General features: G+C 70.6%; 52 protein-coding genes, 2 tRNA genes and 1 riboswitch (1 of these 55 running past the window's edge). Of the genes, 21 read left to right on the top strand and 33 right to left on the bottom strand.

The genetic code is table 11. From position 1 onward, the window contains the following. Window positions 1-1,244: the 5' portion of a sensor histidine kinase gene (locus ACFUNE_RS06795; protein ID WP_383564141.1), read on the bottom strand. Its footprint begins 226 nt before the window's first position; 1,244 of the gene's 1,470 nt are visible here — the first part of the coding sequence; the start codon lies at window positions 1,242-1,244; its stop codon lies beyond the left edge, outside the window. A 528-nt stretch (window positions 1,245-1,772) separates the two neighbouring features. Between ACFUNE_RS06795 and nagB the strand changes: the two genes are divergently transcribed. Further along, window positions 1,773-2,558, top strand: coding sequence for a glucosamine-6-phosphate deaminase (gene nagB / locus ACFUNE_RS06790; RefSeq protein ID WP_383563231.1), 786 nt, complete (start codon window positions 1,773-1,775; stop codon window positions 2,556-2,558). Between the two features lie 70 nt (window positions 2,559-2,628). Here nagB and ACFUNE_RS06785 read toward each other — a convergent pair whose 3' ends face one another. The 4 genes from ACFUNE_RS06785 to ACFUNE_RS06770 form a co-directional block, all read right to left on the bottom strand. Then, the gene (locus ACFUNE_RS06785; protein ID WP_383563228.1) at window positions 2,629-4,152 is read right to left on the bottom strand and encodes a glycoside hydrolase family 3 protein; all 1,524 of its coding nucleotides are present in this window, start codon (window positions 4,150-4,152) and stop codon (window positions 2,629-2,631) included. Between the two features lie 9 nt (window positions 4,153-4,161). Beyond that, window positions 4,162-5,034: a carbohydrate ABC transporter permease gene (locus ACFUNE_RS06780; protein ID WP_383563225.1), complete on the bottom strand. Its 873-nt coding sequence runs from the start codon at window positions 5,032-5,034 to the stop codon at window positions 4,162-4,164. Continuing rightward, window positions 5,031-6,047 (bottom strand): carbohydrate ABC transporter permease, encoded by a 1,017-nt coding sequence (locus ACFUNE_RS06775; RefSeq protein WP_383563221.1) that lies wholly within the window; start codon window positions 6,045-6,047, stop codon window positions 5,031-5,033. The genes ACFUNE_RS06780 and ACFUNE_RS06775 overlap by 4 nt, the downstream gene beginning before the upstream one ends. 122 nt (window positions 6,048-6,169) lie before the next feature. Then, window positions 6,170-7,468, bottom strand: coding sequence for a sugar ABC transporter substrate-binding protein (locus tag ACFUNE_RS06770; RefSeq protein WP_383563218.1), 1,299 nt, complete (start codon window positions 7,466-7,468; stop codon window positions 6,170-6,172). Between the two features lie 285 nt (window positions 7,469-7,753). On the opposite strand from ACFUNE_RS06770, the gene ACFUNE_RS06765 reads away from it, so the two are divergent. The 6 genes from ACFUNE_RS06765 (at window position 7,754) to ACFUNE_RS06740 (ending at window position 15,002) form a co-directional block, all read left to right on the top strand. Then, on the top strand, window positions 7,754-8,518 hold the full coding sequence (locus tag ACFUNE_RS06765) for a GntR family transcriptional regulator (RefSeq protein WP_383564139.1): 765 nt from the start codon (window positions 7,754-7,756) through the stop codon (window positions 8,516-8,518). Window positions 8,519-8,697: 179 nt separating this feature from the next. Further along, complete coding sequence (locus ACFUNE_RS06760; protein WP_383563215.1) at window positions 8,698-8,961, top strand: DUF3311 domain-containing protein; 264 nt, start codon at window positions 8,698-8,700, stop codon at window positions 8,959-8,961. Continuing rightward, the gene (gene mctP / locus ACFUNE_RS06755) at window positions 8,958-10,610 is read left to right on the top strand and encodes a monocarboxylate uptake permease MctP (protein WP_383563212.1); all 1,653 of its coding nucleotides are present in this window, start codon (window positions 8,958-8,960) and stop codon (window positions 10,608-10,610) included. Before ACFUNE_RS06760 ends, mctP begins: the two co-directional genes overlap by 4 nt. Before the next feature lie 121 nt (window positions 10,611-10,731). Continuing rightward, window positions 10,732-11,232: a GNAT family N-acetyltransferase gene (locus tag ACFUNE_RS06750; protein ID WP_383563209.1), complete on the top strand. Its 501-nt coding sequence runs from the start codon at window positions 10,732-10,734 to the stop codon at window positions 11,230-11,232. Between the two features lie 40 nt (window positions 11,233-11,272). After that, a riboswitch (cobalamin riboswitch) is annotated at window positions 11,273-11,409 on the top strand. Between the two features lie 138 nt (window positions 11,410-11,547). Further along, complete coding sequence (locus tag ACFUNE_RS06745) at window positions 11,548-13,986, top strand: ribonucleoside-diphosphate reductase subunit alpha (RefSeq protein WP_383563207.1); 2,439 nt, start codon at window positions 11,548-11,550, stop codon at window positions 13,984-13,986. After that, window positions 13,986-15,002, top strand: coding sequence for a ribonucleotide-diphosphate reductase subunit beta (locus ACFUNE_RS06740; RefSeq protein WP_383563204.1), 1,017 nt, complete (start codon window positions 13,986-13,988; stop codon window positions 15,000-15,002). Before ACFUNE_RS06745 ends, ACFUNE_RS06740 begins: the two co-directional genes overlap by 1 nt. On the opposite strand, the gene ACFUNE_RS06735 is transcribed toward ACFUNE_RS06740, so the two are convergent. Continuing rightward, window positions 14,999-15,211 (bottom strand): hypothetical protein, encoded by a 213-nt coding sequence (locus ACFUNE_RS06735; protein ID WP_383563201.1) that lies wholly within the window; start codon window positions 15,209-15,211, stop codon window positions 14,999-15,001. The two genes, ACFUNE_RS06740 and ACFUNE_RS06735, sit on opposite strands and share 4 nt — an antisense overlap. An 81-nt stretch (window positions 15,212-15,292) precedes the next feature. On the opposite strand from ACFUNE_RS06735, the gene ACFUNE_RS06730 reads away from it, so the two are divergent. Next, on the top strand, window positions 15,293-16,267 hold the full coding sequence (locus tag ACFUNE_RS06730; RefSeq protein ID WP_383563198.1) for a helix-turn-helix domain-containing protein: 975 nt from the start codon (window positions 15,293-15,295) through the stop codon (window positions 16,265-16,267). A gap of 65 nt (window positions 16,268-16,332) precedes the next feature. Here ACFUNE_RS06730 and ACFUNE_RS06725 read toward each other — a convergent pair whose 3' ends face one another. The 9 genes from ACFUNE_RS06725 to ACFUNE_RS06685 all read right to left on the bottom strand — a co-directional run bounded on the left by ACFUNE_RS06725 (window position 16,333) and on the right by ACFUNE_RS06685 (window position 24,666). Beyond that, window positions 16,333-17,070, bottom strand: a complete 738-nt coding sequence (locus ACFUNE_RS06725; RefSeq protein ID WP_383563195.1) for a D-Ala-D-Ala carboxypeptidase family metallohydrolase — start codon at window positions 17,068-17,070, stop codon at window positions 16,333-16,335. 202 nt (window positions 17,071-17,272) lie between these two features. After that, window positions 17,273-17,911: a peptide deformylase gene (def, locus tag ACFUNE_RS06720; RefSeq protein ID WP_383563192.1), complete on the bottom strand. Its 639-nt coding sequence runs from the start codon at window positions 17,909-17,911 to the stop codon at window positions 17,273-17,275. 80 nt (window positions 17,912-17,991) lie between these two features. Then, complete coding sequence (locus tag ACFUNE_RS06715) at window positions 17,992-18,984, bottom strand: tetratricopeptide repeat protein (RefSeq protein WP_383563189.1); 993 nt, start codon at window positions 18,982-18,984, stop codon at window positions 17,992-17,994. Between the two features lie 91 nt (window positions 18,985-19,075). Further along, window positions 19,076-20,323 carry an HD-GYP domain-containing protein gene (locus ACFUNE_RS06710; RefSeq protein WP_383563186.1) on the bottom strand — a complete coding sequence of 416 codons (1,248 nt, stop codon included), beginning with the start codon at window positions 20,321-20,323 and terminating at the stop codon, window positions 19,076-19,078. Further along, on the bottom strand, window positions 20,320-21,708 hold the full coding sequence (locus ACFUNE_RS06705) for an HD-GYP domain-containing protein (RefSeq protein ID WP_383563183.1): 1,389 nt from the start codon (window positions 21,706-21,708) through the stop codon (window positions 20,320-20,322). The genes ACFUNE_RS06710 and ACFUNE_RS06705 overlap by 4 nt, the downstream gene beginning before the upstream one ends. 192 nt (window positions 21,709-21,900) lie before the next feature. Continuing rightward, window positions 21,901-22,221 (bottom strand): mycothiol system anti-sigma-R factor, encoded by a 321-nt coding sequence (gene rsrA, locus ACFUNE_RS06700; RefSeq protein ID WP_383563180.1) that lies wholly within the window; start codon window positions 22,219-22,221, stop codon window positions 21,901-21,903. Next, window positions 22,218-22,874 (bottom strand): sigma-70 family RNA polymerase sigma factor, encoded by a 657-nt coding sequence (locus ACFUNE_RS06695; protein ID WP_033298180.1) that lies wholly within the window; start codon window positions 22,872-22,874, stop codon window positions 22,218-22,220. Before ACFUNE_RS06695 ends, rsrA begins: the two co-directional genes overlap by 4 nt. A 305-nt stretch (window positions 22,875-23,179) precedes the next feature. Then, on the bottom strand, window positions 23,180-23,833 hold the full coding sequence (locus ACFUNE_RS06690; protein WP_383563177.1) for an alpha/beta family hydrolase: 654 nt from the start codon (window positions 23,831-23,833) through the stop codon (window positions 23,180-23,182). 17 nt (window positions 23,834-23,850) lie between these two features. Then, on the bottom strand, window positions 23,851-24,666 hold the full coding sequence (locus tag ACFUNE_RS06685; RefSeq protein WP_383563174.1) for an SOS response-associated peptidase: 816 nt from the start codon (window positions 24,664-24,666) through the stop codon (window positions 23,851-23,853). Between the two features lie 73 nt (window positions 24,667-24,739). Between ACFUNE_RS06685 and ACFUNE_RS06680 the strand changes: the two genes are divergently transcribed. From ACFUNE_RS06680 to ACFUNE_RS06665, 4 genes are all read left to right on the top strand, one after another. After that, window positions 24,740-25,453, top strand: coding sequence for a M50 family metallopeptidase (locus ACFUNE_RS06680; protein WP_383563171.1), 714 nt, complete (start codon window positions 24,740-24,742; stop codon window positions 25,451-25,453). A gap of 103 nt (window positions 25,454-25,556) precedes the next feature. Beyond that, a complete protein-coding gene (gene aroA, locus ACFUNE_RS06675; RefSeq protein ID WP_383563168.1) occupies window positions 25,557-26,936 on the top strand; it encodes a 3-phosphoshikimate 1-carboxyvinyltransferase in 1,380 nt (459 codons plus the stop codon). A 4-nt stretch (window positions 26,937-26,940) separates the two neighbouring features. After that, window positions 26,941-27,957 carry a ribosome small subunit-dependent GTPase A gene (rsgA, locus tag ACFUNE_RS06670; protein WP_383563166.1) on the top strand — a complete coding sequence of 339 codons (1,017 nt, stop codon included), beginning with the start codon at window positions 26,941-26,943 and terminating at the stop codon, window positions 27,955-27,957. Between the two features lie 108 nt (window positions 27,958-28,065). Further along, window positions 28,066-28,389 (top strand): DMT family transporter, encoded by a 324-nt coding sequence (locus tag ACFUNE_RS06665; protein ID WP_383563163.1) that lies wholly within the window; start codon window positions 28,066-28,068, stop codon window positions 28,387-28,389. Here ACFUNE_RS06665 and ACFUNE_RS06660 read toward each other — a convergent pair. After that, window positions 28,281-28,913: a TetR/AcrR family transcriptional regulator gene (locus ACFUNE_RS06660; protein ID WP_383563160.1), complete on the bottom strand. Its 633-nt coding sequence runs from the start codon at window positions 28,911-28,913 to the stop codon at window positions 28,281-28,283. The genes ACFUNE_RS06665 and ACFUNE_RS06660 overlap by 109 nt on opposite strands. 137 nt (window positions 28,914-29,050) lie before the next feature. On the opposite strand from ACFUNE_RS06660, the gene hisN reads away from it, so the two are divergent. Then, window positions 29,051-29,851, top strand: coding sequence for a histidinol-phosphatase (gene hisN, locus ACFUNE_RS06655; protein ID WP_383563157.1), 801 nt, complete (start codon window positions 29,051-29,053; stop codon window positions 29,849-29,851). 205 nt (window positions 29,852-30,056) lie between these two features. Beyond that, entirely contained in the window at window positions 30,057-30,458 is a 402-nt protein-coding gene (locus ACFUNE_RS06650; RefSeq protein ID WP_383563154.1) for a cyclic nucleotide-binding/CBS domain-containing protein, read from the top strand. Window positions 30,459-30,553: 95 nt separating this feature from the next. Here the strand turns inward: ACFUNE_RS06650 and ACFUNE_RS06645 are convergent, their stop codons facing one another. After that, on the bottom strand, window positions 30,554-32,005 hold the full coding sequence (locus ACFUNE_RS06645; protein ID WP_383563151.1) for a catalase: 1,452 nt from the start codon (window positions 32,003-32,005) through the stop codon (window positions 30,554-30,556). Window positions 32,006-32,180: 175 nt separating this feature from the next. Between ACFUNE_RS06645 and ACFUNE_RS06640 the strand changes: the two genes are divergently transcribed. Then, on the top strand, window positions 32,181-32,600 hold the full coding sequence (locus ACFUNE_RS06640) for a Fur family transcriptional regulator (protein WP_383563148.1): 420 nt from the start codon (window positions 32,181-32,183) through the stop codon (window positions 32,598-32,600). A 98-nt stretch (window positions 32,601-32,698) separates the two neighbouring features. Here ACFUNE_RS06640 and ACFUNE_RS06635 read toward each other — a convergent pair. The 4 genes from ACFUNE_RS06635 to ACFUNE_RS06620 form a co-directional block, all read right to left on the bottom strand. Next, window positions 32,699-32,772, bottom strand: a tRNA-Met gene (locus tag ACFUNE_RS06635). An 86-nt stretch (window positions 32,773-32,858) separates the two neighbouring features. After that, window positions 32,859-34,916 carry a tetratricopeptide repeat protein gene (locus ACFUNE_RS06630; protein WP_383563145.1) on the bottom strand — a complete coding sequence of 686 codons (2,058 nt, stop codon included), beginning with the start codon at window positions 34,914-34,916 and terminating at the stop codon, window positions 32,859-32,861. Between the two features lie 212 nt (window positions 34,917-35,128). Next, window positions 35,129-35,202, bottom strand: a tRNA-Met gene (locus ACFUNE_RS06625). 42 nt (window positions 35,203-35,244) lie between these two features. After that, the gene (locus ACFUNE_RS06620; protein ID WP_383564137.1) at window positions 35,245-38,160 is read right to left on the bottom strand and encodes a UPF0182 family protein; all 2,916 of its coding nucleotides are present in this window, start codon (window positions 38,158-38,160) and stop codon (window positions 35,245-35,247) included. A gap of 127 nt (window positions 38,161-38,287) precedes the next feature. Here ACFUNE_RS06620 and ACFUNE_RS06615 point away from each other — a divergent pair, with 127 nt between their 5' ends. Further along, on the top strand, window positions 38,288-38,857 hold the full coding sequence (locus ACFUNE_RS06615) for a PPA1309 family protein (protein WP_383563143.1): 570 nt from the start codon (window positions 38,288-38,290) through the stop codon (window positions 38,855-38,857). A gap of 21 nt (window positions 38,858-38,878) precedes the next feature. Here the strand turns inward: ACFUNE_RS06615 and ACFUNE_RS06610 are convergent, their stop codons facing one another. From ACFUNE_RS06610 to ACFUNE_RS06600, 3 genes are all read right to left on the bottom strand, one after another. Then, window positions 38,879-39,988 carry a PDZ domain-containing protein gene (locus tag ACFUNE_RS06610; protein ID WP_383563141.1) on the bottom strand — a complete coding sequence of 370 codons (1,110 nt, stop codon included), beginning with the start codon at window positions 39,986-39,988 and terminating at the stop codon, window positions 38,879-38,881. 467 nt (window positions 39,989-40,455) lie between these two features. Further along, window positions 40,456-40,917 (bottom strand): molybdenum cofactor biosynthesis protein MoaE, encoded by a 462-nt coding sequence (locus ACFUNE_RS06605; protein WP_383563138.1) that lies wholly within the window; start codon window positions 40,915-40,917, stop codon window positions 40,456-40,458. Between the two features lie 213 nt (window positions 40,918-41,130). Beyond that, window positions 41,131-42,273: an SDR family oxidoreductase gene (locus ACFUNE_RS06600; RefSeq protein ID WP_383563135.1), complete on the bottom strand. Its 1,143-nt coding sequence runs from the start codon at window positions 42,271-42,273 to the stop codon at window positions 41,131-41,133. 191 nt (window positions 42,274-42,464) lie between these two features. Between ACFUNE_RS06600 and ACFUNE_RS06595 the strand changes: the two genes are divergently transcribed. Further along, on the top strand, window positions 42,465-43,949 hold the full coding sequence (locus ACFUNE_RS06595; protein WP_383563132.1) for a zinc-dependent metalloprotease: 1,485 nt from the start codon (window positions 42,465-42,467) through the stop codon (window positions 43,947-43,949). Further along, window positions 43,946-44,491 carry an NUDIX hydrolase gene (locus ACFUNE_RS06590; protein ID WP_383563129.1) on the top strand — a complete coding sequence of 182 codons (546 nt, stop codon included), beginning with the start codon at window positions 43,946-43,948 and terminating at the stop codon, window positions 44,489-44,491. Before ACFUNE_RS06595 ends, ACFUNE_RS06590 begins: the two co-directional genes overlap by 4 nt. A 67-nt stretch (window positions 44,492-44,558) precedes the next feature. Here ACFUNE_RS06590 and ACFUNE_RS06585 read toward each other — a convergent pair whose 3' ends face one another. The 4 genes from ACFUNE_RS06585 to ACFUNE_RS06570 form a co-directional block, all read right to left on the bottom strand. Then, window positions 44,559-45,314, bottom strand: a complete 756-nt coding sequence (locus tag ACFUNE_RS06585; RefSeq protein WP_383563126.1) for an AIM24 family protein — start codon at window positions 45,312-45,314, stop codon at window positions 44,559-44,561. Window positions 45,315-45,332: 18 nt separating this feature from the next. Beyond that, window positions 45,333-46,013, bottom strand: coding sequence for an AIM24 family protein (locus tag ACFUNE_RS06580; protein WP_383563124.1), 681 nt, complete (start codon window positions 46,011-46,013; stop codon window positions 45,333-45,335). Window positions 46,014-46,024: 11 nt separating this feature from the next. Continuing rightward, the gene (locus tag ACFUNE_RS06575; protein ID WP_383563121.1) at window positions 46,025-47,623 is read right to left on the bottom strand and encodes a TerD family protein; all 1,599 of its coding nucleotides are present in this window, start codon (window positions 47,621-47,623) and stop codon (window positions 46,025-46,027) included. A 105-nt stretch (window positions 47,624-47,728) separates the two neighbouring features. Then, entirely contained in the window at window positions 47,729-48,352 is a 624-nt protein-coding gene (locus tag ACFUNE_RS06570; RefSeq protein ID WP_383563118.1) for a M48 family metallopeptidase, read from the bottom strand. 180 nt (window positions 48,353-48,532) lie between these two features. Here ACFUNE_RS06570 and ACFUNE_RS06565 point away from each other — a divergent pair, with 180 nt between their 5' ends. Next, complete coding sequence (locus tag ACFUNE_RS06565) at window positions 48,533-49,678, top strand: TOMM precursor leader peptide-binding protein (protein WP_383563115.1); 1,146 nt, start codon at window positions 48,533-48,535, stop codon at window positions 49,676-49,678. Window positions 49,679-49,738: 60 nt separating this feature from the next. Continuing rightward, window positions 49,739-51,181, top strand: a complete 1,443-nt coding sequence (locus ACFUNE_RS06560) for an ABC1 kinase family protein (protein WP_383563113.1) — start codon at window positions 49,739-49,741, stop codon at window positions 51,179-51,181. A gap of 54 nt (window positions 51,182-51,235) precedes the next feature. Here ACFUNE_RS06560 and ACFUNE_RS06555 read toward each other — a convergent pair whose 3' ends face one another. From ACFUNE_RS06555 to ACFUNE_RS06535, 5 genes are all read right to left on the bottom strand, one after another. Then, the gene (locus ACFUNE_RS06555; protein WP_383563110.1) at window positions 51,236-51,439 is read right to left on the bottom strand and encodes a hypothetical protein; all 204 of its coding nucleotides are present in this window, start codon (window positions 51,437-51,439) and stop codon (window positions 51,236-51,238) included. Window positions 51,440-51,590: 151 nt separating this feature from the next. Then, entirely contained in the window at window positions 51,591-51,959 is a 369-nt protein-coding gene (locus tag ACFUNE_RS06550; RefSeq protein ID WP_383563108.1) for a hypothetical protein, read from the bottom strand. After that, window positions 51,956-52,324, bottom strand: coding sequence for a WhiB family transcriptional regulator (locus tag ACFUNE_RS06545; RefSeq protein WP_383563105.1), 369 nt, complete (start codon window positions 52,322-52,324; stop codon window positions 51,956-51,958). Before ACFUNE_RS06545 ends, ACFUNE_RS06550 begins: the two co-directional genes overlap by 4 nt. A 170-nt stretch (window positions 52,325-52,494) precedes the next feature. After that, window positions 52,495-52,827, bottom strand: a complete 333-nt coding sequence (locus ACFUNE_RS06540; protein ID WP_383563102.1) for a hypothetical protein — start codon at window positions 52,825-52,827, stop codon at window positions 52,495-52,497. A gap of 170 nt (window positions 52,828-52,997) precedes the next feature. Further along, window positions 52,998-55,220, bottom strand: coding sequence for an ATP-dependent DNA helicase UvrD2 (locus ACFUNE_RS06535; RefSeq protein WP_383563100.1), 2,223 nt, complete (start codon window positions 55,218-55,220; stop codon window positions 52,998-53,000). A gap of 234 nt (window positions 55,221-55,454) precedes the next feature. Between ACFUNE_RS06535 and ACFUNE_RS06530 the strand changes: the two genes are divergently transcribed. Beyond that, window positions 55,455-55,697 carry a mycoredoxin gene (locus ACFUNE_RS06530; RefSeq protein ID WP_014154194.1) on the top strand — a complete coding sequence of 81 codons (243 nt, stop codon included), beginning with the start codon at window positions 55,455-55,457 and terminating at the stop codon, window positions 55,695-55,697. Window positions 55,698-55,772: the final 75 nt, after the last annotated feature.

Below are 55,772 nucleotides of genomic sequence, written 5' to 3'. Positions count from 1 at the left end.
GCTGACACCTCCACGGTGCCGCGTTCGGCCACGGTGAACGCGTGTTCCAGCGCGTTCTGCAGTACCTCGGTGAGCACCATCGAGAGCGGGGTGGCCACCTCCGCGTCGAGAATCCCGAAGCGTCCCGTGCGGCGGCAGGTGACCTTTCCGGGCGAGATCTCGGCGACCATCGCGATCACCCGGTCGGCGATCTCGTCGAACTCGACCCGCTCGTCCAGATTCTGGGACAGCGTCTCATGCACGATCGCGATCGAACCGACGCGCCGCACCGCCTCGTTGAGGGCCTCACGACCCCGCTCCGAGTCCATCCGGCGCGCCTGGAGGCGCAACAGGGCGGCCACCGTCTGCAGGTTGTTCTTCACTCGGTGGTGGATCTCCCGGATGGTGGCGTCCTTCGTGATCAATTCCCTTTCACGGCGGCGCAGTTCCGTGACGTCGCGGAGCAGCACCAGCGACCCGATGCGGACCCCCTTGGGCTTGAGCGGGATCGCGCGCAGCTGGATGACCCCGCCGGCGCCCTCGACCTCGAACTCCCGGGGGGCGTACCCGCTCGCCACCTTGACGAGGGCCTCGTCCACCGGGCCGCGCGACGGGGCGAGTTCGGCGGTCGTCGCGCCGAGGTTGTGGCCGACGAGGTCCGAGGCGAGGCCGAGCCGGTGGTAGGCGGAGAGGCCGTTGGGGCTGGCGTACTGCACGACCCCGTCGGCGTCGAGCCTGATCAGCCCGTCCCCCACGCGCGGCGACGCGTCCATGTCGACCTGCTGGCCGGGGAAGGGGAAGGACCCGGCGGCGATCATCTGGGCCAGGTCGGAGGCGGACTGGAGGTAGGTGAGCTCCAGCCTGGAGGGCGTGCGCACGGTGAGGAGGTTGGTGTTGCGGGCGATGACCCCGAGGATCCGCCCCTCCCTCCGCACGGGGATCGACTCGACCCGGACGGGCACCTCCTCACGCCACTCCGGGTCCCCCTCGCGCACGATGCGGCCCTCGTCGAGGGCGGCGTCCAGAAGCGGCCGGCGGCCGCGCGGCACGAGGTGGCCGACCATGTCGTCCTGGTAGGAGGTCGGGCCGGTGTTGGGCCGCATCTGGGCCACGGAGACGTAGCGCGTCCCGTCGCGGGTGGGGACCCACAGGACGAGGTCGGCGAAGGACAGATCGGAGAGCAGCTGCCACTCCGAGACCAGCAGATGGAGCCACTCGAGGTCGGTGTCACTCAGGGCTGTGTGCTGGCGGACCAGATCGTTCATGGAGGGCACACGTGCGAGCGTACCCGTGGAGACGAAGTGGTTCCGAACCGATCGGCCCGCGGATACGTGACACTGTGAGGGGGGGCGCTCCCGGACGGGAGATTGTCCGCGCCCATGGATGGACACGACCTATTGGTCTAGTCCACAATGCACCACGTAGGGACACGAGGGTCAGGACCCGTCCCTGCGCGACAGACCTCCGCTCTCCCCGCACAGGAGAGCGGACCGAGGCACCCGGCGCTCTCTGCCCTGACTGCGCCGGTGCCTCCAGTGGCCGGAGGCACCGCACACCGCCGGCCAGGTAGCTCCGGGCTGCGGTGCCGGACGGGCTGAGGGTCCCGTCCCGGCGCCGCGGCCCGCGGGTGTTTCTGGGGGCTCCGCCCCTCGCGGACAGGACCTCCGCCGACAGGGCGACAAGCGATGACGCCCCCGCGAACGGTTCACCTCCGGTCCGTCCCGTTCTGCTAGATTGGGGCCCTAGATTGGTCTATACCACATGACGCCACTCTCCAGATCGGCAGGCACAGCGTGGAAGTTGTCATCGTCCCGGACGCCACGGCAGGCGGCGAGCTCATCGCGGAGGCGATCGCGGCCCTGCTGAGCCGCAAGCCCGACGCCCTGCTCGGCGTCGCCACGGGCTCGACCCCGCTGCCCATCTACCAGGCACTGGCGGCGAAGGTCCGCTCCGGCGCCGTGGACGCCTCGCGCGCCCGCATCTGCCAGCTCGACGAGTACGTCGGGCTGCCCGCCGGCCACCCCGAGTCCTACCGCTCGGTCGTGCTGCGCGAGGTCATCGAGCCGCTCGGCCTGTCCCAGGCGTCCTTCATGGGCCCGGACGGCGCCGCCGAGGACATCCAGGCCGCCTGCGAGGCGTACGACAAGGCGCTCGCCGCGGCCGGCGGGGTGGACCTCCAGCTGCTCGGCATCGGCACCGACGGGCACATCGGCTTCAACGAGCCGTGCTCCTCGCTCGCCTCCCGCACCCGGATCAAGACGCTCACCGAGCAGACCCGGATCGACAACGCGCGCTTCTTCGACGACGACATCGAGCAGGTGCCGCGCCACGTCATCACCCAGGGGATCGGGACGATCCTGGAGTCCCGCCACCCGGTCCTGCTGGCCACGGGCGAGGGCAAGGCCGACGCCGTGGCCCAGACCGTCGAGGGCCCCATCGCCTCGATCGTGCCGGCGTCGGCACTGCAGCTGCACCCGCACGCCACGGTCGTGGTCGACGAGGCGGCGGCGTCGAAGCTGAAGCTGGCGGACTACTTCCGTGCCACGTACGCGGCGAAGCCGCGCTGGCAGGGCCTGTAGAGCTCCCCGTACGCAGAAGGGCCGGGCACCAGTGAGACGGCCCGGCCCTTCTGCGTCATGCCTTCGGGGCTCAGGCCCCCGTGCCCGTGATCGCCTCCGCCGCCGCGACCCCGCACACCCGCGCGGCGCCGTGCGTGACGATGTGCAGCGCGCCCCTGGGCGGCGCCTCGGGCAGGCCCATCTCGACCACGACCGTGTCGGGACGGGCGGCCAGCACGGCGTCCAGCGCCTCGCTCATCCACGCGTGGCGGTGGGCGTCGCGGACGACGGCGACGATGCGCCGGTCCCCCGCGGCCCGCAGCACCTCGGCGGCGGGCGACGTGCTCCCGCTGCTGTAGGTGCCCGTCTCCGTGCCGGGCAGTACCCGCGACAGCTCGGCCGCGACGCCCCACGGGGTCTCGTCGCCGACCGCGATGTTGGCGACCGGGGTGAACGCAGCGACGTACGCGGGCTCGCTCAGCGGCGCGGCGGTGCCCGTGACCCTCACGGCCCGGCGGGCCGCGACCAGTCCGACACCGGCTCCGGCGCCGGGCGCGGTCCCCTCCTGCATGTCCGCGCCCGGCTCCGGGGCAGCCCCCCTGGCCCTCTGCGTCCAGGACGCGAGGGCCCGTACACGTGCGGCCGCGTCGGCCAGCCGCTCCTCGGGCAGTTCACCGGTCCGCACCGCCGTCACCAGCGCGTCGCGCAGCCGCAGCACGGTGTCCTCGTCGGCCAGCCCGCCGCCGACGCAGATGGCGTCGGCGCCCGCGGCGATAGCGAGGACGGACCCGCGCTCGATGCCGTACGTGCCGGCGATGGCGTCCATCTCCATGCCGTCGGTGACGATCAGCCCGTCGTAGCCCATCTCCTCGCGCAGCAGACCGGTGAGGATCTGCGGGCTCAGGGTCGCGGGCCGGGTCGGGTCGAGTGCGGGGAGCAGGATATGGGCGCTCATCACTGATTTGGAACCCGCTGCGATGGCCGCCCGGAAAGGCACCAGCTCACGGGCGTGCAGAGTGTCCAGATCCACGTCGATGCGGGGCAGCGAGTGGTGCGAGTCGACCGCGGTGTCGCCGTGTCCGGGGAAGTGCTTGGTGCAGGCGGCGACGCCGGCGGCCTGGAGCCCCTCCACGTACGCGGCCGTGTGGCGGGCGACGAGGGCGGTGTCGGCCCCGAAGGACCGTACGCCGATGACCGGGTTGCCCGGATTGGAGTTGACGTCCGCGGACGGCGCCCAGTTGAGGTTGACCCCGCACTCGGCCAGCCGGCGGCCGAGCTCCCGGGCGACGGACCTGGTCAGGTCCACGTCGTCGACGGAGCCGAGGGCGAGGTTGCCGGGGAACGAGGAGCCGTTGCGGACCTCGAGCCGGGTGACGTCGCCGCCCTCCTCGTCGATCGCGACGAGCACGTCGTCCCGCTCGGCGCGCAGGCGGGCGGTGAGCGCGGCGAGCTGCTCGGGAGAGTGGATGTTCCGGCCGAACAGCCCGACGGAGGCGAGGCCTTCGCCGACCCTGCGCAGGAGCCAGTCGGGGGCGCTCGTGCCGGTGAAGCCCGGCTGCAGGACGGCGAGCGCGTCGCGGGTGACGGTGTCCGTGGTGGATACGAGGGTGGTCATGGGGCTGCGTTATCCCTTCACGGCGCCGGAGGTGAGCCCCGTAGCCATCTTCCCCTGGATGATCATGAAGAAGATGACGACCGGGATCGAGATGAGAGTGGAGGCCGCCATCAGGGCGCCGTAGTCCGTTCCGCGCTCCGTGGTGAAGGTCATCAGCCACACGTTGAGCGTGTACTTGGAGTTGTCGTTGATCAGGATGTACGCGAAGAGGTACTCGTTCCACGCGTTGACCAGCGCGAAGATCGACGCCGCCGCGAGTCCCGGCGCCAGGAGCGGGAAGATGACCCGGCGGAAGGCTCCCATGCGGGTGCAGCCGTCCACCATCGCGGACTCCTCCAGCTCCACCGGGATGTTGATCACGAACCCGCGGATCATGATGGTCGCGAACGGCAGCGTGGACACCAGGTAGACGACGATGAGCCCCCAGTACTCGTCGATGCCTCCCAGCGCGTTGAGCTGGAGGTAGATCGGGATCAGCATCGCGGTCGGCGGCAGCATCTGGACCAGGATCATGATCATCATCAGCGCCTTCCGTCCGAAGAAGCGGAAGCGTCCGATGGCGAGCGCCGCGAGGGTCGCGATGATCATGCCGCCGACGACGGCGGTGACCGAGACGATGAGGCTCGACTGGATCGCCGTGGCGAAGTTGTCCTGCTTCACCGCGCGCGCGAAGTTGTCGAAGGTGAGGGAGGACGGCCACAGCGTCTGGTCGTAGGACCGGATCTCGTGGTTGGGGCGCAGCGAACTGACGATCAGCCAGTAGACCGGGAAGGCCATGAGCGCGGCCGTGACCAGCGCCAGGACGTTGTAGCCGAGGCGGTGCCTCTTGCGGTCGGGCCTCAGGACCTGGGCCGGCGCGTTCGTGGTCGTGGAGGCGCTCATTCGACCTCTCCCGTCTTGATCAGCTGGCGCAGGTAGTACACGGCGACACCCGAGAGCATCAGGACGGTGATCAGAGCGATCGCGCTGCCCTGGCTGAACGAGGTGGACTCGAACGCCTTGGAGAAGGAGTAGAGGCCGAGGGTCTCGTAGTCGGGCTCGGGCTTGTTGCCGCGCAGCAGCCAGATCTGGCCGAACACGTTGAAGTCCCAGATGACCGAGAGCGTGGCGACCATCGTGAAGACCGGCTTGATGACGGGCCAGGTCACGTAGCGGTAGACGCCGTACGCCGTGGCCCCGTCGAGGGCGGCGGCCTCCTCCAGCTCCTTGGGGACCTGGGTGAGGGCCGCGTACATCGTGATCACGACGAACGGGATGGCGCCCCAGACGACCAGGAGCGTGATGATGCCGAAGCCCTGCCAGGGGTCGAGGAACCAGTTGTGGCCGAGCCACCGGTCCTCGTTGCCCGTGATGTCGGCGAGCAGGGTGTTGATCAGGCCGTAGTCGGAGTCGGAGAGCCAGCGGAAGACCGACGCGGCGACCATCAGCGGCATGGACCAGGCGGCGATCAGCGCCACCGTGAGGACGATGCGCACCCAGGTGGAGACCCGGAGCATCATCAGGGCGATCAGCAGGCCGATGCCCATCGTCAGCACGACGCAGATGGTCATGAAGACGACGGTCCGGCCGACGACCGCCCAGAAGTCCGGGTCGCCGAGGATGTTGGTGAACTGCTCGAAGCCGACCCACGGGGTCTCGCCGTTGCCCCAGAGCGCCGCCCGTCCCAGGTCCTGGAAGGACATGATCACGGTCTTGATCAGCGGGTAGACGTAGACGGCGGCGATCGCCAGGATCGCCGGCAGGATCAGGAGATAGGGAAGCAGCTCCCCCTTCTTCCGCTGTCTCTTCGGGCGCGGCCCGGCGGCTTCCTGCGGGGAGGGCGAGGTCCCGGTCTTCTCCGGGGCACGCGGTACGGGGACCGGTGGACCGGCGGCCTTGGTGTCGGCAGCAGTCACGTGACTGACCTTCCATCGGGATTCCCGGGGTCTCTACCCGGGGATCACGGCGTTCTCAACCTAAGAAAGGGACGGGGGCCCGGTGTTCGCCGGGCCCCCGCCTGGAGAGCCGAAGCTCGTGACTACTTGTTGATCAGCTCGTTGATCTTGTCGTCGGCCTTCTTGGCGGCGTCGGCCACCGAGGTGCCCTTGAGGATCTCCAGGAGCATGTTCTCCAGGACCTCCTCCTTCTCGATGGAGGTCCAGCCCGGCGCGATCGGCGTGAACCAGGCGTCCGGCACGGCGTTGGCGACGGCGGCCGTCTCCGGCTTGGACTTGAGCGGCTCGAGCTGCTTCTCGTTGTTCGGGAGGATGTTCTTGGAGGTGAGCACCTCCTGCGACTTCTCGCTGGTGAAGAGCGAGACCCACTCCTCACCCAGGTCGGTGACCTTGGACTTCGCGGTCACCGCGAGGTCGGAGCCGCCGATGAACGACGGGAGCGCCTTGCCCTCCGGGCCCGGCATGCCGGCCGTTCCGATCTTGCCCTCGAGCTTCGGGTTGCCGTTGTTGGCACCGTCGACGACCGAGCCGGCCTCCCAGCCGTTGCCGTAGATCAGGGCCGTCTTCTCGTTGGCCATGACGTTGGCGTGGTCCTGCTCGTCCTTGGTCTGGTCTGCCTTGTTGTACTTCTTGACCAGGTTGACGAAGTGCTCGATGCCCTTCTGGGACTCGGAGGAGGAGAGGTTGCCCTTCCACTCCTTCGCGCCCTCGTCGTACTCGGCGATGGAGCCGCCGTAGCCCGCGACGTAGGACATGGCCGCGTACCAGTAACGGCCCGGCAGGTAGAGGGACGAGAAGCGCTTGTCCTTCTTGTTGTACTCCGCCGAGACCTTGTCGAGCGCGGTGAGCAGCTCGTCCTCGGTCTGCGGGAGGACATCGCTGCCCGTGCCCTTCTTGAGCATGTCCTTGTTGTAGATCGCGACACGGGCGCCCGCGTAGTAGGGCACGCAGAACTGCTTGCCCTCGAAGGTGCAGGTGTCCTTCAGACCCTTGATCCAGGTGTCCGAGTTGTCGTACTTCTTGGGGTCGATCTCGGCCAGGGCGCCGTTGAGGATGTACTGCATCGTCTCGGTGTTGCCGAGCTCGACGACGTCCGGGAACTTGTCGCCACCGAGGGCCGTGTCGAGCTTCTTGGCCTTGTCCGCCCACTGCTGGTACTGGACGTTGACCTTCACCTTGGGGTACTTCTTCTTGAACTGCGCGTTGACGTCCTTGACCAGTTCCGGCCAGGTGCTCTGCGCGTCGACCATGAGCCAGACCGTCAGGCTCTCGGTGCGGTCCTTCGGGTCCTTCGAGGCGTTGTCATTACTGTCCCCACCACACGCCGCGATTCCGGTCATCATCGCTGCGACGCCTACTGCCGCAATGAGCTTGCGCTTCATGCCACACCCTCCTCAGGGATACCAGCAACCCCCCGCCCACCGCGAAGACGTACGCCGGCGCTACCTGTGGGGCTGGGACCTGGTCTTTAATGGTTTAGACCAGTACCGGGAGCTTGGCCTAGACCTTTAGGGGTGTCAAGGGTGTATAAGAAGTGCACTCGCGTCCGTTATCGGACCGACACCTGAGGGAGGGCGACGAGCCGTGACCGGACCGTGCCACCATGTGAGCCGCGACAGACGGAGGAGCCGGTGACGGCAGCAACGCAGCAGTCGGGAAGGCGGGCCATGGGTGCCGACGGGGGCAGCAGTACGGGCGAGGCCGGTGCGGGTACGCGCACGGCACGCGTCCCGAAGTACTACCGGCTCAAGCGCCATCTCCTCGAAATGACGGACACCATGCCGCCCGGCACCCCGGTGCCGCCCGAGCGGACCCTGGCCGCGGAGTTCGACACCTCGCGCACCACGGTGCGCCAGGCCCTCCAGGAGCTGGTGGTCGAGGGCCGGCTGGAACGCATCCAGGGCAAGGGCACCTTCGTCGCCAAGCCGAAGGTCTCCCAGGCCCTGCAACTCACCTCGTACACCGAGGACATGCGCGCCCAGGGCCTGGAACCCGCCTCCCAGCTGCTGGACATCGGCTACGTCACGGCGGACGACACGCTCGCCGGGCTGCTGGACATCACGGCGGGCGGGCGGGTGCTGCGGATCGAACGGCTCCGGCTCGCCAGCGGCGAACCGATGGCCATCGAGACCACGCACCTGTCGGCCAAGCGCTTCCCCGCGCTGCGCCGTTCGCTGGTGAAGTACACCTCGCTCTACACCGCCCTGGCGGAGGTGTACGACGTCCGGCTCGCCGAGGCCGAGGAGACCATCGAGACCTCGCTCGCCACGCCGCGCGAGGCGGGGCTGCTCGGCACGGACGTGGGCCTCCCGATGCTCATGCTGTCCCGGCACTCGATCGACGGACACGGCGAACCGGTGGAGTGGGTGCGCTCGGTGTACCGGGGCGACCGGTACAAGTTCGTGGCCCGCCTGAAGCGTCCCACCGACTGAGACGGCTACGGCCCGACGGCACGGCTGATCCCCCTGCGGACGCAGGGGGATCAGTCATTTCGGGCGACACCGGACCGTTGCAGGACCGCAATGCGGACGGGGGGTGACGGTGGCCGGGGCTCTCGCTTAGATTTCCTGCGCATTACACCAGGTGATCAGCGAGGGGACGGAGTCGCCACATGCCAGAAGAAACCGATGCGAACCCACCAACAGCACCGACGGTGACACCCGCCAGGGTGGTCATCGCGCTCTGCCTGATCGCCCCGTTCGTGGCGATGCTCTGGGTGAGCTCGTACGCGAAGGTCGAACCCACCTTCATCGGCATCCCGTTCTTCTACTGGTACCAGATGCTCTGGGTGCTCATCTCGACCGCACTGACCATGATCGCGTACAAGCTGTGGCAGCGTGACCAGCGCGCGCGCAAGGGAGGTGCGTCCGCATGAAGGACGGCGTCAACGGCGTAGCACTCACCGTATTCATCTTCTTCTTCCTGGCCGTCACGGTCATCGGCTTCATGGCCGCGCGCTGGCGCAAAGCCGAGAACGAGGCCAGCCTCGACGAATGGGGCCTCGGCGGAAGGTCGTTCGGCACCTGGGTCACCTGGTTCCTGCTCGGCGGCGACCTCTACACGGCGTACACCTTCGTCGCCGTCCCCGCAGCGATCTACGCGGCGGGCGCGGCCGGATTCTTCGCCGTCCCGTACACGATCCTCGTCTACCCGCTGATCTTCACCTTCCTGCCGCGCCTGTGGTCGGTCTCGCACAAGCACGGCTACGTCACCACCTCGGACTTCGTCCGGGGCCGCTTCGGCTCGAAGGGGCTCTCGCTGGCGGTCGCCCTCACCGGCATCCTCGCCACGATGCCGTACATCGCGCTCCAGCTGGTCGGCATCCAGGCCGTGCTGGACGTCATGGGCGTCGGCGGCGGCGAGAACACGCACTGGTTCATCAAGGACCTGCCACTGCTGATCGCGTTCGCCGTCCTCGCCGCGTACACGTACTCCTCGGGGCTGCGCGCGCCGGCGCTGATCGCGTTCGTCAAGGACGGTCTGATCTACCTGGTCATCGCCGTGGCGATCATCTACATCCCGATCAAGCTCGGCGGCTTCGACGACATCTTCGCCAAGGCGGGTGAGGCGTTCGCCCAGCCCAACCCGGCGACCGGCCAGCCGCGCGGCGCGCTGGTCCCGGGGGACATGGGCCAGTGGGGCTACGCCACCCTGGCTCTGGGCTCGGCACTGGCCCTCTTCATGTACCCGCACTCGATCACGGCGACGCTCTCCAGCCGCAGCCGTGAGGTGATCCGGCGCAACACCACGATCCTGCCGCTGTACTCGCTGATGCTGGGCCTGCTGGCCCTGCTCGGGTTCATGGCGATCGCCGCCGGGATCAAGGTGGACAACGGCCAGCTCGCGATCCCCCAGCTGTTCGAGACCATGTTCCCCGACTGGTTCGCGGGCGTGGCCTTCGCAGCGATCGGCATCGGTGCCCTCGTGCCGGCCGCGATCATGTCGATCGCCGCGGCGAACCTGTTCACCCGCAACATCTACAAGGACTTCATCAAGCCCGACGCCACCCCGGCCCAGGAGACCAAGGTCTCCAAGCTGGTCTCGCTGCTGGTCAAGGTCGGCGCACTCGCCTTCGTCCTCACCATGGACAAGACGGTCGCGATCAACTTCCAGCTGCTGGGCGGCATCTGGATCCTCCAGACGATGCCGGCCCTGGTGGGCGGCCTGTTCACCCGGTGGTTCCACCGCTGGGCCCTGATCGCGGGCTGGGCGGTCGGCATGATCTACGGCACGGTGGCCGCGTACGGCGTCGCCAGCCCGACCCAGAAGCACTTCGGCGGATCGTCGAAGGAGATCCCGGGCATCGGCGAGATCGGCTACATCGGTCTCACCGCGATCGTGCTGAACATCGTCGTCGTGGTCGTGGGGACCTTCGTCCTCAACGCGCTGAAGGCCCCGGTCGGCATCGACGAGACCTCGCCCTCCGACTACACGGCGGACGTCGGCGAGCCCGGCGTCAAGGCCACGCTCCCGCCGGCCACGGTGGGTGCGCCGGGCGACGACGAACCGCTGCAACGGGTGTAGACCCCCGCGACGTCCGTCCCGGCGGGGTCCGCCCCGCCGGGACGTGCACGTGCGGGAGCCGAAGGACGCCCCCGTGGAAAGCGCGTGCGCCCGGCCCACGGGCCGGGGCAGACTGACGCCCATGGATGCCTCGATCAGACCGGTCCGCGCCGGCGAGCACGAAGCCCTGGGCGAGATGACCGCCCAGGCGTATCTCGGCGACGGGCTGCTGGACTTCGGCGCCGACGACCCCTATCTGGAACAGCTCCGCGCCGTCGGGCGCCGGGCCGCCGAGGCCCTGGTGCTGGTCGCGGCGGACTCCGACGGCGAACTGCTGGGCGGGGTGACGTACGTCGCGCCCGGGAGCCCGTGGGCGGACATCGCCGGGGAGGACGAAGCGGAGTTCCGGATGCTGGCCGTGTCCGCGAAGGCACGCGGCCGCGGTGCGGGTGAGGCGCTCGTACGGGCCTGTGTCGACCGCGCACGTGCCGCCGGAGGGCTCTCAGGGATCGTCCTGTCGACCCAGTCGTCCATGGAGGCGGCCCACCGGATCTACCGCCGCCTCGGCTTCGTACGGACCCCGGAGCGGGACTGGAGCCCTCTGCCGGGCCTCACCCTCCTGACGTTCCGCCTGGCCTTCTGACCCGTCACGACACTACATGTGGGGGCTGCCGCAACTGGCGGCCCCCACATGTATGCTCGACCTCGCTGTCGCCGCAGGGGAATCCGGTGCGAATCCGGAACTGTCCCGCAACGGTGTGACCGGTGCGCTTTCGCGCACCGCGGAGTCCGAAGACCTGTCGACAGTGCGTCCGGCTCGACCGAACCGGACGCAGAGACGTCCGGGCCCCGCGGAGGGCCGGTGGACGCCGCGCGCACCGTGCCGCCCTCCCCCGGGTGTCACGTGTCCGGCTGCCCCGCTCCCGCAGGCCCCTGAGCCGAGCGAGGAACAGCCCCAGTGACCATCGCGCCAGCCGACCCGGTTTCAGCCGCGGAATCCGAGAGCCTCACGACCGACGCGCCGGGGACCGCACTGCTGCGGACCCTGACCCGTCTCACCGCCGATCTGCCCGACACCGACCCCGGACGGGTCGCGGCCGCCGCGTTGCGCGGCCGGAGCGCGCGGGCGGACGAGGCCGAGCTGCGCTCGCTGGCCACCGAGGCCGCCGCGGGTCTGATCTCCGAGGACCCTGCGTACTCCAGGCTCGCGGCCCGGCTGCTCACCCTGGCCATCGCGGACGAGGCCGCCGGACAGGGCGCCGTCTCCTTCTCGGCATCGGTCGCCGTGGGACACCGCGAGGGCCTGATCGCGGACCGCACGGCGGAGTTCGTCACGCGGCACTCCGCCGCTCTCGACGCCCTGGTCGGCCAGGCGCTCGCCGACGGCGCCGACGACCGCTTCGGCTACTTCGGGCTGCGGACGCTGCACAGCAGGTACCTGCTGCGCCACCCGATCACCCGGGAGGTCGTCGAGACCCCGCAGCACTTCATGCTGCGGGTCGCCGCCGGTCTCGCCGAGGACACCTCCGAGCGCGCCCTGGGCGAAGTCGCGGCGCTGTACGGCCTGATGAACCGGCTCGACTACCTGCCGTCCTCCCCCACCCTCTTCAACTCCGGCACCCGGCACCCGCAGATGTCCTCCTGCTACCTGCTGGACTCCCCTCTGGACGAGCTCGACTCGATCTACGACCGCTACCACCAGGTGGCGCGCCTCTCCAAGCACGCCGGCGGCATCGGGCTCTCCTACTCCCGGATCCGCGCCCGGGGTTCACTCATCCGGGGGACCAACGGCCACTCCAACGGCATCGTCCCGTTCCTGAAGACGCTGGACGCCTCGGTCGCGGCGGTCAACCAGGGAGGCCGGCGCAAGGGGGCCGCCGCCGTCTACCTGGAGACCTGGCACGCGGACATCGAGGAGTTCCTGGAGCTGCGCGACAACACCGGTGAGGACCAGCGGCGTACGCACAACCTCAACCTCGCGCACTGGATCCCGGACGAGTTCATGCGCCGCGTGGACGCGGACACCGAGTGGTCGCTGTTCTCCCCGGCGGACACCCCCGAGCTGGTGGACCTGTGGGGTGACGAGTTCGACGCGGCCTACCGCGCCGCCGAGGCCAGGGGGCTGGCCCGCAAGTCCATGCCGGCGCGCGAGCTGTACGGCCGGATGATGCGCACGCTCGCGCAGACCGGGCAGGGCTGGATGACGTTCAAGGACGCCTCCAACCGCACGGCCAACCAGACCGCCGAGCCGGGCCGAGTCGTGCACTCCTCGAACCTCTGCACCGAGATCCTGGAGGTCACCGACGACGGCGAGACGGCCGTCTGCAACCTCGGGTCGGTCAACCTCGGCGCGTTCGTCGCCGGCGGTTCGATCGACTGGGAGCGGCTGGACGCCACCGTCCGCACGGCGGTGACCTTCCTCGACCGCGTCGTGGACATCAACTTCTACCCGACCGAGCAGGCCGGGCGCTCCAACGCCCGCTGGCGCCCGGTGGGCCTGGGCGCCATGGGCCTCCAGGACGTCTTCTTCCAGCTGCGCCTGCCCTTCGACTCCCCCGAGGCCCGCGCGCTGTCCACGAAGATCTCCGAGCGCATCATGCTCGCCGCGTACGAGGCCTCCTGCGGCCTGGCGGAGCGCCCCCAGGCACCTTCGACAGGCTCCGGTGCAGGGGGGACCCCCACGGGCCCGCTGCCCGCCTGGTCCGAGACCCGCGCCGCCCGCGGCGTGCTGCACCCGGACCACTACGACACCGAGCTGAACTGGCCGGAGCGCTGGGAGGCGCTGCGCGCCCGGGTCGCGAAGAGCGGGATGCGCAACTCGCTGCTGCTCGCCATCGCGCCGACGGCGACGATCGCCTCGATCGCCGGGGTGTACGAGTGCATCGAGCCGCAGGTCTCCAACCTCTTCAAGCGCGAGACGCTCAGCGGCGAGTTCCTCCAGGTCAACGCCTACCTCGTGGACGAGCTGAAGAAGCTCGGCGTGTGGGACGCCCGCACCCGCGAGGCGCTGCGCGAGGCGAGCGGCTCGGTGCAGGACTTCGCCTGGATCCCCGAGGACGTGCGCGCGCTGTACCGCACCGCGTGGGAGATCCCGCAGCGCGGTCTGATCGACATGGCGGCGGCCCGTACGCCGTTCCTCGACCAGAGCCAGTCGCTGAACCTGTTCCTGGAGACGCCGACGATCGGCAAGCTCTCCTCGATGTACGCGTACGCCTGGAAGCAGGGGCTGAAGACGACGTACTACCTGCGCTCGCGCCCGGCGACCCGGATCGCCCGCGCGGCGTCCGGGACGGCCGCCGTGACCGCCCCGATTCCCGTGCAGCAGGCTTCCGCCCCCGACGCCGACGCGATCGCCTGCTCCCTCGAAAACCCCGAGTCCTGCGAGGCCTGCCAGTAATGAGCACCACCGAGAACAAGAACCTGCTCGACCCGGGCTTCGAACTGACCCTGCGCCCCATGCGCTACCCGGACTTCTACGAGCGGTACCGGGACGCGATCAAGAACACCTGGACGGTGGAGGAGGTCGATCTCCACTCCGACGTCTCCGACCTCGCCAAGCTCTCGCCCGGTGAGCAGCACATGATCGGCCGGCTGGTCGCCTTCTTCGCGACGGGCGACTCGATCGTCTCCAACAACCTGGTGCTGACGCTCTACAAGCACATCAACTCGCCCGAGGCGCGGCTCTACCTCTCGCGCCAGCTGTTCGAGGAGGCCGTGCACGTCCAGTTCTACCTGACGCTCCTCGACACCTATCTGCCCGACCCGGCGGACCGTGCGGCGGCGTTCGACGCGGTCGAGGAGATCCCCTCGATCCGCGAGAAGGCCCAGTTCTGCTTCCGCTGGATGGACTCGGTCGAGAAGATCGAGCGGCTGGAGACGAAGGCCGACCGCCGGCGCTTCCTGCTCAACCTGATCTGCTTCGCCGCGTGCATCGAGGGGCTGTTCTTCTACGGCGCCTTCGCCTACGTCTACTGGTTCCGCTCGCGCGGTCTGCTGCACGGCCTCGCCACGGGCACGAACTGGGTGTTCCGTGACGAGACGATGCACATGAACTTCGCCTTCGAGGTCGTGGACACCGTCCGCAAGGAGGAGCCGGACCTCTTCGACGACGCGCTCCGGCAGCAGGTCACCGACATGCTGAAGGAGGCCGTCGAGGCGGAGCTGCAGTTCGGCCGGGACCTGTGCGGCGAGGGCCTGCCCGGCATGAACACCGAGTCGATGCGCCAGTACCTGGAGTGCGTCGCGGACCAGCGGCTCATCCGTCTCGGCTTCCCGGCGCTCTACGGTTCCGAGAACCCGTTCTCGTTCATGGAGCTCCAGGGGGTGCAGGAGCTGACGAACTTCTTCGAGCGCCGGCCCTCCGCGTACCAGGTGGCGGTGGAGGGGTCCGTCGGCTTCGACGACGACTTCTAGACCCTCGCCCACGACCTGAGGTGGGGGCGCCGCGCGGCCGGGACCGGGCGCGCGGCGCCGGCCGTTTCCGGGGGTGCCGTCTCCCGGCCGCGTTGCGCCTCCCGCAGCGCGCGGTCGATGCGGCGCTCCCGGGCGAACCCGACGAGGGCGGGCAGCAGGACGAGAGCGAAAAGTGCGGATATGGCCAGGTAGCTCAGGAATGTGTTCATGTCTCTACTGTCGTCCGTGCGAACGGATTCCGGTAGTGGCAGGACTGTCACACACCCTCGAATTACTGCCACACTGACGTCATGCTGAAGAATGTCGCCGTCCTGCTGCTCGACGAGATCCACCCCTTCGAACTCGGCGTCGTGTGCGAGGTGTTCGGCCTCGACCGCTCCGAGGACGGGCTGCCCGTCTACGACTTCGCGGTCGTCTCGGCGGAGGGTCCGGTCCTGCGGACACACGCCGGGTTCTCCATCAGCACCCCCCACGGGCTGGACCGCCTGGAGGAGGCCGACCTCATCGCCGTACCCGCGGGAAGCCATTACATCGACCGGGAGTACCCGGAGGAGGTCCTCGACGCCCTGCGGCGGGCCGTGGAGCGGGGTGCGCGGGTGCTGAGCGTGTGCTCCGGCGCCTTCGTCCTCGGCGCGGCCGGACTGCTGGACGGCCGCCGCTGCACCACGCACTGGCGGCACTCCGACGAGCTGGCCCGCCGCTTCCCGAGGGCCTGCGTGGAGCCGGACGTGCTCTACGTGGACGAGGGCTCGGTCATCACCTCTGCGGGCACGGCCGCGGGCATCGACGCCGCCCTGCACCTGGTCCGCCAGGCGCACGGACCGGCCGTGGCGAACGCCATCGCACGCCGCATGGTGGTCCCCCCGCACCGGGACGGCGGCCAGGCGCAGTACATCAAGCGCCCGCTGCCGCGCACCCCGTGCGACACGGTCGGCGACACGCTGGCCTGGATGGAGCGCCACCTCGACGAGGAGATGACCGTCGAACAGCTGGCCGCCCAGACCCACATGTCGCCCCGGACCTTCGCCCGGCGCTTCCAGCAGGAGACCGGCACCACTCCCTACCGCTGGCTGCTCCGGCAGCGCGTACTGCTGGCGCAGCACCTGCTGGAGACCTCGGAGGAGACCATGGACACGATCGCGGGACAGACCGGCTTCGGGAACGCGGCGGCGCTGCGCCATCAGTTCGTACGGTCGCTGGGGACGACCCCGAACGCCTACCGCCGCACCTTCCGGGGGCCGTCCGACCTGACCGAGGTCGCCTGACCGGACGGACCCGCCGGGGTGCTCACGCGGTCACTCCGGCGGGCCGGACCACCGCGTCCCTGCGGTCAGATGCCGCACTGCGAGGCCGACCAGAAGTGGCTGGGCCCCTGGTTCACATGGATGTGGTCGCTGTGACCGGCGTACCCGGGGCCGAGGATCCCGTTGAATCCGTGGTTGCGGGCCTGCTGCGCGATGGTGCACAGCGAGTGCGGGCCGGATCCGAGATCGACGGCGTCACCGTACAGATGACGGCTGTTCGTGGCTCCGCCGACCGCCGAATTGCAGGAGGTGGACCGGAAACCGCTGGTGACCCGCAGGGACTGGTCGCCCAGCGCGTGCCGCAGGGCCTCCAGCTTCCACATGCTGCTCAGCGCGTTGGCCTTGGCCGTGCCCGCGGCGACCGCTCCGCCCGCCCAGGTGCTGTTGCACTTGTTGAGCTCGGGATAGGTGAAGTGGACGGGCGTGCAGTCGTCGTCCTGGAGCGCGTAGAGCTTGGCCTGCGTGGCCGGGCCGGCGACGCCGTCCGCGGCGAGGCCGTAGGCGGACTGGAAGCGCTTGACCGCGGCCGTCGTGGCGGGGCCGTACGAGCCGTCGACGGCCAGCACCGAGTTGTATCCCGGATAGCCGGACACCCTGATCTGGAGCTGGGTGACATCGTTGCCGGTGGCGCCCGGGGACAGCGTGCGCGTCCACGTGTAACAGCCGTCGGCCTGCGCGGTGCCCGCGGTGACGACGGCCCCGCCGATCGCGAAAGCCATGGTCATGACAAGGCCGAGCAGCAGATGTGCGGTACGTCTGAGCATGGGATCTCCCTGCACGGTGAGGCGTAGAGGCGAGGTGTGGGGACGAGCCTGGCGGACGGGTCGACGCGCGTCAACCACGCCCCGGAGAACGCCGGTCGACGAAATCCCGACGCGACGCACCGCGCCGCACCGCACCGCACCGCACCGCACCGGGCACGGGAAAGGGCCCCGCCCTCGGCGAGGCCCTCCGTCCGTACGCGGATCAGTCGTTCGGGACGACCTCGTAGCGCGGGGTGCCCTCCGCCATCTGGTTCAGCGCGTCCTTGCGGTCCCGCTTCGACAGCCGGTCGATGTACAGGTAGCCGTACAGGTGGTCCGTCTCGTGCTGGAGGCAGCGCGCGAAGTAGCCGCTGCCCCGCACCTTCACCGCGTTGCCCCGGGCGTCCTGACCGCGCACGACCGCGTAGTCGGGACGCGCGAGCGCGGCGTACGCCGTGGGCACGGACAGGCAGCCCTCGTTGGAGTCGTCGAGGTTGCGCTGCTCCGGTGCGAGGTCCTCCAGCACCGGGTTGCAGATGGCGCCGACGTGCCGCACCCCGTCGTCGTCCGGGCAGTCGTAGACGAAGACCTTGCGGTTCACACCGATCTGGTTGGCGGCCAGGCCCACGCCCTCCGCCGTCCGCTGGCTGGCGAACATGTCGTCGATCAGCTGCGCGAGCTCGTCGTCGAACTCCGTGACGTCACTGCACTCCTTGTGCAGGACCGGGTTGCCGACCACCGTGATGGGGCGGGAGGTGCCGCGCTCGCGGTGCGCCGCCTCGCGCGCCTCGCAGTCCTCGGTGTCCACGAGGAATCCCTCGTCGTCCACACCGGCCTGCTGGTCCGTCTCCTGCTGCGACATGTCCGCCGTACGCCTTCCTGCAACCTGAACCCGTGAGTACCCGCACCCGCATCGGTGCCCGTACAGCCTACGGGCACCGGTCAGCAGACTTCTTCCAGATCCCGCCACTCGCGGCTGTCCGGACTGTCCGCCACCCAGCCGTCCAGCAGTCCGCGCACCAGCCCGGCGGGGGCCGCTATGCCGCACTCGCGCTCCGGCACCCACAGGTCACCGGCGGTGCGGTGGCCGAGGGGGCCCGGGTGGCCGGGCTCACTGTGGTCGTGCGGGTCCAGGTGCTCGCCGTCGCCCTCGTCGCTCTCCATCCGGCTCTCCGAACAGGCACGGCAGAGAAGCCGCACGGAGGACGACCAGTCCTCGGCGGCGAATCCCGCGTCGGAGGCGAGCCGCTCCAGCGCGTCCCGGTCGGCCTCGGTCGCGGCCTCCAGGAGCACCACCCAGGTCGGCACGGGGGACGGCGCCCACAGCTCGATCTCGTCGAAGACCGGGTACGACGGCCCGGCCGCCGTGACCCGCTCGCCGTTCGGCACCCCGTCGTGCAGCACGACCTCGCCCCAGCGCCGCCCCGAGGACGGCAGCGGGATCGACAGCACTTCCATCCGCGCCGGATCGAGCCTGCGCCCCCAGACGACCTCGGCCTCGCCCTCCGGAGAGAGCCTCACGGCCGCGCTGCCCAGCTCCATGCCCGTGGGCTCGCTGTTCGCCGCCGCGTTGTGCTGGCCGCTGCCCGGCACCCTCAGCCCGTACGCCTGCCAGGCACGGCGCGCCAGCGGCCAGTCCTGGAGCGCGGTGGCCGCGATCCCGACGTTCCACCAGTCCGGGGCGCCGGACTCACGGTCCAGCAGGGCGACGGCGCGCAGGCCCGCGGCCCTCGCCTGTTCCCAGTCGTGGCGGAACTTGTGCAGCAGCGCCAGGTTGAACCAGGACTCGGAGAGCCAGGGCTCCAGGTCCGCCGCGCGCGTCAGCAGGGCCCCCGCGTCCTCGTACCGGCCGTCGCCGATCAGCGTGAACGCGCGGTCCGTGGCCTGCCGCCAAGAGGCGGACGGCCGATGCCGTACCTTCCCGAAGATCCTCACGATTCCCGCCTGTCCCGACTGGACACCCTCGTTTTCCGCTCTCCTTCGCATCCAACCATGCCCGGCCGGACGCCCGCTCATTACCCATGGGTTACCCAGCCCCGACCGGGGCCGGACCGCCCCGCGCCAGGACCCTGGCCAGTGCTTCGACCACCTGCGGCTGGTAGTCGCGGCCGGTGCCGAGCCTGAGCTGCTCCAGCGCCCCCAGGGACCCTTTGACGCCTTCCCCGCACAGGTCGTCGTACGCGTTGACCGCGCGGACGATCCTGGCGGCGGTCTGTTGTTCCCGGTACGGATCGGCCTGCTGCTCCACCACCGCGGCGACCGCGGGATCCACGCCCGTCTGACGGACCACGGCCCCTCCCAGCAGTGCGATCCGGCGCTGCTCGGCGGCCGGGAGGACGGCGGTCGCCCCGTCGGCGACCGGATCGACCAGCGAGAGCTGGCCGATGTCGTGCATCAGCGCCGCGTACTCCAGCACGGTCAGCTCGGGGCCGGCCAGCCCCAGCTCCCGCCCGACGGCCGTCGAGAGCTCGGCCACCCTGCGGGCATGGCCGTGCGGGGTGTAGCCCGCGATCTCCGTGGCCCTGGCCAGCGACGCGATGGTCTGCCGGTACGTCGTACGCACAGCGGCGTACCGGCGGAACGACACCTGGGTGAGCAGCAGCGGTACGCACAGGACGGGCAGCGCCCAGAGCCCCGCGACGGCGACCCCGAGCGCCATGACGGCGCCGGTCGCGCAGACGGCGGAGCCGATGCCGCTGAGCGCGCGGAGCTCGTCGCGCAGCTGCGGGCCGTACGGGCGGGACGTCCCCGCCGTGAGCGCCGCGAGGACGGCGTCACACAGTGCGGTGAGCACCAGCAGCAGGAGCAGGAACAGAGCGAAGTACGGCCCCTCGCCGAACCAGCGCTCCGAACGGCCCGAATGGTGGAGAGGCTGGAAGCACACGGCCGCGAAGGCCACGGCCAGGACGCGGCGGGCCGCCTGGTCGGGCCCGGGGCCGCTGCCGCGCGCCATGTGGGGCACGGAGGCCAGCAGCTGCGCCGCGACGACGACGGTGACCACCTGGAGGACACCGTGCGTCGTGTCCTGCCCCGCGCTCCGCCCGAGCAGTGCGTACGCGAGCGCTCCGGCCGCCCCCAGGGGCGCGGGCTCCCGCTCACCGGGCACGGAGCCCCAGCGGGCCAGCTCACCGGTGGCGACCAGGACTCCGAAGGCGAGGGCGTGGCCGGGTTCGACGACGCCGTTCCACAGGGTGTGCCCGAGCGCGACGAGCGCGAGGAGCAGCGCGGCGCCGCGGACCGCGAGGACGGCCGGTGACGGGTGGGGCGGGGTCACCGGGGCTGTCCCGGCCGGTCCGGGGACCCGGTTGCGGGCGGACGCGCCCCCGCCCGCTGCCGCGGCAGGCCGGCCGGCTCCTCGTCCGAGGTGACCGTATTGGCTTCGGCGGACCACCCGTGGCGGTCCAGTGCCCGCGCGAGCGCCCGCACCACGCGCGGGTCGAACTGACTCCCGGCGCAGCGCCTCAGCTCCTCCACGGCCGCCGGGACGGGCCTTCCCCGGCGGTAGGAGCGCGTCGACGTCATCGCGTCGAAGGCGTCCGCGACGGCGACGACCCGGGCGAACTCGGGGATCCGGTCGCCGGCGAGGCCGTACGGATAGCCACTGCCGTCGAGCCGCTCGTGGTGGTGCAGGATCGCGGCGCGCGCCTCGTCCAGGAAGCCGATGCCCCGGACGATCTCGTGCCCGTACTCCGGGTGCAGCTCGATGACGCGGCGCTCCTCGGGGGTGAGCGGCCCTTCCTTGCGCAGGACCCGCGTCGGGACGCCGAGCTTCCCGACGTCGTGCAGGATGCCGGCGAAGCGGAGCGCCTCCATCCGGCTCTCCTCCATCCCGAGTTCACGGGCGATCAGCTCGGAGGCGCGCCCCACCCGCTCGCTGTGTCCACGGGTGTAGCCGTCCTTGATGTCGACCGCCTGGACGAGCGCCCTGATGGTGGCGCGGTGGGCGGCGTGCCGGCGGTGGTACTGCGCGAACACCCAGCAGGAGATGTACATCGGCAGCAGGACGACCAGAGCGGACAGCGGCCCGTAGGAGCTGCGCCACAGGACGGCCATCATCAGCCCGGCGAGCGCGTGCACCAGGTGGGGGCCCACGGAGCGGGCCGGCAGCCCCCGCCAGGCGTGCCTGACGGCCACGCGCTCGGCCGTGACGAGGACGGAGCCGTCCAGCGCGGCCAGGACGAGGCCGAAGACGAGCGCGGTCGCACAGGCCGGGAGCAGGGCGTACGGGAGGCGGGGGACGCCCCCGTCCACGGGGCCGCCGAGCGTGGCGGGGCCGCCCAGGAGCGCGTAGACCCACGAGGCGCCCCCGACGGTCAGGGCGAGCTGGGCGGCCCGCCAGATGCGGCGGGCCGTCGCGGGGGGCTGCTCCACCCGGCTCGCGAGTGCGCCGGGTACGGCGACGAGGACGGCGGCGGACGGCGGCAGCAGGAAGGCCGCGGTGAGCAGCAGGGGGAAGAACGATCCGGCACCGACCGGGACGGAGCCGCCGAGGACACGGCAGCGGCCGGGGAGTTCACAGGCGAGGTGGAGCGCTGCCAGGAGGCCGAGTGTGCCCCACGGTGTGGCAGCCCCCGGGGAGAGCGCGGGAAGCGCGCAGAGTACGGCGCAGACCGCCGTGCAGAAGATGTGGACGCGCGCCGCCCCCGGTGTGCCCCTCACCCGTACCGCCCGCCCCCAGCCTGGTCGATGGAGGCGCCAGGCTAGCGACGTGGGGGTCGGTCAGGGCACGAACGGGCCGGATTAGCACATTCGGGTGACACGACCGGGGTTGGGAGGAGCGACCGAGGGGTTCAGTACTCGACGGACGACCGGGCGCCCACGGTCACTCGCCGGACGGCCGGGTACAGGTGGTCACTCGGCGGCGGCGGCCGGACGGTCGGCGCCGCCCATGGCCACGTCCTGCTCGGGCACGGACTGCCCCGAACGGATCAGGTCGATCCGTCCCATCACCTTCGAGCGCAGGTCCGCGGGGACGTCGTCCTGTCCGCAGCAGCGCTTGACCAGCTTCTTCACGGCCTGCTCCAGGCCGTACTTCTCGAGGCACGGTGAGCACTCCTCGAAGTGCACCTCGAACTTCGTGCAGTCGCCCTCGGGCATCTCATGGTCGAGGAACTCGTAGAGATGATCGAGAACCTCTGAGCAGTCCGTCTCGTGCGGCTCTCCGCAGCTCATGAGGCCGAGCCTTTCCTGTCGTCCGACTCACCGGCTCCGGCCGGGACGAGCCCGCGCTCACGCGCGTAGTCCTCGAGCATGCCGCGCAGCTGGCGGCGTCCCCGGTGCAGCCGGGACATGACCGTACCGATGGGTGTCCCCATGATGTCCGCGATCTCCTTGTAGGCAAAGCCCTCTACATCGGCGAGATACACGGCGATGCGGAACTCTTCGGGGATCGACTGCAGCGCGGACTTCACGTCGGAGTCCGGCAGGTGGTCGAGCGCCTGGGACTCCGCCGAGCGCAGCCCCGTCGACATGTGCGACTCCGCACGTGCCAGCTGCCAGTCCTCGATCTCCTCGGCGGCGCTCCGCTGCGGTTCGCGCTGCTTCTTGCGGTACGAGTTGATGAAGGTGTTGGTGAGGATGCGGTACATCCACGCCTTGAGGTTCGTACCCTCGCGGAACTGATGGAAGGAGCCGTACGCCTTGGCGTACGTCTCCTGGACCAGGTCCTCGGCGTCCGCGGGGTTGCGCGTCATGCGCAGCGCGGCCGAGTACATCTGGTCGAGATATCCGAGGGCGTCCCGCTCGAAACGCGCGTTGCGCTCGGCAGTCGTCTCCTGCGCACGGCCGTCGTCGGTCCCTGTGTCGGTCCCAGTGACCGGACCCACCTCCTCCAACGATGTCGCGGAACCGAAACCGGACCCGCTCGCCTCGGAGAATAGTCGACCTTGCTTCCGCGCGGGCTGTCGATCGGCTCCGCCCGGGGCGCGCGCCGGAGTGCTCTTGGCCGCGTGAAGCACCGTCCACTCCAGCTCTGCGGCGTTCGAGCGGCTCGGGCAGATGGTCGAACCCATGCGACGGACTCCCTCTCCACGTACGACGTTGTTGTACCGACACCAGCCACAACAGACGCCCCGCACGGCGCATTCCCGGGCCTTCCGAGGTGCTCAGGAGCGTGGGAGGGGCGACCTCGTCAGGAGAGGCCGTCCAGCCACTCGGACACCGCGCCGGTGAGGGTGTCCAACGCCTGATCCTGGGTCAGCGGCGCCTTCTTCGGGACGGCGAAGCCATGGTCCGCGTACGGCACCTCCACCAGTCCGTGCTTCCCCGGGGGGAACTCCTCGGGGCGCCCGAAGGGGTCGCGGCCGCCCTGCACCACGAGGGTGGGGACGCCCGCGCCGAGCAGTTCGTCCGCCCGCGACTTCTCCGGCTTTCCCGGCGGGTGCAGGGGGAAGCTCAGGGCGAGCACGGCGCGGGCACCGAGCTCCGCCGCCGTGCGGCAGGCCACCCGCGCGCCCGCGCTGCGCCCCCCGGCGACGACCGGCAGGCCCGGTGCCGCCAGCACGGGCCAGAGGCCGCGCCAGCCGGTGTCCAGCGTCCGGGGCGCCGGTGCGAGCTTCTTTCCGGCCACCCGCCACGGCTGCTCCACCAGGGCCACGGTCACCCCGCGGCCCGGCAGCACCGCGGCCAGGGCCCGGAGGTCCCGGGCCTCGATGCCGCCCCCGGCGCCGTGGCCGACGGCGAGCACCAGGCGGGGCGCATTCGCGGGGAACCAGGTGACCCTGGCCTCTCCGGCGTCGGTGGCGGCGCTCTCGGTCTTCTGCGTTGTCCCTGTCGTACGGCTCACAGCACCATCCTGCCGGGTCAGAAGAGCGTGCCGACCTCCGGCGCGGCGAGCTCCTCCAGGAGTTCCGGGCCGTTGTTGCGCACGTTGCTGACGGCGGTGGCCACCGGGTAGGCCCGCATCAGCCCGCCGGGCGGCGGCTCCAGCAGGGCCTTGAGCTCCTCGGCGTCGGTGCGCGAGGGGTCGAGCCAGTCGTCCCAGCGGTCCGGGGTCAGCATCAGCGGCATCCGGGGGTGGATCTCGGACAGCGAGGCCGGCCCCTCGGCGGGGGCCACGGCGAGCGGGGCCGTCTCCGCCTCGGTGGTGATCACCGAGCAGGTGACCCACCAGGCCTGCGGATGGTCGTCGGGGAGCGTCCGGTCGCGCCAGAACTCGTACAGGCCGGCCATCGCGAAGACGGAGCCGTCGGCGGGGGTCACGAAGTACGGCTGCTTGCGCGGCCGCTTCTTCCTGCCCTTCTCCTCCAGCTGCCGCTCGTCGGCGCCGGTGACCCACTCGTAGTAGCCGTCGGCGGGCAGGATGCAGCGCCTGGACACGAAGGGGCGGCGGAAGGACGGCTTCTCGTGAACCGTCTCCGCGCGGGCGTTGATCATGCGGGCGCCGCCCTCCGGCGACTTCGACCAGGACGGCACGAGCCCCCACTTCAGGGCACGCAGCTGGCGAACCGGCCGCTGATCGTCCGCGTCCTTCACAGGACGGTCCAGCACCGCGTAGACCTCCTTGGTGGGCGCGACGTTCCAGTCGGGCTCCAAGGTCTCCGCGGGTTCCCACTTCTCCACACCGAAGAGCCCGGTCAGATCCTCCGGCCGCCGACTCGCTGCATACCGTCCGCACATAAGTGCCAGACTGCCACGACCCGCCGCCCGAGTGGACGCCGATCCCTCAAGCACTCCAAGGAGCCGCCCCACCATGGACAGCACCGAACTGGGAGATCTGTGGGATCGCGTCTTCGGGACCCAGCCCGCCCCCGAGCAGTGGCTGGTGGTCGTCACGGCCACGGCGGCGCTCGTCGCGGTGGTCCCGAATCTCATATGGCGGCTCTCCCGCAACGCGATCACCATCGCGCACGAGGGGGGCCACGGGCTGATCGCCCTGCTCACCGGGCGGCAGCTCTCCGGCATCCGGCTGCACTCGGACACCAGCGGCCTCACGGTCAGCCGCGGCAAGCCCACCGGCATCGGCATGATCCTCACGGCGGCGGCCGGCTACACGGCGCCGCCGCTGCTCGGTCTGGGCGGCGCCTGGCTGCTGACCAACGGCAGGATCACGCTGCTCCTGTGGCTGGCGACCGCGCTGCTGGCGGTGATGCTGGTGATGATCCGCAATCTGTACGGGGCGCTGACGGTCATCCTCACGGGAGCGACCTTCCTGCTGGTGTCCTGGCTGACCTCCGCCGACGTCCAGTCGGCGTTCGCGTACACCGTGGTCTGGTTCCTGCTGCTCGGCGGCGTACGCCCGGCGTTCGAGCTGCAGTCCAAGCGCCGGTACGGCGGAGCCCCCGACTCCGACGCCGACCAGCTCGCCCGGCTGACACACGCGCCGGCCGCGATCTGGCTCTTCCTCTTCCACGCGGTGTCGCTCTGCTCGCTGATCGGCGGCGGGCGCTGGCTCCTCGGGCTGTGAGGGCGCGGAGTGGGAGACTGCCCTTACCACCCTTGTATTACGCCCCGATTTCCTCCCTTTTGCTCAGGATCTGGGTTTGCGCTGAGCCACTAAAGTGAGGGGCATGACCGAAAGTTCCGTGCACCCCGCCCTCTGGCCCGCCCCCCTTGCGACCGGGGCCGTCGACGCGACCGTCACCGTGCCCGGATCGAAGTCGGTCACCAACCGCGCTCTCGTCCTCGCCTCGCTGTCCTCCGAGCCCGGGTGGCTGCGCCGCCCGCTCCGCAGCCGCGACACCCTGCTGATGGCCCAGGCGCTCCGCGCGATGGGCGTCGGTATCGAGGAGGGCGTCGGCCCGGACGGCTCGGGCGAGGCCTGGCGCGTCATCCCCGCCGGCCTGCACGGCCCGGCCCGGGTGGACGTCGGCAACGCGGGGACCGTGATGCGCTTCCTGCCTCCCGTGGCCTGCCTCGCGGACGGCCCCGTCCACTTCGACGGGGACCCGCGGTCGTACGAGCGTCCGCTGCACGGCGTGATCGGAGCCCTGAAGGCCCTGGGAGCCCGGATCGACGACGACGGCCGCGGGACGCTGCCGCTGACCGTGCACGGCGCGGGCGCGCTGGACGGCGGCCCGGTGTCCATCGACGCCTCGTCGTCCTCCCAGTTCGTCTCGGCACTGCTGCTGTCCGCGCCCCGGTTCAACCAGGGCGTGGAGGTACGCCACACCGGCTCGGCCCTGCCGTCCATGCCCCACATCCGGATGACCGTCGACATGCTGCGTTCCGTGGGCGCCCAGGTCGACGAGCCGGAGTCGGGCGGTGAGCCCGACGTCTGGCGGGTCTCCCCCTCCGCCCTGCTCGGCCGCGACCTGACCGTCGAGCCGGACCTCTCCAACGCCCAGCCGTTCCTGGCGGCCGCCCTGGTGACCGGCGGCCGCGTCACCGTCCCCGACTGGCCGTCGCGGACCACCCAGCCGGGTGACGCGCTGCGCGAGATCTTCACCGCAATGGGTGGCGCGTGCGAGCTCACCGACCGCGGTCTCACCTTCACCGGCTCCGGCAAGGTCCACGGCATCGACGTCGACCTGAGCGAGGTGGGTGAGCTGACGCCGGGCATCGCGGCCCTCGCCGCGCTCGCCGACTCCCCGTCCACCCTGAGCGGCGTCGCGCACCTGCGGCTGCACGAGACGGACAGGCTGGCGGCGCTCACCAAGGAGATCAACGGCCTCGGCGGCGACGTCACGGAGACGGCCGACGGCCTGCGGATCAACCCCCGCCCGCTGCACGCCGGCACCTTCCACACGTACGACGACCACCGGATGGCGACCGCGGGCGCGATCATCGGCCTCGCCGTGGCCGGGGTGGAGATCGAGAACGTCGCCACGACGGCCAAGACCCTGCCGGACTTCCCGGAGATGTGGACCGGCATGCTCGGGGAACCCTCCGGCGCCGTCGGCGTCTCACCCGGAGCGCTCGGCGCCGCGCCGGCGAGGCGCGGGGCCTGAGGACATGCGCCGCTACGGGAAGAACCCCGACGAGGACGACATCCGCGTCCGCCCCAACCCCAAGGGCAACCGGCCCCGGACCCACACCCGCCCCAAGCACGAGGACGCCGAGGACGGCATGGTCCTCACCGTCGACCGGGGCAGGCTGACCTGCCTGGTCGAGGACCGTGCGGTGGTGGCCATGAAGGCGCGCGAGCTGGGCCGCAAGGCCGCCGTGGTGGGCGACCGGGTCTCGCTGGTGGGTGACCTGTCCGGCGACAAGGACACCCTGGCGCGCATCGTGCGGATCGGGCCGCGCACCTCGGTGCTCCGCCGCACGGCGGACGACGACGACCCGTTCGAGCGGGTGGTCGTCGCCAACGCCGACCAGCTGGCCATCGTCACGGCGCTCGCCGACCCGGAACCACGTCCGCGCATGATCGACCGATGCCTGGTGGCCGCGTACGACGGCGGGCTCACCCCCCTCCTGGTGCTGACCAAGTCCGACCTTGCCTCCGCCGACAAGCTCCTGGAGGCGTACACCCCGCTGGGTGTGCCCTACATCGTGACCAGCCGCGAGGAGCTGGAGAACGGCGACGCGGCCGACCGGGTGCGCGAGCTCCTGAACGACCGGGTGACCGCGTTCGTCGGTCACTCCGGGGTCGGCAAGACGACTCTGGTCAACGCACTGGTGCCGAAGGACCGGCGGCGTACGACCGGGGTCGTCAACGCCGTCACCGGCCGAGGGAGGCACACCACCACGTCGGCGCTCGCGCTGCCGCTGCCCGACGGGCGCGGCTGGGTGGTCGACACTCCGGGCGTGCGGTCGTTCGGGCTGCACCACGTCGACCCCTCGCGGGTCATCAACGCCTTCCCCGATCTTCAGCCGGGCACGGAGAACTGCCCGCGCGGCTGCACGCACGACAGCCAGGAGCCGGAGTGCGCCCTGGACGCCTGGGTCACGGAGGGCCACGCCGATCCGGCGCGGCTCGACTCCCTGCGGAGGCTTCTGTCGACCCGGGAGCGGCGCGAGGGCGACTGAGGGCGACGCCGGGCCGTGCGACGCGCGCGTTAGCGGTCCGCACCTGCCGGTAAGGGCATAATCGCGTCGAGTGGGACGAAGCGTCACCTACGTGGGAGGCACCTGACGATGGCGTGGTTGCTGGTCGTGGTCGCCGGACTGCTCGAGACCGGCTTCGCCGTGTGCCTGAAGCTCTCGCACGGATTCACCCGTCTCTGGCCGACGGTCGCGTTCTGCGCGTTCGCCCTGGGCAGCTTCGGCCTGCTCACCCTGGCCCTCAAGAAGCTCGACGTCGGACCCGCGTACGCCGTGTGGACGGGCATCGGGGCGGCGGGGACGGCGATCTACGGGATGATCTTCCTCGACGACGTGGTCTCCACGCTCAAGCTGGTGTCGATCTCGCTGGTGATCGTCGGCGTGATCGGTCTGCAGCTGTCCGGTTCGGCGCAGTGAGCCTCGGCGTCCGCCGGCACCAGCGCGTAGGAGAGGGCGAGTCTCAGCGCGATCTCGCAGGCCAGCTCCAGCTCCTCGGTTCCGCGCGGCGCGGCACCGCGCCCCAGTGCGGCGACGGCCCGGTCCCGGACGAGCGTGAGCAGCTCGGCGGGCGTGGGAAGCGCCGCGCCGGCAGTGGGAAGGGATCCCGGCCCGGGTAGGTGGTCGCCCCAGACCCCTGTGAGCAGCGCCTTGACGAGGGCGTTCGCTCGGGCCGCCCCGACCGTCCAGCGGGCCAGCTCCGCCGGCCCCTCCCCCTTGACCCGGTCGGCGCCGAGCGCCTCCTCCACGCCGGCCAGATACCCGTCCGCCGCCCGCCGGACCAGCGCGCGGGCCAGCCCGGCCTTGCTGCCGAACTCGTTGTAGAGGGTCTGCCGCGAGACTCCGGCCGCCGCCGCCACGTCGACCATGCGCACGGACGTCCAGGGCAGCGTGGAGAGCGCCGAGTGCGCGGAGTCCAGCAGTGCTTCTCGCGCCGATGGCATCGTCGCCTCCCACGCCGGGGACCTGCGATTCAGAGTTGACGCGCCCGGGGGCACTGTCAAGGGTCCGCGCACCGCGGGACGGCCGCCCCGCACGGGGCCGTGTAGCCCGGGCGGGTGGCTGTGGATACTGTGACGGCATGCCCGATTACCACGATGATCTGCGCCTGGCCCACGTCCTGGCGGACGCCGCCGACGCGGCGACGATGGACCGGTTCAAGGCCCTGGACCTCAAGGTCGAGACCAAGCCGGACATGACTCCGGTGAGCGAGGCCGACAAACACGCGGAGGAGCTGATCCGCGGGCACCTGCACCGGGCACGTCCACGCGACGCGATCCTCGGCGAGGAGTACGGGATCGAGGGCACGGGTCCGCGGCGCTGGGTCATCGACCCGATCGACGGCACCAAGAACTACGTACGGGGTGTCCCCGTCTGGGCGACGCTGATCTCGTTGATGGAGGCGGGTGAGGACGGCTTCCAGCCGGTGGTCGGCGTGGTGTCGGCCCCCGCGCTCAGCCGCCGCTGGTGGGCGGCGAAGGGCGCCGGCGCCTTCTCGGGCCGCAGCCTGACGTCCGCGACCCGGCTGCACGTGTCGAAGGTCGAGCGGATCGCGGACTCCTCGTTCGCGTACGCCTCGATGACCGGCTGGGAGGAGCAGGGCCGGCTCGACGGTTTCATGGACCTGACGCGCGCCTGCTGGCGCACCCGCGGCTACGGGGACTTCTGGCCGTACATGATGGTCGCCGAGGGCTCGGTGGACATCTGTGCGGAGCCGGAGCTCTCCCTCTGGGACATGGCGGCGAACGCGATCATCGTCCAGGAGGCGGGCGGGCGGTTCACCAGCCTGGACGGCGTCTCCGGCCCGGGCGGCGGCAACGCGGCGGCGTCCAACGGCCTGTTGCACCACGAGCTGCTCGGCTATCTCAACCAGCGCTACTGACGCTTCCGCACACCCGGCCCACGCCTTCCGTCGCTCCCGGCCCCCTCGGGGCCGCGGAAGCCTCTCCCGGGCGGGCCGACTGCCGGGCCCCTTGTTGAGTTCCCCCCGAGGTGCCACTCTGAGAGTCCCCCCACTTGTGAACTTGTGAATCGGCTCACGAAGGCCGGTCGGCACAGGTCACTCCTCCGAGGAGGTGGCTCTCTCCATGCTCGTCCGTGACGCCATGAGCACACTGGTCCTGACCATCGGCCCGGCCCATACGCTCCGTCAGGCGGCCCGGCTGATGTCGGCCCGTCGTATCGGGGCAGCTGTCGTCCACGACCCGGACACCTGCGGTCTCGGCATCATCACCGAGCGCGACATTCTCGACGCCCTCGGCGCCGGCCTGGACCCCGACGTCGAGACCGCGTCCACCCACACCACCACCGACGTGGTCTTCGCCTCTCCCGCCTGGACACTGGAGGAGGCCGCGGAGGCCATGACGCACGGCGGCTTCCGGCATCTGATCGTGCTGGACGGCGACGGGCCGGTCGGCATCGTCTCGGTGCGCGACATCATCAGGTGCTGGGCGCCGTCCAGGAGGCAGGCCGCGGGCGTGACCGCCTGACGACGGCGCCCCGACCCGGCCCGCACACACCTGCGGGCCGACCCCCCCTGACCGTCCAGGGGAATCCGGCCCGCCTCCGACGGCAAGCGCCCGTTCTAGCCGCGCAGGGCCTGGACCGCGACTTCCAGCCGCTTGCCGAAGTCTCCGTCGGCCTGACGGAAGTTGGCGATCGCCCGCTCGGCGATGTCCTCGCGCGAGACCTTGGCGATGAATCCGGCGAGATTGCCGGTCAGCCGGGCCTTCTCGTCCTCCGACATCAGCCGGTAGAGGTTGCCGGCCTGCACGAAGTCGTCGTCCTCGGCGTGGGACGGCGTCTCGTGGTTGCCCGCGACGCCCGCGACGGGAACGGGCTGCCAGAGCGGACGGTCCGTCTGCGCTGGACCGCCGAAGCTGTTCGGCTCGTAGTTCTTCGTGCCCTTGTGGCGGCCGTCGTACAGGTGGCCGTCACGGCTGTTGGTGCGTGCTTCCGTGGCGTGCGGACGGTTCACCGGCAGGTGGTCGGCGTTGATGCCGACGCGGTAGCGGTGCGCGTCTCCGTACGCGAACAGACGGCCCTGGAGCATCTTGTCCGGGGACGGGCCGATGCCGGGCACGAAGTGCGCCGGGCTGAAGATCGACTGCTCGACCTCGGCGAAGACGTTCTCGGGGTTGCGGTTGAGCTCCAGCCTGCCGATCTCGACCGGCGGGTAGTCGGCGTGCGGCCAGACCTTGGTCAGGTCGAACGGGTTGAAGCGGTACGTGGCCGCCTCCGCCGCCGGCATGATCTGGACCTGCACCGTCCAGGACGGGAAGTCGCCGCGCTCGATGGACTCGCGCAGGTCGCGCTGGTGGCTGTCCGGGTCCACCCCGGACAGGCGCACGGCCTCCTCGGTGGTGAGGTTCTCGATGCCCTGGTCGGTCTTGAAGTGGTACTTGACCCAGAAGACCTCGCCGGCCTCGTTGTTCCACTGGAACGTGTGCGAGCCGAAGCCGTCCATGTGGCGGTACGAGGCCGGGATGCCTCGGTCACCGAACAGCCAGGTCACCTGGTGGGTGGACTCGGGCGACAGCCCCCAGAAGTCCCAGACGTTGTCCGCCTCCTGCGAGCCGGTGTACGGGTCGCGCTTCTGGGTGTGGATGAAGTCGGGGAACTTGATGGCGTCCCTGATGAAGAACACCGGGGTGTTGTTGCCGACGAGGTCGTAGTTGCCCTCTTCGGTGTAGAACTTCAGCGCCCAGCCGCGGGGGTCCCTGGCCGCGTCGGCGGAGCCGAGGTTGCCCGCCACGGTGGAGAAGCGCAGGAAGGTCTCGGTCTGCTTGCCGACCTCCGACAGGAAGTTCGCCCGGGTCCACCGCGAGACGTCCCGGGTCAGCGTGAAGGTGCCGTACGCGCCCGCACCGCGGGCGTGCACGACGCGCTCCGGGATGCGTTCGCGGTTGAAGTGGGCGAGCTTCTCGAGAAGCGCCTGGTCCTGGACGAGGACCGGTCCGCCCGGGCCGGCGGTCTCGCTGTTCTGGTTGTCGGCCACCGGAGCGCCGGCCTCCGTCGTGAGCGGTCCCTGAGTCACGCGCGCCTCCTGCGTCATGTCCTGCACGGCGTCGCGCCCTGTGCAGGCTGTTTACGGCCGCAGCCTGTCCTTGGCCAATTCATCACCGATCCTACATTGGACTTTGTCCAAGTCAATCAAGCATCTAAAGTCACACCTACTCGGGACTCGGCCGATCCACTGTTAGGCTGACCCCATGAGTGACCTCCTGGAACGACTTCGTGGACGCGGCTGGCGCATGACGGCACAGCGGCGCGTGGTGGCCGAGGTTCTCGAGGGGGACCATGTGCACCTGACGGCGGACGAGGTCCACGCCAGGGCCGTCGAGCGGCTCCCCGAGATCTCCCGCGCCACCGTGTACAACACCCTCGGCGAGATGGTGTCCCTCGGAGAGGTCATCGAGGTCTCCACCGACCGCCGCGCGAAGCGCTACGACCCCAACGCCCACCGGCCCCACCACCACCTGGTGTGCGCGCGCTGCGGAGCGATCCGGGACGTGCACCCGTCGGGCAACCCCCTGGCGGACCTGCCGGCCGACGAGCGTTTCGGCTTCACCGTCTCGAACGTCGAGGTGACCTACCGGGGCATCTGCCCGAACTGCGCCGCCACGGCCTGAGGGCGCTCCGGCCGCCCGCCCGTCCCGACGGGCGCTCTTTGCGGGGGCATACGACAGAGGCCCGGATCCTTGGAAGGATCCGGGCCTCTGTCTTTCAGTAGCGGGGACAGGATTTGAACCTGCGACCTCTGGGTTATGAGCCCAGCGAGCTACCGAGCTGCTCCACCCCGCGTCGTTGTGAGTGCAACAGTACGGCACTCTCACCGGCCGGAGCAAATTCGTTCCCCGGACGCCTGTGCGCGGTCCGGCGGCCGGTCGTCACGCGGTCAGCTCCTGGTGCAGCGCCTCCAGCAGCCGCGCGGCCCGCTCCGTCACCTCCGCCGGCCCCAGCTCGACTGCCCGGGCGCACCAGCGCTGCCCCTCGGCGAGCTCGCCCCGCCGCGCCGCGAGCAGCGCGAGGCGCAGCGCCGCCCGGCCGTGACCGTCGTTGGCCGCGCGACTCCACCACAGGGCGGCCTCGCGCTCGCTGCCCTCACGGGCGAGCAGCAGGCCGAGGTTGAAGGCCCCGTTGCGGCTGCCGGACTCGGCTGCCTCGCGGTACCAGCGGGCGGCGCTCGCCATGTCGCCCCGCGCGGCCGCGAGCATCCCCGCCCTGACCTGCGCGCGGCGGTGGCCCTGCTCGGCCGCCCTCTCGTACCACTCCTCGCACTCGGTCCTCTCCGGCATCGGCTCTCCCAGCGCGGGCGGACCGGGGGCGGGCTGGCGCAGGTCGAGGACGCCGGCCAGCCGGAAGGCGGCCTCCGCACTGCCGCCGCCGGCGGCGCACCGGAGATGGCGCTCGGCCTCCTGCTCCTCGCCGTCCCTCAGCAGGGCCATGCCGACCTGGAGCGCGGCATCGGTGTGCCCGGCCGCCGCCGCCCGCTGGTACCAGCCGAGCGCCGTCCGGTCCTCGTCCCGCCCGGCGTGCAGGATGCCGAGATTGAAGGCGGCGTCCACGCTCCCCGCCTCGGCCGCCTTGGAGAACCAGGGCTCGGCCCCCGTCGCGTCCCCCGCCTGGAGCAGCAGCACGGCCAGCGCGTTCGCCGCCTCGCGGTGCCCCGCGTAGGCGGCCCGGCGGTACCACTGCTCGGCCTGGGGGATCCGGTCCTGGGCGGCGCAGAGCAGGCCGAGGTTGTACGCGCCGTTGACGTCCCCGGCGTCCATCGCGGCGCGGTACCACCGCTCGGCGGTCTGCTGCTCGCCCCTGGCTGCGTGCAGCGCGCCGAGAGCGTTGGCGGCATTGCCGTCGCCGTCCTGGGCGGCGCGAAGCCACCAGACGGCCGCGCTCTCCTCGTCACCGGCGTCGCGCAGCAGGAAGCCGAGGGCGCAGGCCGCGCGGGCTTCGCCGTCCTTGGCCGCGGTGAGGTACCAGCGGCCGGCCTCCTTCAGCTCTCCGCGCTGTTCGAGGATCGCGCCGAGATGCAGGGCGGCGCGGCGGTGACCGCGCGCGGCGGCCTGGCGGTACCACTGCTCGGCCTCGCCGACCCGTCCGGAATCGGGGCCGGCGACGGGGCTGTCGCGCTTCGCGGACGTACCGGTGTCCAGCACCCGGCGGCCTTCGCCCACGACGCGGCCCATGCCGAAGGCGTCGTGCGCGTCGCCGACCGCGTTGCGCTCGATCGTCCGCGCCAGGCGGTACGCCGCCTCCCGGTGCCCCTGTTCCGCGGCCGCGCGGAGCCAGCGCTCGGCGCCCGCGTCACCGCGGTGCTCCAGCAGATCGGCCAGGGCGTACGCGCCCAGCGCGTGGCCCTGCTCGGCGGACTGGCACAGCCAGTACTCGGCGCCGGGCTCGTCCCCGCGCTCGCGGAAGTGGCGCCCGAGGGCGTGCGCGGCGGCGGCGGAGCCGGCGACGGCGGCGATGCGCCACCACCCGGCCGCCTCGTCCGCGTATCCCCTCTGATGGAGAAGCACACCGAGGTTGTTCGCGGCGGCACGGTCCCCCTCGGCCGTGGCGGCGCGCAGATAGGTCTCGGCGCCGTCCAGGTCCCCGCGGCGCAGCAGGAGCGCGCCCAGAACGCTCATCGACGCCGTGTCACCGGCCTCCGCGGCGCGCCGGTGGCCGGCCTCGGTCTCGTCGGCGTGGTCCGTGCTGTCGGTGGCGTCGGTGTTCTCGGCGGTGCCCCTCCCCGGGATGGAGTCGACGGCCTCGACGCCGTCGGTCGCTTCGGCGAGTTCCGCGGTGACGGGGGTGGCCTCACGAACACCGTCGGCGGTGTCAGCGGTCCCGGCCCGGGCAGCGGCGAAGGCCGCATCTGCCACGTTTTCCGTCGTCCGGCCGCGTCGCTGCACAAACCGCCCTGTCTCCAACAGAGTTGCCCTGTCCCCCATAAATACCATCGTCGCACCACCTGTAACCCGCGTACACCTGGTATACCGCGGCCAGTGAGGTCACTTCAGCGTTTTGTCGACATGCCCACAGAGAGACAAGTCAAACACGACTGAGCCCAACGCGTGCCCCGCGAACCGCACTTCACTCGGACAACTTGAAAAAACGCGTCATGGCACGACGAAGGCCCGGATCCCAAAGGATCCGGGCCTTCACCTTTCAGTAGCGGGGACAGGATTTGAACCTGCGACCTCTGGGTTATGAGCCCAGCGAGCTACCGAGCTGCTCCACCCCGCGTCGTTGTGTTCAAACCGTACCACGACGCGGGGTGGACCTTTCTCAGCTGCCCTGATCGTCGCCCGCGGGCTTCTCGGCGCCCTCGGTCCCCGAGGTGCCCCCGGACTTGGGCTGGGCCGCGGCGGCCCGCTCAAGGGCGTCCTGCAGGTCCGCCTGGGCCTTGCCGTAGGCCTCCCAGTCCTGCTCCTTGAGAGCGGCCTCGCCGTCCGTGTACGCCTTCTGGGCGTCCGCGATCGCCTTCTTCAGAGCCGCGTCCCCGGTGGCCGGCGGCTCCGTGGTGTCACCCGGTGGCTCCGTCGGTGGCGTGGTCGGGTCGGAACCCTCGACCCCGAAGACCGCGTTGAGCGCCTCCCCGAGACTGTTCTCGAAGACGATCTTCGACCCGTACGAGGCGGCCACCTTGCGCAGCAGCGGATAGTTCTGCGTGCCACCGCGCGTGTAGACCGGTTCGATGTAGAGGAAGCCCCCGTCGAGCGGCACCGTCAGCAGGTTGCCGTACTCGATGTCCGAGTCGGTGCCCTTGAGGTTTCTCACGAACTCGGCGACGTCGTCGTTGCCGTTGAGCTCGCTCTGTACCTGGCCGGGGCCCTTCACGGTGGTGGTGACTCTCAGCAGTCTTATCGTGCCGTAGTCCTTGCCGGCCGCGTCCGCGTCCACCGCCATGAACGCCCCGAGGTTGGGCCGTCCTCTCGGGGTGAACGTCGTGGTCAGCGAGAACTTCTGCGTGTCCTGGCCCGGCATCTTCATGCTCAGGTAGTACGGCGGGACGGCCCCGGGCTCCTTGTTGGTGGGGTCGTCCGGCACCTGCCAGGCGTCACTGCCGCTGTAGAACTGCGCGGGATCCTCGACGTGGTAGCGCGTGAGGAGCTCCCGCTGGACCTTGAACAGGTCCTGCGGGTACCGCAGGTGGTCCATCAGGTCCTGCGGGATGTCGCCCCGGGACTTCACGGTCCCGGGGAAGGCCTTGCGCCACGTCTTGAGCACCGGGTCCTCGGTGTCCCACTCGTAGAGCGTGACCTTGCCGGTGTACGCGTCGACGGTGGCCTTCACCGAGTTGCGGATGTAGTTGACCTGGTTCTGCTGGGCGACGACGGCGCGCTGGTTGGTCGTCAGCGAGTCGGCCGTGGTGTCACCGAGCGTCGTACGCGAGGCGTACGGATAGCCGTTGGTCGTGGTGTACGCGTCGACGACCCACTGGATGCGCTTTCCGACGACCGCCGGATAGGCGTCGCCGTCGATGGTCAGCCAGGGGGCGACCGCCTCGACACGCTCCTTGGGTGTCCGGTTGTACAGGATGCGCGATCCCTCGCCGATGGCCCCGGAGTACAGGATCTGCGGCTCACTCATGGACACCGCGTAGGCGGCGCGGTTGAAGGCGTTGGAGAGACTGACCCCGCTGTCGCCCTTGTAGCTGGTGGTCTTCTCGCCGTCCTCCTCGTAGTCGAGCTCCTTCTGGGGCCCGCCGACGATGGAGTACTGCTCGGTCTTCTCGCCGTAGTAGATCCGCTGCTCGTACTCCCCCAGCTCGCCGGTGGTCGGCAGGCCGGACTCCGTGAAGTCCGGGGAACCCGCCGGGTTGGTGCCCGTCGTGGTGCCCCGGGCCGCGATGGCGCCGTAGCCGTGGGTGTACGTGAAGTGGTCGTTGATCCAGTTCCGCTTGGGAAGGCCGTCGAGGTTGAGCTCGCGCAGGCCGATGACGGTGTCCTGCTCCTTGCCGTCCTCACCCTTGTAGCGGTCCACGTCCAGCGTCCTGGGGAACTGGTAGTAGTTCCTCCGCTGCTGGAGCTGCTGGAAGGCCGGGGAGACGACGTTCGGGTCCATCACCCGGTAGCTCGCGGCCTCGCCCGCGGATGCCCGGAGCTTGGCTTCGTCCGTCGTCGTGCTCTTGCCGGAGTAGTCGTCCACCTGCGCGTCGTCGATGTCGTAGGCATCACGTGTCGCGTCGATGTTCTTCCGGATGAACGGCGCTTCCTTGGCCTGCTCGTTGGGCTGGACCTGGAACTTCTGCACGATCGCCGGATAGAGGCCGCCGATCAGGATCGCCGACAGCACCATCAGGCCGAAGCCGATCACCGGCAGCTGCCAGGTGCGCCGCCACAGCGTCGCGAAGAAGAGCACGGCACAGATCACGGCGATGCAGAACAGGATCGTCTTCGCCGGCAGATAGGCGTTGGCGTCGACGTACCGCAGGCCCGTCCAGTTGTCCGTGGCCTTGAAGTCACTGGACTTCACGGCCAGGCCGTACCGGTCGAGCCAGTACGCCACGGCCTTCAGCGCCACGAAGACGCCGAGCAGCACGGAGAGATGGCCCGTGGCCGCACCCGTGGCCCGCGCGCCGGGGCTGGTGACCCGCAGCCCGCCGTAGAGGTAGTGGGTCACCGCCGCCGCGATCAGCGACAGCACCACGGCGGCGAAGCCGAACCCGAGCAGGAAGCGATACCACGGCAGGTCGAAGGCGTAGAAGGAGACGTCCAGCTTGAACTGGGGGTCCTTCTGCCCGAACGACACGCCGTTGACGTACATCAGCCAGGTGCGCCACTGGCCCGACGCGGAGGCGCCGGCGATCAGCCCGACGAGGGCGGTGACCGCGAGCAGCACCCACTTCTTGTACGGGGCGACGCTCATCCTGTAGCGGTCCAGGCTCTGCTGCTCCAGCGACATCGCGCTCAGCGGCGGCCGGAGCCGGTGCGCCAGCCAGATGTTCACACCGATGGCCACGGCCATCAGCAGTCCGAAGACGAGGAACAGCCCGATCTTGGTCCACAGAGTGGTGGTGAAGACGGAGGAAAACGCGACCGACCTGTACCAGAGCCAGTCCGTCCAGAACCCGGCGAACATGACGAAGGCCATGGCGAGGACCGCCAGGACACCCAATGTCATGAGCAGGGTCCGGACGCGCCGGGACGGGCGGCCGACTCTGATCCGTGGCCCGGTCGGGCCTCCGCCGCGGTCCGGCATCTGGAAAGCCAACGTGCGCACCTCGAAGTTCGCGGTCGTGTGAAGCAGGCCCAGCGATCGTAGAGCCCACCTATGCAACTTACTGAGGCTTTACCTAGTTCCCGTTCCCGGGGCCGAAGGAGGCAGGATGTTGGGCATGCCCAACGTTTCTCCCTCAGGCCCTCCGATGGCCGCCAGCCCACTCACCGTCGCCGTCCTCGAGATCGACGCCTATGCAGCAGGTCTCGGCTGGGACCAGCCGGCCCGGCTCTTCGCCCTGGTCGACACAGCCCGGCTGCGTGCCCACGAGCCGGGCCTCGCCGCCCAGCTCGGGCTCGACGACACCCCGTCCAAGACCGCCGCCCTCACCCCTGTCGAGCAGGAGGAGCTTCCTGCCGGCACCGCGCTGGACGAGTTCCTCGCCACGATCGCGTGGCCCGACGCCGTGGTCGGCTGCGCCATGACCGTGGAACGGATGATGCTGCCGCCTTCCGCGGAGGCTTCCGTACCGGACGGCCTGACCGACGCCCAGCTGACCAAGTGGGTCTCCGAGCACCCGGACAGGCAGGAGGTCCGGATGACGGTGGCGGTGCTGCGGGACGGGGCCCGGGACTCCGCCGTGCGCCTGCGGGAGAAGGACTCCCCGACCGAGGTCCTGACCGGTGCGGGGCTGGTCCCGGGGCTGGCCGAGGCGCTCGCCGCCACCTTCGAGTCCTGACCCCTCCGGCGGGGGCCGGCCTCAGCCCGTCGAGCAGCTCGGCAGGCCGGCCGTGTCCCCCGTGCGGATCTTCTCCAGGGCCTTCTTGGCGTCGTCGAGGGTCTTCACCCTCACCAGGGTGAGGCCGCCCGGGGTGTCGGACGCCGCGGCGGCGCAGTTGTCGTCCGGGGTCAGGAAGTACCTGGCGCCCGCCTCGCGCGCGCCGACCAGCTTCATGTTGATGCCGCCGATCGGGCCGACCTTGCCCTCGTCGTCGATGGTGCCTGTGCCCGCGATGAACTTGCCGCCCGTCAGCTTTCCGGGCGTCAGCTTGTCGATGATGCCCAGCGAGAACATCAGGCCGGCGCTCGGGCCGCCGACGTCGGCGAGCTTGATGTCGATCTCGAACGGGAACGTGTGGTCCGTCCCTGCCTGGATCCCGACGATCGCCCGGTCCTCCTCCGAGGGGTTCGAGGGGTCCTCGGGCGCCTTCCGCGTGGTGAGGGTGATGTTCTTGGAGCCCTTGGGCTCCTTGCCCGCCTTCTCGGCCGCGGCCGCCGTCTTGGCGGGGACGACCGTGAAGACGACGTCCTCGCCGGGCTCGTGCTTCGTGACGAGCTTCGCGACGTCCTCCGGCTGCTCGACCGCCGTGCCGTCGACGGCCTTGATCACATCGCCCGCGTGCAGCACACCCTCGGCGGCGCTGTCCTTCACGACGGTGGAGACGACCACACGGGAGGTGACGGGGATCTTCAGCTCCTCCAGGGCGGCGACCTTGGCGCTCTCCTGGGACAGGCTGAACTCCTCGGCGTTCTCCTGCGTCGACTCCTCCTCGGTCTTGCCGTCCGGGTAGAGGGTGTCGTGCGGTACGACCACGCTGTCGTGGGCCAGCCAGCCGTAGACGGCCTCGACGATGTTCATGTCGTAGTCCGCGCCGGTGACCCGCACCGTGGTCATGTTGAGGTTCCCGGATGTCGGGTACGTCTTGTGCCCGCTGATGTGCAGCACCGGCTCGCCTCGCGCGTCGCCGAGCGTGTTGACGGTCGGACCGGGAGACATCTCCGAGTACGGCACGCGGATCAGCACACCCGCGCAGAGCAGCGCGATCAGGATGAGCGTGGAGGCGAGCATCGTCGCGGTGCGGCGTGGCATGGAACGACAGTACGGGAACGGCCTGTCAGTGCACCGTCGGGGCCGGTCCGTACGGGGCGGACGGCCCAGTGGGCCCGGCTGCCGGGCGGAGGGGCGTCGCGGGTTCGCTCAACGCGGGATGCGCCCGGCGGAGCGATGCGGAATTGGCAACCGCGTACGGTCGCGGAGTCTCAGACCGCCTCGGAACCGGAGTGCGACTTCTCCATCGCTTCACGGAACCTGGCGTAGCCGGCGAGCTCGGTGACATCGCCGGTCGTTCGATTGCGGGCTGCCCACCCTCCCCATATCGCTGCGCCAAGAGCAGCTATAAGTGGAATCAACAGCCAAGCGAGTGCTGCCATCACGACCTCCCTACCCCATGAGCGACCGCAACTGACGATCAGAAGATTAGCCAGCTGCAGGACCAACGCTCACGGCAGGGGTGCGGTTACGCAAATCGGGGCTGATGCCCCCGGGGCGGTTTGCGCTCAGCAGGCGCCGACCCACTCCTCCGTGCCGTCGGAGAAACGCTGGTGCTTCCAGATCGGGACCTCGTGCTTGAGGTCGTCGATCAGCTTGCGGCAGGCGTCGAAGGCCTCACCCCGATGGGCGCAGGACACGGCGACGACCACGGCCAGATCGCCGACCTCCAGTTCACCCACCCGGTGGACGGCGGCCAGCGCCCGCACCGGGAACTCCGCCGTCACCTTCTCGGCAACCCTGCGGAGCTCGTCGGCGGCCGTCGGATGGCAGGAGTATCCGAGGGAGCCGACGTCCTGTCCGTCGTCGTGGTTGCGCACCGTGCCGACGAAGAGCGCCATGCCTCCCGCGGCCTCGTCCCCCACCGCGCGGAAGATCTCGTCGACGGAGAGCGGTGTGTCGCGGATGTCCAGGAGCCGGATGGGGTCCTGGGCAGCCTGCTCGCCGGGGTGGTCGTGGGTGCGTGCCATGGGGCCATCGTGCCGCACGGCACCGGCATCGCGGAATAGCGCTTTCGACCGGTGGCGTGCCGGCCCGCTTGGAGCCTCCTACCAGGCACGTCCGCGGTGCCCGCCCCGGGGCGCGCCCCCGGGCAGGTCTGCGGGCCGCTGTCCGACGTCGACGGACCGCTGTCCGCGGGCCGCCAGCCGCCCGCCGTCCGCGCGCCGCCGTCCGACGCCGGCCTAGAAACGGCGGCGTGCCTTGCGGGCCCGCCGGACGAGCGCCGCCGTGCCGAGGAGTGCGACGGTCGCACCCGCCGCGCCCGCCGCGGTGGCGTCCTTGCGGCCGAGCCGCCGTCCGGCGACCGTGTGGCGGCCCTCCACCTCTTCCAGGAGCGCTGCCAGGACCTCCTCGTTGGTCCAACGGGGGCGCCATCCCGCGTCGTGCAGCCGGCTCACGCTGACCACCCAGGGGTGCATGGTGTAGGCGAGGTCGCCCGCGGGCGACGGTGTGAGACCGATCCGGTGCAGCCGGGCGGCGGCGCCGAGGGCGACGGCGGAAGGCAGCTCCATGCGCCGCACCCCGGAGAGCTCCTCCACCTCCTCCTGTTCGAGCCAGCCGTCGCAGCCCACCGCGAACTCACCGTCGATCTTCTCGAGAGCCGCGTACTCCAGGGCGCTCACCAGGTCGTCCACGTGACAGAACTGCCAGGCAGGCCGCGACCCGGCGACGACCAGGAGCCTGGGGGACTCGAAGTACCGGGTGAGCGCCGTGTCCGTGCCGCCGACCAGGACCGTGGGGCGCACCACGGTGACGTCGAGACCGGGGTGGGCGCGGGGGGCCCGGCGGCCGAGCCTCTCGATCTCCAGCAGGTCGCCGACCCCGGTGGCCTCCGCCGTGGCCCGCAGCTCGGCGTCCTCGGACAGGGGGATGTCGTTGTCGGGCAGAGCGCCGTAGACCATCGCCGAGGTGCACAGCACGACCCGGTGGACGCCCACGGCCGCCGCCGCCGTCAGCACGGTCTGGGTACCGCGCACGTTGTACGCGGTACGGGCGGCGGGGTCGGTCTCCAGGTCGAGATCGAGCGCCATGTGCACGACGACGTCCGCGCCGCGCAGTTTCTCCGCGATGGCGGGGTCCCGCACGTCGAGGATGTGCCACGTCGCCTCGGAGACGTCTCCCCGGCGCTCGTCGATGGCGATGACCTGCTTGATCGCGTCCGATGCGGCGAGGTGTGCGGTGAGCAGCTCACCGATACCGGTCGCGGCACCTGTGACCGCGACCACGGGGCCGCGGCTTCGGGAGAGATTTTTCGTGGGCTTGCTTTCGGGCGAGGGGTCGGCCAGGTTTCGCGCTGCGCGAACCTGCGGATCTGGGGAACTCACCGGGCGTCTCCAGCGGTTGTCTTCAGTACGTACCCGAATGACGCGTACGTACCAGGTGGCGTCCATCCTGCCGCAGGCCGGGAGCCGGCGGAGCACTGAGGCCCCGAGCGGCCTTTGGTGTCTACGCTGGATGGTGATGTCGGGCAGTCGCCGTCGGTTCGAGCCGGCGGCCCTACGAGCCGAGGAAACCCGTGAGTGACACCCCATTCGGATTCGGCCTTCCGCCGGAGGAGCCGGAAGACGGCGACGAAGGCAAGAAGAAGGACCCCACCGGTGGTGGGCAGGGCTCGGGCGGGCCGGCGAACCCGTTCGCCTTCGGGCCCGGCGCGGGCGGGGACAACCCGTTCGCCGCGATGTTCGGCTCGATGAACCCGAACGACCTGGGTGCGGCCTTCCAGCAGCTCGGCCAGATGCTGAGCTACGAGGGCGGTCCGGTCAACTGGGACATGGCCAAGCAGATCGCCCGCCAGACGGTGTCGCAGGGCACCACGGACGGCAGCAAGGACGCGAGTGTCGGGCCTGCGGAGCGGTCCTCCGTCGACGAGGCGCTGCGTCTCGCCGACCTCTGGCTGGACGGCGTGACGTCGCTGCCCTCGGGTTCCGTCTCGACGGTGGCCTGGAGCCGCGCCGAGTGGGTCGAGGCCTCGCTCCCCGCGTGGCAGCAGTTGGTGGACCCGGTGGCCGAGCGTGTCGGCCTGGCCATGGGCGACGTCCTGCCCGAGGAGATGCAGGCCATGGCGGGCCCGCTGATCGGCATGATGCGGTCGATGGGCGGCGCCATGTTCGGCCAGCAGATCGGGCAGGCCGTGGGCGTGCTCGCCGGCGAGGTCGTCGGCTCGACCGACATCGGCCTCCCGCTGGCGCCCGCCGGCAAAGCCGCGCTGCTTCCTCTGAACGTCGAGCGGTTCGGCAAGGACCTGAGCGTGCCGCAGGACGAGGTGCGGCTCTACCTGGCGCTGCGCGAGGCGGCCCACCAGCGGCTCTTCGCACATGTCCCGTGGCTGCGCTCGCATCTGTTCGGCGCGGTCGAGGCCTATGCGCGTGGCATCAAGGTCGACACCAGCAAGCTCGAGGACGTCGTCGGTCAGTTCGATCCGTCGCAGCCCGAGCAGCTGCAGGACGCGCTTCAGCAGGGCATGTTCCAGCCCGAGGACACGCCGGAGCAGAAGGCGTCGCTGGCACGTCTGGAGACCGCCCTCGCCCTCGTCGAGGGCTGGGTGGACGCCGTGGTGCACGAGGCCGCGAAGTCCCGGCTGACCTCGGCGGACGCGCTGCGCGAGACCATGCGCAGGCGCCGTGCCTCCGGCGGTCCCGCCGAGCAGACCTTCGCCACGCTCATCGGGCTCCAGCTGCGTCCGCGCAGGCTGCGGGACGCCTCCCGGCTCTGGGCCTCGCTCACGGACGCCCGGGGTGTCGACGGCCGTGACGGCCTGTGGGAGCACCCGGACATGCTGCCGACCGCCCAGGACCTGGACGACCCCGACGGCTTCGTCCACCACGAGCAGCTGGACTTCTCCGAGCTGGACAAGATGCTCGGCGAGGCCGCAAAGGGACCCCGGAAGCCGGGGGCCGAGGGCGAGGGCAAGAGCGGGGACGAGGGCCAGAGCGGCGGGCCCGACGACGGCCCGAAGAGCGACGGCCCCAAGAACGACGGCAAGGACGACACAGGTCAGTGAGCCTGCACGACGACGCTGTTTCGGTCCTCGAAGGCTACGACGAGCCGGACCCACAGCAGAAGGAGCTGCGCGGGACCTACCTGGACCATCTGGCCGGGCACCCCGACGGCATGTGGAAGGCGTGCGGGGCCGGGCACCTGACGGCCAGCGCGCTGGTGATCGACCCGGAGCGCGGCAGGGTCCTGCTGACGCTGCACAGGAAGCTGCGGATGTGGCTGCAGATGGGCGGGCACTGCGAGCCCCAGGACACCACCCTGGCGGCGGCGGCCCGGCGTGAGGCGACGGAGGAGTCGGGGATCACCGGGCTCGTCCTGCTGCCCGGCGGACCGGTGCGGCTGGACCGGCATCCCATCCCGGGGCCCTGTCACTGGCACCTCGACGTGCAGTACGCGGCGATGGCGTCGGCCGGGGCGGTGGAGCGGATCAGCGACGAGTCCCTCGATCTGCGCTGGTTCCCGTACGACGAGGTGGCCGGGGTGGCGGACGCCTCGGTCGTCCGACTGCTGGAGCGCACCCGCGCACGGCTGGGGCACGGCCGCTAGACAGCGGTGAGGGGCGGTTCCCGCGGGAACCGCCCCTCACCGCTGATGACCGCCGGAGCGTGGCGGCTCAGTTCCAGGCGTTGTTCTGGTTCTGGCCGTGCGCGCCGTGCTGGCCCACGCCGAACTGGGCCGCGGCCCCCTGACCGATCTGGGTGTTCTGCGGAGGCAGCACCTCACTCGGCTGGACGAGGGCGAAGCCCTGGCCCAGGAAACTCAGCTCCCAGCCCTCCCCCGTGTTGCCACGGCGCCGGAAGACGCCCGAGGAGTGGGTCTGGGCCTGCATCTGGACCCGTAGCCCGCTGGACCAGGCCACGATCGCGTCGGCGTCCACATTGACGTACTTGTCCGGGGTGACCTGCATCATCAGCGGCTGGCCGGAGGTCATCAGGGCGACCTTGCCGTTCCCGGAGATGTTGAGCTGGTACTTGCCGGTGCCGGAGATCCCGTACTGGCTGTCCACCGCGATGACCTCGGTGTGCAGTGAGGAGTCCAGCGCGAGAACGTAGGCACTGTCGACCGTCATGCCCTCGTGGTCGACATCGACCACGTGGATGTACTGGGCGAGGTTGGCCAGGTAGACCGTGCCCTGACCGGAACAGCGCATCAGGTCGAGGCCTTCGCCCGTGTTCCTGCGGGCACGGCGCTGGCCCTGCGACTGGTACTCGCCGTCGAACTCCATCAGCCCCTGATAGGCGACCATGGCGCCCTTTCGGGCGAGGACGTCGTCGTGGCCCGTCAGCGAGACCCGCAGGAGCTGCGGGTTCTGGACGGTGTAGCGGTCCTGGGACTGCTGTTCGGTGTGGCTGAAAAGCGGACTCTGCATGATGTGTTCCTCCCCCGCTCAGTTCCGGACCCGCAGGCGGTCGGCACTGTCCTCGCTCGGCTGGACGACGACGATGCCCTCCCCGGAGAAGGCCATCTGGTACGCCTCTCCGCTGCCCCGGCCGATGAGCGAGCTCGCCTTGAAGCTGCGCTTGCCCTTCACCTTGAGGTTCGGGGACCACGCGACGAGGGCGTCGGGGTCGACGTACGTCTCGTCCTCGCCCCGGCCGCAGTCGACGACGATCGGCGTGCCGCGCGAGGTGATGGCGACCCATCCCGTGCCCTGGATCTGGACGTTCCACAGGCCCTGGCCGGCGAACTTGGCCAGCCCCTTGACCCGCTCCACACCCCAGGTGAGGTGGCCGTCGAAGGCCAGGAGGTTGGTGCCGTTGACCGAGAGCGAGTCGTTGGCGAGGTTGATGACCACCACGTCGGCGCCGTAGTCGGCCAGGTAGAGCAGTCCGTCGCCTGCGCACTTCATGAGGGGGGCGCCCTCACCGGTGATCCACTGGGAGGCGATCTGACGGACGGCGGGCGGGTTGGGTTCGTACTGGATGAAGCCCTCGTAGGCCACCATCGAGCCGGTGCGCGCGTAGAGGTCCTGGCCGGTGGCCATGGCGACCTTGAGCATCGTGCGGCCGTGGTTCTCCATACGGGCCGTGACGGGGGTCGGGGCGAAGCCCGCGAGTTGCTGATTCATGACGGGCTCCCTCAGACCTCGTAGGGCTGGACGACGATGAAGTTCCCGGGCGCTCCCCGGAACTGGAGGTTCACGGTCTCCCCGCTGTGCCCCGGGTACGCGTTGCGGCGCAGCCGGACCTGGCTGGAGAGGATCACCTGGGACGCGGCCGACCAGGCCACCACGGCGTTGCAGTCGGCGAAGGTGGTCGGGGTGACCGGAAGGACGACCGGCACGCCGTGGGTCTTCACGACGACGGTGCCGGTGCCCTGGAACTGCATGGTGAAGAGAGCGCCGCCGGGGATGCCGTGCCCCTCGATCCTCCGGACCTCGTACTGCAAGGACTCGTCGAACGCGAGGACGCTCTCGGCGGAGACGCAGATGCCGTCGCCCTGCAGCTCGATGGGGTGCAGATGTGCCCCTTCCTCGGCGAGGAAGACCTGGCCGCGGCCGGTACAGCGCATCAGCTGCATTTCCTGGCCGGTGGCGTTGCCGACCATACGGCCGGCGAAACCGGCACCCTTGTAACCGAAGTCGACCTTGCCCTGGTACATCACCATGCTGCCCTGACGGGCCAGCACCGGCGTACCGCCCATCGTGAGGTCGACACGCATGAGCTGCTGGTTCTGCGAGGTCCAGCGCTGTCCCGTGGCCGCTTCCTTGTACGGCTGGAGTGCGGCATGGAGGCCTGCGCCACCCGCCGGGACACCCTGGGGGACGCCGGGCGGCATGCCGGGCTGCATACCCGGGGGCTGCTGGCCGAACTGCGGAGGTTGCTGGCCGAAAGGCGGGGCCGCCGGAGGCTGCTGGCCGAAAGGCGGGGCCATCGGCGCGGAGCCCTGCCCCGGGACCTGTCCGAACTGCGGCTGCTGGGGCGGCTGTCCGTACGGGGCGGGGGCCTGAGGCGCCGGTGCCATGGGTGCCGCGATGGTCGGCGCGGCGTGCATGGGCTGCTGCGGCGCCGGCGCCGGCGGAGCGCCGAAGACAGGTGCCGGCTGCGGCGGCTGGGGAGCGGCAGGAGCTCCGAAGGCAGGAGGCGCGGATGCCTGGGCGGGGGGCGCGAACGAGGGGGCGGCACCCTGCGCGGGCGCGGCGGGGGCCTCCTCGGCGACCTCGCCGCCGAAGTTCTTGAGCAGTGCGTCGAGTCCGCCGTCGAAGCCCTGGCCGACCGCGGCGAACCGCCAGACGTCCTTCAGATAGAAGTCGCCGAGCATGACCGCGCGCTCGGTGGTGAACTCGGAACCGGTGAAGGCGTACTTCACCACCTCCTCGCCTCCCGCGACGATCCGGATATATCCGGGACCGACCTGCGACATCTGCCCGGCACCGTCGAGAGTCGCGGTGAAGGACAGCTTGTGGATGTTCGCCGGAATGCGGTCGAGGGTGACGCGGAACGATTCGGTGTCACCTGCCTGGGCACCGAGAAGCTGAATGGACTCCTCAGGCGATTTCGGCTGGTTGAAGAAGATGAAATACCGGTCGTCGGAGAGCTGCTCGTTGGCGTCGAGACCGAAGCAGCTGATGTCGAACGTCAGGCCGGGGCCTGCGATCTGCACACCTACGTACAGATCCGTCCCTGACGTGAGATCACTGATCTTGGCCTTGTGGCCGCGTTGAAATTCCCTGGCCATGCGTAACGACCGTCCCCCATCCCGAAGGTGAATGCTCGCGTCAGGCTAACCGCAAACCACGACAATGAGCCAAGCCGGTACAGACCCGGTACAGAATCGGCAAGGTCACTCTTCGCGAGCGCCCGGAAGGTGCGGAAGCCGCTCGGCGGCCACGACCCCTTCGAGATAGCCACGCGCGCGCTCGGTGCGGGAGTACGTCTCCAGCAGTCGCCAGAAACGGGGTCCGTGGCCCGGGACCAGCAGATGCGCCAGCTCGTGGAGAAGGACGTAGTCCACGACGTACTCCGGCATGCCCTGCAGCCGGTGCGACAGCCGGATGCTGCCCTCGGCCGGGGTGCAGGAGCCCCAACGGGTGTTCTGGTTGGTCACCCATCGCACGGAGGCGGGCCGCGCCCGGCCCCCCAGATACTGGCCGGAGAGCCTCTCCGCCCGGTCCACGAGCTCGCTGTCACCGATGACACGCTTGCTCTCCTGCGCGGCGAGCTTGTCGAGCATCACACCGACCCAGCGCTGCTCCTCGGCCTCCGACATCCGGGCCGGGATGAGCACGATGGTGCGATCACCCTCACGGTACGCGGACACCGTCCTGCTGCGCCGGGCGCTCCTGCGGACCTCGACCGCGCCCGTCACCGACGCGCTGGGCTGACGGATGGCTGCGCTGCGCTGCGTGCGTTCGGCGCTGCGCGCGGGGGTCTCCCCGGCGAGACCGGGAGAGGAGTCGGCGGGCACGCCACGACGTTACCCGCTGGTGGCGGGGGAAGTCGCGCCTCCTCGACGGTTCAACGTTGATCCACTTCTCGGCTTGCACCATTTGAACGACTAATGCCCCTGCCTGTGGATAACTTTCGGCCCGTTCCGCCGCAACGTTGCATTCTGGCAACGGATCCCGACACCGACCTGGGAGAAGTCATGCATCCGATGCTGAAGCCCGCACTCCGCCGGGCCTGGCGTGGACGGAACACCGTGCAATTCGGTGTGACACCCGCGCACGCGGTGACGCTGGGGCCGATGGATATCGCGACCGGCAGCTTTCTGGAACTGCTCGACGGAACGCGCGGACTTCCCCTGCTCCGGGAAGAGGCCCGCGCTCTGGATCTGTCGGACCGTCACGTGGACATTCTCGTATCGCGCCTCATGGAAGCCGGCCTGCTGGACGATCCGGATGCCGGCGGCCCGGAGGCGGACGCCTTACGGCGACGGGCCGAGACGCTCGAGCGGCAGCGGCCCGACGCCGCGGCCCTCTCCGTCGTCCATCCGGCGCCGGGCAGCGCGCTGCGCAGACTCGCGGCCCGACGCGCGATGCGGGTGCAGGTGCGCGGGGCGGGCAGGGTCGGCGCGGCCATCGCCGCGGTGCTGTCCGGATCGGGGGTGGGGCATGTCGAGGTGCTCGACGGGGGCCGCACCGAACCCTGGGACGTGGCTCCCGGCGGACTCCCGGCTTCATCGGTCGGCGAGCGCCGGGACACGGCGGCCCGGCAGCTGGTGCGCAGGTCCGCCGCCGGCGGCCCGCCACGACCGGACCGTACGGACGCGGCCCCGCCGTCCGGCCCGCCCGCGCTGTCCCTGATCGTCGTGGCACCCAGGGACGGCCTCTCGGTCTACGCCCCTGATCCGGACACCGCCGCGCCGTGGATCTCTTCGGGCACACCGCACCTCTACGCGGGAGTGATCGAAGCCACCGGGGTGGTCGGCCCGCTGGTGCTGCCCGGAGGTACCGGCTGCGCCGGCTGCCTGGCGCTGCGCCGTGCGGAGGCGGATCCCCAGTGGCCACGGATGCTCGCACAGTGGAGGTCCGGACGACGCTCGTGCGTGCAGGCCTGTGACCTGGGCCTGGCGGCATCGGTGGCCGGCCTCGCCGCGGCCCATGCGCTGTCCTTCCTCGACGGCGAGCTCCCGGCCGCCACCGGGGCACGATGGGAGGCCGCCATGCCGCTGCTGGACTGGCGGTCGGAGCGACTGGAGCCACATCCCGACTGCGCCTGCGGCGCCGCCGGGCACACTGAGGCGGAGCTCACCTCCGCGGCCGGCGCCGCGCAGGACACAATGGCCGGGTGACCGCCGACGGAGCGGAGCCGGAGTTCACGCGTCACGGCAGTCTGGGAACTGGAGGGGCACATGTCTGATCTTCCCCGGAAGGCGGTCACCCGTACCGCGAAGCTGGCAGCTCTGCCGCTCGGCTTCGCCGGCCGTGCCACTTGGGGTCTGGGCAAGCGGATCGGCGGAAGGTCCGCCGAGCTGGTGGCCCGTGAGGTCCAGCAGCGCACGGCGGATCAGCTCTTCAAGGTGCTCGGCGAATTGAAGGGCGGTGCGATGAAGCTCGGTCAGGCGCTGTCCGTATTCGAGTCCGCGCTTCCCGAGGACGTCGCGGGCCCCTACCGGGCGGCGCTGACCAAGCTCCAGGAGGCTGCGCCCCCCATGCCGACCCGCACCGTCCACGGGGTGCTGGCGGAGCGGCTCGGAGAGGACTGGCGGGAGCTGTTCACCGAGTTCGAGGACCGGCCCTCCGCCGCGGCCTCGATCGGGCAGGTCCACCGTGCCGTGTGGCACGACGGACGCGCTGTCGCCGTGAAGGTGCAGTATCCGGGCGCCGGTGAGGCGTTGCTGTCGGACCTCACACAGCTCAGCCGCTTCGCACGGCTGCTCGGCCCGTTGGTTCCCGGTATGGACATCAAGCCACTCATCACGGAGCTGCGCGACCGGGTGTCCGAGGAGCTGGACTACGAGCTCGAGGCCCGCTCCCAGCAGGAGCACGCGGCGGAGTTCGAGGACGACCCGGACGTGGTGATCCCGGGAGTGGTGCACCAGTCCGAGCAGGTGCTGGTGACGGAGTGGATCGACGGCATGCCTCTGTCCCAGGTGATCGCCGACGGCACGACGGAACAGCGGGACCGGGCGGGCCAGCTCCTGTCGCGCTTCCTCTTCTCCGGGCCCGCGCGCACCGGCCTGCTGCACGCGGACCCCCATCCGGGCAACTTCCGGCTGCTGCCCCCGGAAGGCGCGACCGCCGGGGACGCCGGCACGTCCGACGGGGACCCCGGTCCGTGGCGCCTGGGCGTACTGGACTTCGGCACGGTGGACCGGCTTCCGGGCGGCCTGCCGCAGACCATCGGCGACGCTCTGCGGATGACCCTGGACGGCGACGCCGAGGCCGTCTACGCGATGCTTCGCGAGGCGGGCTTCGTCAAGGAGTCGGTCGACCTCGAACCGGACGCGGTGCTCGACTACCTGCTCCCCATCATCGAGCCGGCGCAGGCCGACGAGTTCACCTTCAGCCGCTCCTGGCTGCGCAGCCAGGCCGCCCGGATCGCCGATCCGCGCTCCCCGGCACACCAGTTGGGCAAGCAGCTGAATCTGCCTCCGTCGTACCTGCTGATACACCGTGTCACGCTGAGCACGATCGGAGTGCTGTGCCAGCTGGGAGCGACCGTCAGGTTGCGGGACGAACTGGAGTCCTGGCTCCCCGGGTTCGTCCTCGCGGGCGGAGAGGAGCCCGACGCGGAGCAGGGGACCGACGGCGGCACCGGCAGCGCCGAGGAGGGTGCGGCAGTCGAGGTGTAGGGCCACCTCCCCTTCCGCCCGGGGCCACCCGGGGTCAGTGAAGGGCAACCCGGGTCACCACCAGACGGAGTCCAGACGGCTCTCGATCGCCCTGATGTGCAGGCGGGCGCAGTCGTCGCAGAAGTACAGGCGCCTGCCGTCCTCCATGGCGCAGAGCCAGGTCGGAGGCGGGGTGCCCGATTCCGCGGTGGTGCCGCAGCGGGCGCACGCCACATGGCCGACGGCCTGCTCCCCGGGGTGATGAGTCTCCTCGTCCACCTCGCGACGATAACGCCGCGGGCCGGACGGCGCCCACCGCAACGCACCGCGGGGCCGGCCTGTTCGGGCCGGCCCCGCGGATGGGGAGGTGGCTGCCTGAGGGGCGGAGCGGTCGCCCGGCAGCCGTACTGCTGATGGAGCTGTCAGTGCCTCAGTGCATGACGGCCATGGCGAGCGCGCGGCGGGCGCGCATCGAGGCACGCTCCGCACGGCGCTGCATCCGCCGGGCGGACACCAGGCGTGCCGCCTGTCGTCCCTCCTCGGCCTCTCTCATGCGGTCGTGCATATGCGCACGGGCCAGGGCTTCTGGGATGAGTTGCATTTCGCGGGTCCTGTTCTGACGCGAGTCGTTCGCGCCGATGATGGTGACGTTCGGGGTCGCGGAGCCGACGGGCTCACGCGTGGTGGCGGTGGTGGTGGTCATTGGTGCCTGATTTCGGGGGTCATGAGTCCGGGGACGGTCGATGGTTCCGATGTGCTTCGTTCGTGTGGGGGCCATGGCCCCCAGGCCGGCGGTCACGCTGCGACCGGGTTCTTGCGCGGACGGCCACGCGGACGCTTGCGGGCCACGACGACGCCCTGGACGAAGAGCTCGCCGCCCCAGACGCCCCACGGCTCGCGCCGCTCCTTGGCACCGGCGAGGCAGGCCTCGACCAGCGGACAGGTCCGGCAGAGGGACTTGGCGTACTCGACATCGGCCGGCGACTCCGCGAAGAAGACCTCCGGGTCGTAGGAACGGCAGGGGACGGGTACGCCGAGGTTCTCGATGGCGTCGTCGAGCGCGGTGAGCGTGGTGAGGGGGGTCAAGGTGGAGTCCTCCGTGAGGCCGGGCGGGGAGATCGTGTCGGAAGGCGGTACGGACGGGGCGTGCGTCTCGAGTTGCACGGTGGCGTTGTCCTCGTCTGGTCGTGCCGGCCTGCTGGCCGGTTGGCGGCTGGTACCAGGTCCTGCTGTCCCGAGGCTCCTTCGTCTCGTCTCATCCGTTCGGACAAAACAAAAGGGCCGCGGATCCCGAGTGGGATTCCGCGGCCCTGAAGGCGCCGGCCTGATTCTCATCAGGCTGGATCACTCCAGGGTTCAGGCCCACGGAAGGCCCACATCGTGTGGTGGTGCTGCGTCGTCTGCTTCTTGGCTCCGGCACCGGCTGCGGCTGCCGCAAAGGCATAGGCCGAGGCCTGTCCCTTCACTACGGCTGCTTCCGGTGCCTCGGTCGGTCGCTCATTGCGCTCTCGCACGGGCAGGCTCGCCAGGGACAGCGGGCTGACCATGGAGCTGCCGGACGCACCGGTGCCACGAAGCGAGAGCTCCGAAGAGCGGGCGAGGCCGAGCGAGCAGGTGGAGACGACCGACGGATCGGTCATTTTGATGGTGTTGATGATGCTGATCACGACAATCGCCTCCTCTCGGCGTCTCGGGGGACCGGCCGGGGCCGGTCCTGCGGTATTCGGATAAGTACAGCACGGATTCAGGGCTTCAGAGAAGAAGTCGCTGTTCCCGTGGTTAAGAACCTATGGTGACGACTGCTGCGGGCGCAAACTATTTTTTCGACGAGTTTTTCTCACACGTCGCCGTCGCCCTCCTCCTGCTCCTGACGCACCGTCCGGCCTGCGCAGATGTCCAGCACGTCGGCCCCGAACCTGGTCAGCTTCCGGTTGCCGACGCCGGCGATGACGACGAGCTCACCCTCGCTGCCCGGCGCGGCTTCCGCGATCGCCATCAACGTCTTGTCGGTGAAGACGCAGTAGGCGGGCTGGCTGATCTCCTTCGCCCGGTCCGCGCGCCACTCGCGCAGCCGCTCGAACAGCCCTTCGTCCATGTCCGAGGGGCAGTCCTCGCAGCGCATCAGCTTCATCTCACCGGCTTCGGTGAGCGTCCTGCCGCAGACCCTGCACCGCACCGGGCCCCGTCGCGCGGGCCGTGCGGGCTTCTCCGTGCCGACGCCCACCGCGCCCGCCCGTGATCCCCGGTCGATGCCTCCGCCGCCTCCGGTTACGCCCCGTGGGCCGAGCGCCGCCGAGCCCGGCCGCAGTCCGTTGAGGAAGCGGGTCGCCCTGCGGTTCCCGCGCCCGCCGGGCGACCGGGACAGGGCCCAGGACAGCGAGAGGTGGAAGCGGGCCCGGGTGACACCGACGTACAGCAGCCTGCGCTCCTCCTCGACCTGTTCGTCCGTCTTGGCGTAGGCGATCGGCATCATGCCCTCGGTGAGTCCGACGAGGAACGCGGCGTCCCACTCCAGGCCCTTCGCCGAGTGCAGCGAGGCCAGGGTGACGCCCTGGACCGTGGGTGCGTGCTGGGCGGCGGCACGCTCGTCGAGCTCGGCCACGAGAGCGGAGAGCGTCGCTCCCGGCCTGGCCTGTTCGAAGTCCTCCGCCAGTCGCACCAGGGCGGCCAGGGACTCCCAGCGGTCCCGCACCGCCCCCGAGCCGGCGGGCGGCTTGGAGGTCCACCCCTTGGTGGAGAGCACCGCCCGCACCTCGGAGGGCAGGTCGTCGGCCCCGTCGAGCAGCGAGTCGTTGCCCCCCGCGCGGGCGGCGCCGCGCAGGGCGACGCCCGCCTCCCGCACCTCTGGCCGGTCGAAGAAGCGCTCGGCGCCGCGCAGCTGGTAGGGCACACCCGCGTCCGCGAGGGCCTGCTCGTAGACCTCGGACTGGGAGTTGACCCGGTACAGCACGGCGATCTCACCGGCGGGAACCCCGGCGGCGATCAGGTCCCGGATCCGCCGTGCGGTGCCCTCGGCCTCCGCGGGCTCGTCCGTGTACTCGGTGTAGACGGGCTCGGGGCCCTTGTCACGCTGCGAGACCAGCTCCAGGCGGTGCTCGGCCGCCTTGCCCCGGGCCTGGCTCAGCAGGCCGTTGGCCAGGTGGACGACCTGGGGGGTGGAGCGGTAGTCCCGCACCAGCTTGACCACCGTCGCGTCCGGATGGCGGGTGCGGAAGTTCAGAAGGTGGTCGGGGGTGGCCCCGGTGAAGGAGTAGATCGTCTGACCGGCGTCGCCGACCACGCAGAGATCGTCCCGGTCACCCAGCCAGAGGTCGAGGAGACGCTGCTGGAGCGGGCTGACGTCCTGGTACTCGTCGACGACGAAGTGCTGGTACTGGCGGCGCACATGATCGGCGATGTCGTGCCGGTCCTGGAGGATGCCGACGGTCAGCAGCAGCACGTCCTCGAAGTCGATCACCGACCGGTCGCGCTTCAGCTGCTCGTACATCGCGTAGATCTGCGAGAGCTCCGCCGGGTCGCGCGGGGCGTCCCGCTGGGTCTTCGATACGGCGGCCGGGTAGTCGGCGGGCACGGTCTGGGTGACCTTCGCCCACTCGATCTCACTGGTCGCGTCCCGGAGCTCGTTGCGGTCGAGCCGGATCCCGCAGCGGGCCGCGGCCTCGGCGACCAGCTGGACCTTGCGCTCCACCAGGCGCGGGAGCTCCCCACCGACTGCTTTCGGCCAGAAGTACTGGAGCTGGCGCAGCGCGGCGGAGTGGAAGGTGCGGGCCTGGACACCGGTCGCTCCGAGCTGGCGGAGCCTGCCCCGCATCTCCCCGGCCGCCCGGTTGGTGAAGGTGACGGCGAGCACGGTCGTCGGCTGGAGGATCCCGGCACGCACTCCGTAGGCGATGCGGTGCGTGATCGCCCGCGTCTTGCCCGTACCGGCTCCGGCCAGCACGCACACGGGTCCGCCGAGGGCCGTCGCGACCTCGCGCTGTTCGGGGTCGAGCCCGTCGAGCACGGCGTCCGGGGAGTCGGGGACCTGTGGGAAGAGGGTGGAATGCGTTGCTGCTGTCACCCTGCCATGCTGCCAGGTCGCGAGGGGCCGCCGAGGCCGTTGTCCACAGGGGCCGCCGTTTGTCGTACCGGCGGGGCGGGCGTCGTCCCCCTGTGGGGGCCGGGGCCGGGAATGGTGGTCGGGTCCCGGACGTTCCCTCCATGCGGGACGCGGACGTACTCGTCCCGTCCTCACGGCGAGACTTCCCAGCGGGACACACCAGCGGGACCTACGAGACAAGGGAGCACCGACGAGATGCCGGGCACTGTGACGATGTACAGCACCACGTGGTGCGGCTACTGCCGCCGGCTCAAGGGCCAGATGGATCGCGAGGGCATCGCGTACACCGAGGTCAACATCGAGCACGACCCGGATTCGGCAGCGTTCGTCGAGAAGGCGAATGGCGGAAACCAGACGGTTCCGACCGTGCTCTTCCCCGACGGTTCGACGCTGACCAACCCCTCCCTGGCCCAGGTCAAGCAGAAGATCGGTGCCTGACCGGCCCCGTGCACGACGAAGGCCCCCCCCCCGGCGGGGGGCGTCGGCGGGGACCGGGGGGCGGTCAGCCCCGCA

This window comes from Streptomyces sp. NPDC057287 (assembly GCF_042667905.1).
Lineage (GTDB): Bacteria > Actinomycetota > Actinomycetes > Streptomycetales > Streptomycetaceae > Streptomyces.
The sequence above is the reverse complement of the archived record's forward strand: the minus strand, read 5'-3'. Positions and strand labels throughout refer to the sequence as shown.

What these genes read in the sequence shown, in the direction of transcription:
- ACFUNE_RS06765 (WP_383564139.1), top strand. Translation starts at nt 7,754, where the DNA reads ATGGGTGCCGACGGGGGCAGCAGTACGGGCGAGGCCGGTGCGGGTACG.
- ACFUNE_RS06560 (WP_383563113.1), top strand. Translation starts at nt 49,739, where the DNA reads ATGTCTGATCTTCCCCGGAAGGCGGTCACCCGTACCGCGAAGCTGGCA.
- ACFUNE_RS06660 (WP_383563160.1), bottom strand. Translation starts at nt 28,913, where the DNA reads ATGCCATCGGCGCGAGAAGCACTGCTGGACTCCGCGCACTCGGCGCTC.
- ACFUNE_RS06785 (WP_383563228.1), bottom strand. Translation starts at nt 4,152, where the DNA reads ATGACCACCCTCGTATCCACCACGGACACCGTCACCCGCGACGCGCTC.
- ACFUNE_RS06650 (WP_383563154.1), top strand. Translation starts at nt 30,057, where the DNA reads ATGCTCGTCCGTGACGCCATGAGCACACTGGTCCTGACCATCGGCCCG.
- mctP (WP_383563212.1), top strand. Translation starts at nt 8,958, where the DNA reads ATGAAGGACGGCGTCAACGGCGTAGCACTCACCGTATTCATCTTCTTC.
- ACFUNE_RS06610 (WP_383563141.1), bottom strand. Translation starts at nt 39,988, where the DNA reads ATGCCACGCCGCACCGCGACGATGCTCGCCTCCACGCTCATCCTGATC.
- ACFUNE_RS06740 (WP_383563204.1), top strand. Translation starts at nt 13,986, where the DNA reads ATGAGCACCACCGAGAACAAGAACCTGCTCGACCCGGGCTTCGAACTG.
- def (WP_383563192.1), bottom strand. Translation starts at nt 17,911, where the DNA reads ATGTCGCAGCAGGAGACGGACCAGCAGGCCGGTGTGGACGACGAGGGA.
- ACFUNE_RS06750 (WP_383563209.1), top strand. Translation starts at nt 10,732, where the DNA reads ATGGATGCCTCGATCAGACCGGTCCGCGCCGGCGAGCACGAAGCCCTG.
- ACFUNE_RS06530 (WP_014154194.1), top strand. Translation starts at nt 55,455, where the DNA reads ATGCCGGGCACTGTGACGATGTACAGCACCACGTGGTGCGGCTACTGC.
- ACFUNE_RS06630 (WP_383563145.1), bottom strand. Translation starts at nt 34,916, where the DNA reads ATGGTATTTATGGGGGACAGGGCAACTCTGTTGGAGACAGGGCGGTTT.
- rsgA (WP_383563166.1), top strand. Translation starts at nt 26,941, where the DNA reads ATGCGCCGCTACGGGAAGAACCCCGACGAGGACGACATCCGCGTCCGC.
- ACFUNE_RS06760 (WP_383563215.1), top strand. Translation starts at nt 8,698, where the DNA reads ATGCCAGAAGAAACCGATGCGAACCCACCAACAGCACCGACGGTGACA.
- hisN (WP_383563157.1), top strand. Translation starts at nt 29,051, where the DNA reads ATGCCCGATTACCACGATGATCTGCGCCTGGCCCACGTCCTGGCGGAC.
- rsrA (WP_383563180.1), bottom strand. Translation starts at nt 22,221, where the DNA reads ATGAGCTGCGGAGAGCCGCACGAGACGGACTGCTCAGAGGTTCTCGAT.
- ACFUNE_RS06565 (WP_383563115.1), top strand. Translation starts at nt 48,533, where the DNA reads ATGCATCCGATGCTGAAGCCCGCACTCCGCCGGGCCTGGCGTGGACGG.
- ACFUNE_RS06735 (WP_383563201.1), bottom strand. Translation starts at nt 15,211, where the DNA reads ATGAACACATTCCTGAGCTACCTGGCCATATCCGCACTTTTCGCTCTC.
- ACFUNE_RS06665 (WP_383563163.1), top strand. Translation starts at nt 28,066, where the DNA reads ATGGCGTGGTTGCTGGTCGTGGTCGCCGGACTGCTCGAGACCGGCTTC.
- ACFUNE_RS06725 (WP_383563195.1), bottom strand. Translation starts at nt 17,070, where the DNA reads ATGCTCAGACGTACCGCACATCTGCTGCTCGGCCTTGTCATGACCATG.
- ACFUNE_RS06580 (WP_383563124.1), bottom strand. Translation starts at nt 46,013, where the DNA reads ATGAATCAGCAACTCGCGGGCTTCGCCCCGACCCCCGTCACGGCCCGT.
- ACFUNE_RS06685 (WP_383563174.1), bottom strand. Translation starts at nt 24,666, where the DNA reads ATGTGCGGACGGTATGCAGCGAGTCGGCGGCCGGAGGATCTGACCGGG.
- ACFUNE_RS06780 (WP_383563225.1), bottom strand. Translation starts at nt 5,034, where the DNA reads ATGAGCGCCTCCACGACCACGAACGCGCCGGCCCAGGTCCTGAGGCCC.
- ACFUNE_RS06585 (WP_383563126.1), bottom strand. Translation starts at nt 45,314, where the DNA reads ATGCAGAGTCCGCTTTTCAGCCACACCGAACAGCAGTCCCAGGACCGC.
- ACFUNE_RS06730 (WP_383563198.1), top strand. Translation starts at nt 15,293, where the DNA reads ATGCTGAAGAATGTCGCCGTCCTGCTGCTCGACGAGATCCACCCCTTC.
- ACFUNE_RS06640 (WP_383563148.1), top strand. Translation starts at nt 32,181, where the DNA reads ATGAGTGACCTCCTGGAACGACTTCGTGGACGCGGCTGGCGCATGACG.
- aroA (WP_383563168.1), top strand. Translation starts at nt 25,557, where the DNA reads ATGACCGAAAGTTCCGTGCACCCCGCCCTCTGGCCCGCCCCCCTTGCG.
- ACFUNE_RS06605 (WP_383563138.1), bottom strand. Translation starts at nt 40,917, where the DNA reads ATGGCACGCACCCACGACCACCCCGGCGAGCAGGCTGCCCAGGACCCC.
- ACFUNE_RS06620 (WP_383564137.1), bottom strand. Translation starts at nt 38,160, where the DNA reads ATGCCGGACCGCGGCGGAGGCCCGACCGGGCCACGGATCAGAGTCGGC.
- ACFUNE_RS06575 (WP_383563121.1), bottom strand. Translation starts at nt 47,623, where the DNA reads ATGGCCAGGGAATTTCAACGCGGCCACAAGGCCAAGATCAGTGATCTC.
- ACFUNE_RS06615 (WP_383563143.1), top strand. Translation starts at nt 38,288, where the DNA reads ATGTTGGGCATGCCCAACGTTTCTCCCTCAGGCCCTCCGATGGCCGCC.
- ACFUNE_RS06680 (WP_383563171.1), top strand. Translation starts at nt 24,740, where the DNA reads ATGGACAGCACCGAACTGGGAGATCTGTGGGATCGCGTCTTCGGGACC.
- ACFUNE_RS06770 (WP_383563218.1), bottom strand. Translation starts at nt 7,468, where the DNA reads ATGAAGCGCAAGCTCATTGCGGCAGTAGGCGTCGCAGCGATGATGACC.